Origin of the sequence: Streptomyces sp. NPDC014891 (assembly GCF_043081085.1) — a bacterium.
GTDB lineage: Bacteria > Actinomycetota > Actinomycetes > Streptomycetales > Streptomycetaceae > Streptomyces.
Map to the genome: position 1 here is coordinate 57,672 of NZ_JBIBWF010000009.1, position 57,175 is coordinate 114,846.

At 72.8% G+C, this 57,175-nt stretch carries 52 protein-coding genes and 1 riboswitch (2 of these 53 only partly in view); of the genes, 32 read left to right on the forward strand and 20 right to left on the reverse strand.

Translation table 11 applies throughout. The annotated features are described in order from the left end of the window. The 3 genes from ACF09E_RS24875 to ACF09E_RS24885 form a co-directional block, all read right to left on the reverse strand. Positions 1–744 carry the 5' end (the start) of an anthranilate synthase family protein gene (locus ACF09E_RS24875; protein ID WP_392207170.1) on the reverse strand. Its footprint begins 1,146 nt before the window's first position, so 744 of the gene's 1,890 nt are visible here — the first part of the coding sequence; the start codon lies at positions 742–744; its stop codon lies beyond the left edge, outside the window. Between the two features lie 100 nt (positions 745–844). Beyond that, positions 845–901 carry a trp operon leader peptide gene (locus ACF09E_RS24880; protein WP_073917353.1) on the reverse strand — a complete coding sequence of 19 codons (57 nt, stop codon included), beginning with the start codon at positions 899–901 and terminating at the stop codon, positions 845–847. Between the two features lie 90 nt (positions 902–991). Continuing rightward, positions 992–3,778: an N-acetylmuramoyl-L-alanine amidase gene (locus ACF09E_RS24885; RefSeq protein WP_392207172.1), complete on the reverse strand. Its 2,787-nt coding sequence runs from the start codon at positions 3,776–3,778 to the stop codon at positions 992–994. Between the two features lie 164 nt (positions 3,779–3,942). On the opposite strand from ACF09E_RS24885, the gene ACF09E_RS24890 reads away from it, so the two are divergent. Continuing rightward, positions 3,943–5,295 carry a class II 3-deoxy-7-phosphoheptulonate synthase gene (locus tag ACF09E_RS24890; protein ID WP_392207174.1) on the forward strand — a complete coding sequence of 451 codons (1,353 nt, stop codon included), beginning with the start codon at positions 3,943–3,945 and terminating at the stop codon, positions 5,293–5,295. A 132-nt stretch (positions 5,296–5,427) separates the two neighbouring features. Next, entirely contained in the window at positions 5,428–5,667 is a 240-nt protein-coding gene (locus ACF09E_RS24895) for a (2Fe-2S)-binding protein (RefSeq protein WP_361847846.1), read from the forward strand. Positions 5,668–5,710: 43 nt separating this feature from the next. On the opposite strand, the gene bfr is transcribed toward ACF09E_RS24895, so the two are convergent. Further along, positions 5,711–6,187: a bacterioferritin gene (bfr, locus tag ACF09E_RS24900; RefSeq protein WP_015032978.1), complete on the reverse strand. Its 477-nt coding sequence runs from the start codon at positions 6,185–6,187 to the stop codon at positions 5,711–5,713. Positions 6,188–6,364: 177 nt separating this feature from the next. Here bfr and ACF09E_RS24905 point away from each other — a divergent pair, with 177 nt between their 5' ends. Beyond that, entirely contained in the window at positions 6,365–7,009 is a 645-nt protein-coding gene (locus ACF09E_RS24905; RefSeq protein ID WP_392207177.1) for a sulfite oxidase-like oxidoreductase, read from the forward strand. 34 nt (positions 7,010–7,043) lie between these two features. Here the strand turns inward: ACF09E_RS24905 and ACF09E_RS24910 are convergent, their stop codons facing one another. The 6 genes from ACF09E_RS24910 to thiO all read right to left on the reverse strand — a co-directional run bounded on the left by ACF09E_RS24910 (position 7,044) and on the right by thiO (position 12,949). Next, positions 7,044–7,640 (reverse strand): DUF4396 domain-containing protein, encoded by a 597-nt coding sequence (locus ACF09E_RS24910; RefSeq protein WP_392207179.1) that lies wholly within the window; start codon positions 7,638–7,640, stop codon positions 7,044–7,046. A gap of 83 nt (positions 7,641–7,723) precedes the next feature. Further along, positions 7,724–8,575 (reverse strand): deoxyribonuclease IV, encoded by an 852-nt coding sequence (locus tag ACF09E_RS24915; RefSeq protein WP_392207181.1) that lies wholly within the window; start codon positions 8,573–8,575, stop codon positions 7,724–7,726. Positions 8,576–8,581: 6 nt separating this feature from the next. Then, positions 8,582–10,498, reverse strand: a complete 1,917-nt coding sequence (gene pknB / locus ACF09E_RS24920; protein ID WP_392207183.1) for a Stk1 family PASTA domain-containing Ser/Thr kinase — start codon at positions 10,496–10,498, stop codon at positions 8,582–8,584. Positions 10,499–10,605: 107 nt separating this feature from the next. Next, positions 10,606–11,400, reverse strand: coding sequence for a thiazole synthase (locus ACF09E_RS24925; protein ID WP_392207185.1), 795 nt, complete (start codon positions 11,398–11,400; stop codon positions 10,606–10,608). 5 nt (positions 11,401–11,405) lie between these two features. After that, positions 11,406–11,606, reverse strand: coding sequence for a sulfur carrier protein ThiS (gene thiS / locus ACF09E_RS24930; RefSeq protein WP_361847827.1), 201 nt, complete (start codon positions 11,604–11,606; stop codon positions 11,406–11,408). Continuing rightward, entirely contained in the window at positions 11,603–12,949 is a 1,347-nt protein-coding gene (gene thiO / locus ACF09E_RS24935) for a glycine oxidase ThiO (protein WP_392207187.1), read from the reverse strand. Before thiO ends, thiS begins: the two co-directional genes overlap by 4 nt. Then, positions 12,947–13,060: riboswitch (TPP riboswitch) on the reverse strand. (Overlaps the previous gene by 3 nt.) 133 nt (positions 13,061–13,193) lie before the next feature. Between thiO and ACF09E_RS24940 the strand changes: the two genes are divergently transcribed. The 5 genes from ACF09E_RS24940 to ACF09E_RS24960 all read left to right on the forward strand — a co-directional run bounded on the left by ACF09E_RS24940 (position 13,194) and on the right by ACF09E_RS24960 (position 17,590). Further along, positions 13,194–14,378 (forward strand): NAD(P)/FAD-dependent oxidoreductase, encoded by a 1,185-nt coding sequence (locus ACF09E_RS24940; protein WP_392207610.1) that lies wholly within the window; start codon positions 13,194–13,196, stop codon positions 14,376–14,378. 97 nt (positions 14,379–14,475) lie between these two features. Continuing rightward, positions 14,476–14,841, forward strand: coding sequence for an Rv2175c family DNA-binding protein (locus ACF09E_RS24945; RefSeq protein ID WP_015032969.1), 366 nt, complete (start codon positions 14,476–14,478; stop codon positions 14,839–14,841). 170 nt (positions 14,842–15,011) lie between these two features. After that, entirely contained in the window at positions 15,012–15,665 is a 654-nt protein-coding gene (thiE, locus tag ACF09E_RS24950; RefSeq protein WP_392207189.1) for a thiamine phosphate synthase, read from the forward strand. 119 nt (positions 15,666–15,784) lie between these two features. Then, positions 15,785–16,699: a methylenetetrahydrofolate reductase [NAD(P)H] gene (gene metF / locus ACF09E_RS24955; protein WP_361863146.1), complete on the forward strand. Its 915-nt coding sequence runs from the start codon at positions 15,785–15,787 to the stop codon at positions 16,697–16,699. A 54-nt stretch (positions 16,700–16,753) separates the two neighbouring features. Further along, positions 16,754–17,590 carry a hypothetical protein gene (locus tag ACF09E_RS24960; RefSeq protein WP_392207191.1) on the forward strand — a complete coding sequence of 279 codons (837 nt, stop codon included), beginning with the start codon at positions 16,754–16,756 and terminating at the stop codon, positions 17,588–17,590. A gap of 42 nt (positions 17,591–17,632) precedes the next feature. On the opposite strand, the gene ACF09E_RS24965 is transcribed toward ACF09E_RS24960, so the two are convergent. The 5 genes from ACF09E_RS24965 to ACF09E_RS24985 all read right to left on the reverse strand — a co-directional run bounded on the left by ACF09E_RS24965 (position 17,633) and on the right by ACF09E_RS24985 (position 23,798). Continuing rightward, positions 17,633–19,075, reverse strand: a complete 1,443-nt coding sequence (locus ACF09E_RS24965) for a phytoene desaturase family protein (RefSeq protein WP_392207193.1) — start codon at positions 19,073–19,075, stop codon at positions 17,633–17,635. A gap of 41 nt (positions 19,076–19,116) precedes the next feature. Next, the gene (locus tag ACF09E_RS24970) at positions 19,117–19,764 is read right to left on the reverse strand and encodes a DUF4126 domain-containing protein (RefSeq protein WP_392207195.1); all 648 of its coding nucleotides are present in this window, start codon (positions 19,762–19,764) and stop codon (positions 19,117–19,119) included. Positions 19,765–20,130: 366 nt separating this feature from the next. Then, positions 20,131–20,739, reverse strand: coding sequence for a TetR/AcrR family transcriptional regulator (locus ACF09E_RS24975; RefSeq protein WP_209494331.1), 609 nt, complete (start codon positions 20,737–20,739; stop codon positions 20,131–20,133). A 43-nt stretch (positions 20,740–20,782) separates the two neighbouring features. Next, on the reverse strand, positions 20,783–22,879 hold the full coding sequence (locus ACF09E_RS24980; protein WP_392207197.1) for a YhgE/Pip family protein: 2,097 nt from the start codon (positions 22,877–22,879) through the stop codon (positions 20,783–20,785). Further along, the gene (locus tag ACF09E_RS24985; RefSeq protein ID WP_392207199.1) at positions 22,851–23,798 is read right to left on the reverse strand and encodes an ATP-binding cassette domain-containing protein; all 948 of its coding nucleotides are present in this window, start codon (positions 23,796–23,798) and stop codon (positions 22,851–22,853) included. Before ACF09E_RS24985 ends, ACF09E_RS24980 begins: the two co-directional genes overlap by 29 nt. A gap of 163 nt (positions 23,799–23,961) precedes the next feature. Between ACF09E_RS24985 and ACF09E_RS24990 the strand changes: the two genes are divergently transcribed. The 3 genes from ACF09E_RS24990 to ACF09E_RS25000 all read left to right on the forward strand — a co-directional run bounded on the left by ACF09E_RS24990 (position 23,962) and on the right by ACF09E_RS25000 (position 26,092). Further along, complete coding sequence (locus ACF09E_RS24990) at positions 23,962–24,480, forward strand: SAV_6107 family HEPN domain-containing protein (RefSeq protein WP_392207201.1); 519 nt, start codon at positions 23,962–23,964, stop codon at positions 24,478–24,480. 140 nt (positions 24,481–24,620) lie between these two features. Next, a complete protein-coding gene (locus tag ACF09E_RS24995) occupies positions 24,621–25,409 on the forward strand; it encodes a class I SAM-dependent methyltransferase (RefSeq protein WP_392207203.1) in 789 nt (262 codons plus the stop codon). Positions 25,410–25,681: 272 nt separating this feature from the next. Beyond that, positions 25,682–26,092: a DUF3040 domain-containing protein gene (locus ACF09E_RS25000; protein WP_361852971.1), complete on the forward strand. Its 411-nt coding sequence runs from the start codon at positions 25,682–25,684 to the stop codon at positions 26,090–26,092. A 232-nt stretch (positions 26,093–26,324) separates the two neighbouring features. Here ACF09E_RS25000 and ACF09E_RS25005 read toward each other — a convergent pair whose 3' ends face one another. The 4 genes from ACF09E_RS25005 to ACF09E_RS25020 form a co-directional block, all read right to left on the reverse strand. Beyond that, positions 26,325–28,745: a DUF3488 and DUF4129 domain-containing transglutaminase family protein gene (locus ACF09E_RS25005; RefSeq protein WP_392207205.1), complete on the reverse strand. Its 2,421-nt coding sequence runs from the start codon at positions 28,743–28,745 to the stop codon at positions 26,325–26,327. Beyond that, complete coding sequence (locus tag ACF09E_RS25010) at positions 28,742–30,094, reverse strand: DUF58 domain-containing protein (RefSeq protein WP_392207207.1); 1,353 nt, start codon at positions 30,092–30,094, stop codon at positions 28,742–28,744. Before ACF09E_RS25010 ends, ACF09E_RS25005 begins: the two co-directional genes overlap by 4 nt. After that, positions 30,094–31,110, reverse strand: a complete 1,017-nt coding sequence (locus tag ACF09E_RS25015; protein ID WP_361860816.1) for a MoxR family ATPase — start codon at positions 31,108–31,110, stop codon at positions 30,094–30,096. The genes ACF09E_RS25010 and ACF09E_RS25015 overlap by 1 nt, the downstream gene beginning before the upstream one ends. Before the next feature lie 145 nt (positions 31,111–31,255). Further along, on the reverse strand, positions 31,256–31,819 hold the full coding sequence (locus ACF09E_RS25020; protein ID WP_392207209.1) for a beta-class carbonic anhydrase: 564 nt from the start codon (positions 31,817–31,819) through the stop codon (positions 31,256–31,258). Between the two features lie 327 nt (positions 31,820–32,146). Here ACF09E_RS25020 and rsmH point away from each other — a divergent pair, with 327 nt between their 5' ends. The 16 genes from rsmH to ACF09E_RS25100 all read left to right on the forward strand — a co-directional run bounded on the left by rsmH (position 32,147) and on the right by ACF09E_RS25100 (position 49,836). Then, a complete protein-coding gene (gene rsmH, locus ACF09E_RS25025; protein WP_392207211.1) occupies positions 32,147–33,103 on the forward strand; it encodes a 16S rRNA (cytosine(1402)-N(4))-methyltransferase RsmH in 957 nt (318 codons plus the stop codon). Continuing rightward, entirely contained in the window at positions 33,100–33,633 is a 534-nt protein-coding gene (locus ACF09E_RS25030) for a septum formation initiator family protein (protein ID WP_392207213.1), read from the forward strand. Before rsmH ends, ACF09E_RS25030 begins: the two co-directional genes overlap by 4 nt. Before the next feature lie 8 nt (positions 33,634–33,641). Next, positions 33,642–35,624, forward strand: coding sequence for a peptidoglycan D,D-transpeptidase FtsI family protein (locus tag ACF09E_RS25035; RefSeq protein ID WP_392207612.1), 1,983 nt, complete (start codon positions 33,642–33,644; stop codon positions 35,622–35,624). A 16-nt stretch (positions 35,625–35,640) separates the two neighbouring features. Beyond that, entirely contained in the window at positions 35,641–37,329 is a 1,689-nt protein-coding gene (locus ACF09E_RS25040) for a UDP-N-acetylmuramoyl-L-alanyl-D-glutamate--2,6-diaminopimelate ligase (protein WP_392207215.1), read from the forward strand. Between the two features lie 4 nt (positions 37,330–37,333). Next, positions 37,334–38,758, forward strand: a complete 1,425-nt coding sequence (murF, locus tag ACF09E_RS25045) for a UDP-N-acetylmuramoyl-tripeptide--D-alanyl-D-alanine ligase (protein WP_392207217.1) — start codon at positions 37,334–37,336, stop codon at positions 38,756–38,758. After that, complete coding sequence (gene mraY, locus ACF09E_RS25050; RefSeq protein ID WP_231075098.1) at positions 38,755–39,825, forward strand: phospho-N-acetylmuramoyl-pentapeptide-transferase; 1,071 nt, start codon at positions 38,755–38,757, stop codon at positions 39,823–39,825. Before murF ends, mraY begins: the two co-directional genes overlap by 4 nt. Beyond that, positions 39,807–41,246 (forward strand): UDP-N-acetylmuramoyl-L-alanine--D-glutamate ligase, encoded by a 1,440-nt coding sequence (gene murD / locus ACF09E_RS25055; RefSeq protein ID WP_392207219.1) that lies wholly within the window; start codon positions 39,807–39,809, stop codon positions 41,244–41,246. The genes mraY and murD overlap by 19 nt, the downstream gene beginning before the upstream one ends. Positions 41,247–41,301: 55 nt before the next feature. Further along, on the forward strand, positions 41,302–42,642 hold the full coding sequence (ftsW, locus tag ACF09E_RS25060; RefSeq protein ID WP_361853940.1) for a putative lipid II flippase FtsW: 1,341 nt from the start codon (positions 41,302–41,304) through the stop codon (positions 42,640–42,642). Between the two features lie 6 nt (positions 42,643–42,648). Further along, positions 42,649–43,743: an undecaprenyldiphospho-muramoylpentapeptide beta-N-acetylglucosaminyltransferase gene (murG, locus tag ACF09E_RS25065; RefSeq protein ID WP_030314515.1), complete on the forward strand. Its 1,095-nt coding sequence runs from the start codon at positions 42,649–42,651 to the stop codon at positions 43,741–43,743. 28 nt (positions 43,744–43,771) lie between these two features. Then, on the forward strand, positions 43,772–44,587 hold the full coding sequence (locus ACF09E_RS25070; RefSeq protein WP_392207221.1) for a cell division protein FtsQ/DivIB: 816 nt from the start codon (positions 43,772–43,774) through the stop codon (positions 44,585–44,587). Positions 44,588–44,865: 278 nt separating this feature from the next. Beyond that, positions 44,866–46,083 (forward strand): cell division protein FtsZ, encoded by a 1,218-nt coding sequence (gene ftsZ / locus ACF09E_RS25075; RefSeq protein WP_392207223.1) that lies wholly within the window; start codon positions 44,866–44,868, stop codon positions 46,081–46,083. Beyond that, positions 46,080–46,808, forward strand: a complete 729-nt coding sequence (gene pgeF / locus ACF09E_RS25080; RefSeq protein ID WP_361853932.1) for a peptidoglycan editing factor PgeF — start codon at positions 46,080–46,082, stop codon at positions 46,806–46,808. The genes ftsZ and pgeF overlap by 4 nt, the downstream gene beginning before the upstream one ends. 8 nt (positions 46,809–46,816) lie before the next feature. Further along, the gene (locus ACF09E_RS25085; protein ID WP_392207225.1) at positions 46,817–47,536 is read left to right on the forward strand and encodes a YggS family pyridoxal phosphate-dependent enzyme; all 720 of its coding nucleotides are present in this window, start codon (positions 46,817–46,819) and stop codon (positions 47,534–47,536) included. Between the two features lie 139 nt (positions 47,537–47,675). After that, positions 47,676–48,299 (forward strand): cell division protein SepF, encoded by a 624-nt coding sequence (locus tag ACF09E_RS25090; RefSeq protein WP_030314526.1) that lies wholly within the window; start codon positions 47,676–47,678, stop codon positions 48,297–48,299. An 81-nt stretch (positions 48,300–48,380) separates the two neighbouring features. Next, complete coding sequence (locus ACF09E_RS25095) at positions 48,381–48,671, forward strand: YggT family protein (RefSeq protein WP_392207227.1); 291 nt, start codon at positions 48,381–48,383, stop codon at positions 48,669–48,671. Positions 48,672–48,726: 55 nt separating this feature from the next. Next, positions 48,727–49,836 (forward strand): DivIVA domain-containing protein, encoded by a 1,110-nt coding sequence (locus ACF09E_RS25100; protein ID WP_361853925.1) that lies wholly within the window; start codon positions 48,727–48,729, stop codon positions 49,834–49,836. A 299-nt stretch (positions 49,837–50,135) separates the two neighbouring features. On the opposite strand, the gene ileS is transcribed toward ACF09E_RS25100, so the two are convergent. Next, positions 50,136–53,279 carry an isoleucine--tRNA ligase gene (gene ileS / locus ACF09E_RS25105; RefSeq protein WP_392207229.1) on the reverse strand — a complete coding sequence of 1,048 codons (3,144 nt, stop codon included), beginning with the start codon at positions 53,277–53,279 and terminating at the stop codon, positions 50,136–50,138. 541 nt (positions 53,280–53,820) lie between these two features. Between ileS and ACF09E_RS25110 the strand changes: the two genes are divergently transcribed. The 5 genes from ACF09E_RS25110 to ACF09E_RS25130 form a co-directional block, all read left to right on the forward strand. Continuing rightward, entirely contained in the window at positions 53,821–54,612 is a 792-nt protein-coding gene (locus ACF09E_RS25110) for a TraR/DksA family transcriptional regulator (protein ID WP_392207231.1), read from the forward strand. A gap of 297 nt (positions 54,613–54,909) precedes the next feature. Next, complete coding sequence (gene lspA, locus ACF09E_RS25115) at positions 54,910–55,506, forward strand: signal peptidase II (protein WP_392207233.1); 597 nt, start codon at positions 54,910–54,912, stop codon at positions 55,504–55,506. Positions 55,507–55,557: 51 nt separating this feature from the next. Further along, positions 55,558–56,499, forward strand: a complete 942-nt coding sequence (locus ACF09E_RS25120) for an RluA family pseudouridine synthase (protein ID WP_361859937.1) — start codon at positions 55,558–55,560, stop codon at positions 56,497–56,499. Further along, a complete protein-coding gene (locus tag ACF09E_RS25125) occupies positions 56,496–56,963 on the forward strand; it encodes a GNAT family N-acetyltransferase (RefSeq protein WP_392207235.1) in 468 nt (155 codons plus the stop codon). Before ACF09E_RS25120 ends, ACF09E_RS25125 begins: the two co-directional genes overlap by 4 nt. 115 nt (positions 56,964–57,078) lie before the next feature. Beyond that, positions 57,079–57,175 carry the 5' portion of a Na+/H+ antiporter gene (locus tag ACF09E_RS25130; protein WP_392207237.1) on the forward strand. Its footprint extends 1,490 nt past the window's final position, so the window shows 97 of its 1,587 coding nt (coding positions 1–97); its start codon is at positions 57,079–57,081; its stop codon lies beyond the right edge, outside the window.

Genomic DNA, 57,175 nt, shown 5'->3' on the forward strand with positions numbered 1-57,175 from the left:
GCCCATGTCCCCGACCGTGCACATCATCTTGAGCTCCTCGTCGACCACCATCGACAGCTCCTCGGTCTCCTTGCGGTCGGCGAGGAAGGCGAGCAGGCCCTCGGCGGTGGGCGCGGCCCCCGCCGGGTAGCGGTACGTGCCGCTGATCGGGTTCATGACGACCGTGCCCCCCGACATCCGCACGTGCACCTCGGGGCTCGCGCCGACCAGCGTCCGGTCGCCGGTGTGCACGACGAAGGTCCAGTACGCGCCCCGCTCGCCGGTCAGCAGCCGCCGGAACAGGGCGAGCGCGTCGGCCCGCCCGAAGCCCGGGATCTCCCCGGTGTACGTCCGCCGGATGACGAAGTTCGCGCCCTCGCCCGAGCCGATCTCCTCGTCGATCACCCGCCGCACGATTCCCGCGTACTCCTCGTCGGAGACGTCGAACGCGCCGCCCTCGACGGCCACGTCGTGCGCGGGCAGCCGGTCGAGGGCCTCGGCGAGCGGCAGCTCGTGCACCTCGTCGGCGACCAGGACGGAGAGTGGGGTGCCGTCGTCGCGGACGTCGAAGCCGCGCTCGCGGATCTGCCGGAAGGGGACCAGGGCGAGGGTGGGCAGCGGTCCGACGGGCAGCTCCGCGAGGCGCTCGGCCTCGTGGACCCGGCCGGTCAGCACCTCGACGGTGTCGTGGTCGCGGCCGGGGGTGCGGCGGCGCAGCAGGGCGAAGGGCGGACCGGCGGGATCGAGAAGACGGGAGAGGTCCATGGGCGGGTTCCTTCCGGAGGGAGTACGGAGAGGAACGGCCCCGGGTACGAGAAAGGCCGCCCCTCGGGCGGCCTTCGCGTGTCTGTCGGTGTACGCGCAGTCAGTGGGCCGCCGGATGAGCGGTCCACCACCAGTTCTGGATCTGGGAGGCGTACATGCGAGCACTGTAACCCAGCCGGACACGGGAACGGGGCCCGGTCCGCACCGTGGACGGTACGGACCGGGCCCCGCGGCGGGGCGACCCCGATCAGACGATCAGGTTGTAGCCCTTCCAGCCGCCGCCGACCGAGACGCGCGGGGCGTACGGGTTCGGGTAGCCGTTCGTGTTCTTGTAGAACCACAGGACGCCGGTGGTGTCCCGGGCGATCAGGTCCGGCCTGCCGTCACGGTCGAGGTCGCTCGGGCCGACCATGACGTCGTAGGCGTTCCAGCCGCCGCCGACCTTCGCACGGGTGGCGTACGGGTTCGGCGAGCCGCCCGTGTTCTTGTACAGCCACAGCACGCCGGTCTTGTCGCGGGCGATCAGGTCCGGCCTGCCGTCACCGGTCATGTCACCGGTGCTGATCAGCTCGTTGTAGACGTTCCAGCCGCCGCCGACCCGGACACGGGTGGCGAAGGGGTTGGGAGCGGCGCCGGTGTTCGTGTACAGCCACAGCACGCCGGTCTTGTCGCGGGCGATCAGGTCGGGCCGCCCGTCGGCGTTCATGTCGCGCGCGCCGAGCAGCTTGTCGTAGACGCCCCAGCCGCCGCCGACCCGGAGCCGTCCGGCGAAGGGGGCGGAGGGCTTGCCGGTGCCCTTGTAGTACCAGAGGACCCCGTCCTTGCCGCGGGCGACCATGTCCCCGGTGCCGTCGGCGCGGAGCGCGGTCATGGGCGTGACGGCGTCGTAGTCCTGCCACCCCGGGCCCACGCGGTAGCGCGTGAGGAACGGCGCGGTGCCGCTGCCGGTGCCCTGGTACTGCCACAGGACGCCCGAGGCGTCGCGGGCGATGAGGTTGTAGCGGTCGGTCGCGGAGACGGGGGCGGCGCCGGGGGCCTCCGCGATCTCGCTCTGCTTCACCCAGACGATCTTGTGGTGGAAGCGGATCGGCACGAACAGCGTGTTGCCGACGACGTTCTTCTGGGCGGAGCCGAACCAGTCGTCGCCCTTCACCGCCGGGCCGGCCTTCACGTAGGACTGGCCCGCGGCGAAGGAGAACTTCGTCAGGGAGGCGTTCTCGTCGCCCGGGGCGGAGAGCCCGGCCGCGGTGTAGGCGGCGGTCTCCGGGAAGGAGCGGCCGAAGACCTTGGCCGCGGTGAGGCCCGAGGCGACCTTCACGGTCGTCGCGCCGCTCACCGGCGCGGTGTACTGGCCGCCGGGGTTGAAGAACCAGGCCTTCTGCCCCGCGTACCAGATCGCCGTCCAGTCGGTCCTGGCCTCGGCCACCACGTACGTACCGCCGGCGCGGACCTTGTTGCCGTAGTTCGAGCCCTCGTTGGGGCCCGAGGTGAAGTACGGGTCCTTCAGCGGCGTCCCGCCGGTGGACGGCGTCGTGTACAGGTAGCCGAAGTTGGCCGGGCGCGCCGACACGGCCGTGCCGCCGACGGTCAGCTTGGGCTGGTTCGCCGTGGTGAACGGCGGCACCACACGGACCACCTGGCCGGCCCGGAGCAGGCCGCCCGCGCCCTTGTCGCCCTGCGGGGCGCCCAGGAGGGACATGTAGTAGTTCCAGTCCCAGTACGGGCCGGCGTCCCAGTGGAGGTTGGCCAGGCCGGCGTCGGTCTGGAGCGCCACCTCGTCGTGACCGATGATGTGCTCGCGGTCGATGGGCACGCCGTACTTGTTCGCCAGGAACTTCACCAGTTCGGCGGAGGAGCGGTACTGCGGCTCGGTGTACCAGCTCCCCTCCTTGATGGCGTAGCCCTCGTGCTCCACGCCGATGGCGTGCATGTTGTGGGTCCAGTTGCCCGCGTGCCATGCCAGGTGCTTGTTCTCGAGCATCTGGGTGACCTGGCCGTCCTGGGCCCTGATCAGGTAGTGGGCGCTGCCCCCGTTGTTCGGATCGGTCAGCACCTTGAGCGAGCCCTCGTAGGGGCCCTCGGTGTCGTGGATCACGATCTGGCGGATGTCCATGCCCTGGTTGGGGCGGTCGCCCGCGGTGTAGTTCTTCTTCACCGTGGACGGGGGGACGGCGAGCTTGGCGTCGCAGTTCAGGCCGGCGGGGCACTCGGGGACCGCGGCGGCCGCCCTGGTGCTCGCGAAGGTCGCCGCGAGCGGCACGTTCGACGGCTTGACCGGCTCGACCGCGGGGTCGGCCGGCAGGGCGACCTGCTCGCCGTCGAGGGTGACCGCGCGCTCGCCCTCCTGGATCGACTCGAAGACGCGCTTCGCGAAGAGGTCGGCGCCCTTCTTCTCGGGGGACTGGCTGTAGCGGGCCACGGCCGGGTACCAGTCGCCCGCCTCGTCGGACAGCGCGGCGCCGGCCTGCTTCTGGTAGTCGGCGAGCAGCGCGGCGCCGGCCCGGATGGAGGCGGTGGTGTCGTTCTGGACGGCATCGGTGGAGCTGTCGATCAGCTCGGCGGCCTTGTCCAGCGTGTGGAGCCGGGGGTCGTCGGTGTCGACGAGCGCCTTCTCCAGGATCTGCCGGACCTTCGCGCGGTCGAAGGTCTTCTCGATCTCCGGCCGGCCCGAGCCGTTGAAGTGGTCGATCTGCTCGTCGGTGACCTTCTGGGGCACGTCCTCCGGGTCGACCTTCGTCAGACCCATGACGTTGTACGCGCCGGTCGTGCTCGGCTCGCCGTCGTGCGACTCCCAGCGCGTCTGCTGGTACGACACCGCCATCAGCACGCTCTGCGGCACGTCGAACTCGCGCGCCGCGTTCGCGAACTGCGACTGGAGGGAGACGTCACCGGCCGCCGCGCCGTCGCCCGCCGCACCCAGCAGGCCCGGGGAGGCGACCGCGAGGGTGCCGATCGTGGCGGTCGCCACGACGGCCGCCGCCGCGCCGTACAAGAGTCGTTTCTTCTTACGGTCCCTGCGGTGCCTCTGGGTCACACCCACCCCTGTGTTCGACTGTTCAAACGAATGTTCAAAGTGAAACGGGCCAGAGGGTAACACCACTCGATGGCATGAATGTCAGCGAGTGACATTTCGGGCAGGTGTCTCAGTCACTGGGCAGGGGGACAGGACCGGACGAAGAACCCCGTAATGTGGTCCCTGTGACCGTGAACGCTGATTCCCACGCCGTCGCCAAGGCGACCTGGCGAGACCTGCCCGCGGCGCAGCAGCCCGAGTACCCCGATGCCGAGGCTCTGCGCGATGTGATCGCGGACCTCGAGTCGTATCCTCCGCTCGTCTTCGCCGGCGAGTGCGACCAGCTGCGTGCCCGGATGGGAGCCGTCGCTCGTGGCGAGGCGTTCCTGCTCCAGGGCGGCGACTGCGCCGAGGCCTTCGACGCCGTGTCCGCCGACCACATCAGGGCCAAGCTCAAGACGCTGCTCCAGATGAGCGCCGTCCTCACCTACGCGGCCTCCGTGCCCGTCGTGAAGGTCGGCCGTATCGCCGGCCAGTACTCGAAGCCCCGCTCCAAGGGCACCGAGACCCGCGACGGCGTGACCCTGCCGACCTACCGCGGCGACTCGGTCAACGGCTTCGGCTTCGACGAGAAGTCCCGCGTCCCGGACCCCGAGCGCCTGAAGCGGATGTACAACGCCTCCGCCTCCACGCTCAACCTGGTGCGCGCCTTCACCACCGGCGGCTACGCCGACCTGCGCCAGGTGCACGCCTGGAACCAGGACTTCGTGAAGTCGTCCCCCTCGGGCCAGCGCTACGAGCAGCTGGCGCGGGAGATCGACAACGCGCTGAACTTCATGAAGGCCTGTGGCACCGACCCGGCCGAGTTCAAGGCCGTCGAGTTCTACGCCTCCCACGAGGCGCTGCTGCTCGACTACGAGGGCGCGCTGACCCGTACGGACTCGCGCACCGGCAAGCTGTACGACACGTCCGGCCACATGGTCTGGATCGGTGAGCGCACCCGCCAGCTCGACCACGCCCACATCGAGTTCGCCTCGCAGATCGCGAACCCGATCGGCATCAAGCTGGGCCCGACCACCTCGGTGGACGACGCGCTGACGTACATCGACCGCCTCGACCCCGACCGCGAGGCGGGCCGGCTGACCTTCATCGTCCGCATGGGCGCCGACAAGGTCCGCGACAAGCTCCCCGAGCTGGTCGAGAAGGTCACCGCCTCCGGCGCGGTCGTCGCGTGGGTCACCGACCCGATGCACGGCAACACCTTCGAGGCCGCCTCCGGCCACAAGACGCGCCGCTTCGACGACGTGCTCGACGAGGTCAAGGGCTTCTTCGAGGTGCACAAGGCGCTGGGGACCCACCCGGGCGGCATCCACGTCGAGCTCACCGGTGACGACGTCACCGAGTGCGTGGGCGGCGGCGACGAGATCTTCGTCGACGACCTGCACCAGCGCTACGAGACGGCCTGCGACCCGCGTCTCAACCGCAGCCAGTCGCTCGACCTGGCCTTCCTGGTGGCGGAGATGTACCGCGATCAGTAGGGAGCTTCCTACGACGATGGGGCGCGGATCCATGTGATCCGCGCCCCATCGTCGTAGCCAGGGCTTTTACGATCCCCCGGCGTTGGGTAAGGTTAGGTTAACCTAATTGATCACGGTGGGAGGTGAACCGCGATGTACGTCTGCTCTTGCTTCGGAGTCACCGAGAAGCAGGTCAAGGCGCATGCCGATGCGGGCGCCTGCACGCCCCGCCAGATCGCCTCGGCCTGCAAGGCCGGCACGGACTGCGGTTCCTGTGTCCGTCGTATTCAGGCCATTCTCGGCCGCGGCAACTGCCCGCGGCGCGACCTGCTGGACCAGGGAATGCCCGCGCTCGTGACGGAGCCCGTCGCCGAGCTCGGGGAAGCCGCCTAGGGACCGCCCTCCGGGTGACCGCGGCCCGTCCCGTCGCGGGACGTCAGCTCGGCTGCTCGATGAGCGTCGAGATGTAGAGCGCCTCGCCCAGGGACTCGATCAGCTCCAGCTGCGTGTCCAGATAGTCGATGTGGTGCTCCTCGTCGGCCAGGATCTCCTCGAACAGGTTGGCGGACGTGATGTCCCCCTTGGCCCGCATGACCTCGATCCCGCGCTTCAGACGGTCGATGGCCTCGACCTCGACCTGGCGGTCCGCCTGGAACATCTCCGTGATGGTCTGACCGACCCGCACGTGGAAGAGCCGCTGGTAGTTGGGCAGGCCGTCGAGCATCAGGATGCGCTCGGTCAGCTTGTCCGCGTGCTTCATCTCATCGATGGACTCTTCGCGGGTGTACTTGGCGAGCTTCGTCCAGCCCTTGTTGTCCTGGATGCGGTAGTGCAGCCAGTACTGGTTGATGGCCGTCAGCTCGCCGGTCAGCTGCTCGTTGAGAAACTCGAGGACCTCGGGGTCGCCCTGCATTGCAGAGGCTCCTTCCACCTTGCGTGTCTACGCCGTCACTGGGCAGGATGGCGGCATCCTCGCACCCCGAATGGGGGGCGTCCAGTAAGTGCAGGCTTAGTCGCAGTTGCCCGGATCGGACCGGGCGGGCGGTCTCCTGGTCATGACCACCCCTTGCCGTCTGTCACCATGGATGACATGGGTCGGACGGAGAGCGGAGTACACCGGGAGGCGGGGCGGCCGGATCGTTCACCGGACCTACCGCCGGGCCAGCGCCTCCAGCGCGGCTGGCCGGTCACCCACTACGGTCCCGTGCCCAAGTTCAAGCCGGACCGCTGGGAGTTCCGCGTCTTCGGCGCGACCGCCGACGGCGACAAGCGCTGCTGGAACCACGAGGAGTTCTCGGCCCTCCCGTTCTCCTCGGTCGAGGCCGATCTGCACTGCGTCACCAAGTTCAGCATGATCGGGGCCGAATGGGGCGGTGTCCCGGCCCGCACCATCCTCGAACTCGCCCCGCCCGCGCCGCAGGTCACCCATGTGATGGTGTGGGCCGAGTACGGCTACAGCGCCAACATGCGCCTCGCCGACTTCGCCGACGACCGGTCGATCTTCGCCACCCACAAGGACGGGGAGCTGCTCACCGCCGAGCACGGCTTCCCGCTCCGCCTCGTCGTCCCGCACCTGTACGCCTGGAAGGGCCCCAAGTGGGTCCGCGGCGTCGAGTACATGGCCGCCGACCGGCGGGGCTTCTGGGAGGAGCGGGGGTACCACAACCTCGGCGACCCCTGGACGGAGCAGCGGTTTTCCTACCAGGAGGAGCCGGGGGACGGTCCGGAGCTGTAGCGCCCGGGGCCGCCCGCCCGGGTGGTGACGACGGTCAGTGGTGGTACTGGTGGACCACCGCGTGCCCCTTGCCGCGGCCGATCATCCACTTGTTGACCGGTGTGGTGATCACGAAGGCGGCCGCGAGCGCGATGGCGAGGACCAGCCAGAAGACCGGGTCGGAGAGGTGGGCGTCCATGGCGCCGGGCCACAGGGCGATGACGCCGTTGTCGATGATCTCCATGACCGCGATGGAGAGGGTGTCGGCGGCGAGCGCGACCTTGAAGGCCGTCCGGAAGTCGACGCCGGCGGACAGGATGCCGCGCAGGGTGAGCGCGTAGCCGAAGAAGAAGGCCAGGACGATCGCGAGGATCATCGTCTCCACGTTCCCCCAGCCGAGCGCGGTGCCCACGACCATGCCGAGGACCTCGCCGATGGCGCAGCCGGTGAGGCAGTGCAGCGTGGCCTTCGCGGCGGTGGACCAGGACGCCCCGCCGGGGGAGTGGTGACCGCCGCGCCCCTCGTGCGGTCCGCCGTGCGGCCCCCCGTGATCCGCGTGGGCCGCGTGTCCGGTGTGACCGCTCCGGCCCGGGTGCCCCTCGTGTCCGGCGTGGCCGCCGTGGTCGTGCCGTGCGTGTGCGTCGTCCTGCATCGGGGGCCCCCAGCTCGGGTAGCGGTTCCTTCCCTGACAGGAACCGTATACCCCCATGGGGTACTCCTCAACGTGGGTCTCGCTCAGTCCCTCAACTTCTTGAGCAGCTCCACGTCCGCGAGGTGCCCGGCCGTGCCGCCGGGCGTCTCGATGATCAGGGGCACGCCCTCCGTCGCCGGATGGCGCAGGAGGTTGCGGAAGGCGTCCTCGCCGATGTGGCCCACGCCGATGTTCGCGTGGCGGTCCTTCCGGGCGCCGACGACGTCCTCGGAGTCGTTGGCGTGGATGAGTTTCAGCCGTCCCTCGCCCACCGTCGCCACCAGCTGGTCGAGCGTCTGCGCCGCGCCGTGCGGCCCGGTCAGGTCGTGGCCGGCCGCGAAGATGTGGCAGGTGTCGAGGCAGATCCCGAGCTTCGGGTGCCGGTCGAGCGCGTCGAAGTACGGTCCGAAGTCCTCCGCGCGCGAGCAGAGCGAGAAGCCCTGGCCGGCCGTCGACTCCAGGAGCAGGTCCGGGTCGTCGTCGTGCGTCAGCTCGTCGAGCAGCGGCAGCAGCAGCTCGCGGACCTGCGCCAGCGCCACCTGGCGCGGACGGCCCCCGGTCGCCGAGCCGGTGTGCACCACCACGCCCCTCGCGCCGATCTCCCGGCCCCGCCGCAGCGAGTGCCGCATCGACGCGACCGACTTCTCCGCGGTGGCCTCCGTGTGGGAGCCGAAGTTGATCAGGTACGGGGCGTGGACCCAGGCGGAGATCGACTCGGCGGCGCACTCGGCGCGGAACCGCTCGTCCTCCGCGGGATTCCCGGGCGGGGTGGCCCAGCCCCGCGGGTTGGCCACGAAGACCTGCACGGTCTCGGCGCCGAGTTCGCGGGCGTAGCCGAGGCCGACCTTGGCGAGGCCACCGGCCACCGGGACGTGGCCGCCGACGGGGTTGCGCATCAGTGTCTACAGTCCCTTGATCGTGAGGGTGACGGTGGAGCCCTCGGGCGCGGTGGAGCCGCCCTCGACGGACTGGCCCGAGACCTCGCTGCCGAGGTACGGGAACGACTTCTCGACCTCGACCTCGAAGCCCTCGTCCTCCAGGACCGCGCGGGCGTCGTCGACCGTCTCGCCGACGACGTCCGGGACCTCGACGAGCCGGGGGCCCTTCGAGACGCTGAGGGTGACGGTGTCGCCCTCGGCGGCCCGGCTGCCCGGGGCGAGCGACTGGGCGGCGACCGATCCGGCGTCCTCCGGGGAGTGGATCCGCTCGGGGGCGACGACCACCGTGAGCCCCTCCTCCCGGAGCAGGGCCGTGGCGTCGGCGACGGTCTCGCCGGTGGTGTCGGGGACGTCGATCGGGGCGCCCTTGCTGACCACCAGGGCGACGGCCGAGTCGGGTGACCGCTCGGTGCCCGGCTCGGGGTCGGAGCCGATCACGGCGCCCCGCGCGACGGAGTCGCTGAACGTCCGGGTGACCACTCCGGCGGCCAGGCCCTCGTCGGCGAGGATCCGCCGGGCCTCGGCGAGCGGCTTGTCCTTGAGGTTGGGGACCTTCACGAGCTCGGGACCGCGGGACAGGGTGAGCGTGACCGTCCCGTTGCCCCGGAGGCGCTCGCCGGGGGCCGGGTCGGCGGCCATCACGGTGCCGCGCTCGTACACGTCGCTGAACGCGCGCTTCGTCGTTCCGACGTCCAGCCCGGCGTCGGTGAGCCGCTTCGTCGCCTCGGGCTCCGTCTGGCCGAGCACGGCGGGGACCCGGGTGAACTGGCCCGAGTTGATGTACCAGATCCCGGTGCCGAGGCCGAGGGCCAGCAGCACGCCCAGGACGAGGAGCAGCGGGCCGCGCGGCGGCCGGCGCAGACGGCCGCCCGGGACGGGCGCCGACTCGTGGACGGGCAGCCGGTTCGTGTGCAGGACCGGGTGGGCGTCGGCACCGGTGTCGGCCGGGACCGCCCGGGCGATCACGCTCGTCCGGTCGTCCGTGGTGTCCCGCGCCGCGGACCGCGCCTGCGGCGGCACGGCGTCCAGCTGCTCCTCGCGGAGCCCGGCGCGGGCCTCCCGCAGCAGGCCGAGCAGGGCCACGGCGTCGTACGGGCGGACCTCGGGGTTGCGGGCGGTGGCCGAGGCGACCAGTTCGTCCAGCTCCACGGCGAGCCCCGGGACGGCGGCCGAGGGGGCGGGCACGTCCGTGTTCAGGTGCTGGTAGAGCACCTGGGCGGGCGTGTCGCCGCCGTGCGGCTTGCCGCCGGTCAGCATCTCGTACAGGACGACACCGCAGGCGTACACGTCGGCGCGGGTGTCGGCGGTGCCGTGCTCGATCTGCTCCGGCGCCAGGTACGAGACGGTCCCGAGGACCGAGCCGGTGGTGGCGGTCGCCGATCCCACCGCCCGTACGAGGCCGAAGTCGGCGACCTTGACCCGGCCGTCGTCCCCTATCAGGACGTTCTCCGGCTTCATGTCCCGGTGCACGAAACCGGCCCGGTGCGCGGCGCCGAGCGCGGCGAGCACCGGCTCCAGGATGTCGAGGGCGGCCCGCGGCGGGAGGGCGCCGCGCTCGCGCAGGACGTCGCGGAGCGTGCAGCCGGCGACGTACTCCATCGCCAGGTAGACGTACGCGCCCTCGGCGCCCTGGTCGAACACACCCACCACGTTGGGGTGCGACAGCCGGGCGACGGACTTGGCCTCACGGATGAAGCGCTCGACGAACGCGGCGTCGGTGGCGAGGGCGGGGTGCATCACCTTGAGCGCGAGCACGCGGTCGAGGCGGGTGTCGACGGCCCGGTAGACCGTGGCCATCCCGCCGACGGCGATGCGCGCGTCGACGCGGTAGCGGCCGTCGAGCAGCCGCCCGACGAGGGGGTCCTGAAGGGTCGTGTCCACGGCGTCGAGTCTACGAGCCGCGACGGCACCGCCCGCGTGTCCGGCCCCCCTTGCAGCCCACCTGTGACACGCCCCACGCCCACCCGCCCCGCCCTGCGGGCCGCTGGTCAGAAGGCCGGGCGCTCCGGGTCGAGCGCCGCGCGGCCCTCGTGGGGGGAGGACGCCTCCGCGAAGTGCCGGCGGGGGATCCGCCCCGCCCGGTGGGCGAGCCGCCCCGCCTCCACGGCGTGCCGCATCGCCGAGGCCATCAGGACCGGCTCCTGCGCGCGGGTCACCGCGGACGCCAGCATGACCGCCGCGCACCCCAGCTCCATCGCGAGCGCCGCGTCGGAGGCGGTGCCCGCCCCGGCGTCGAGGATCACCGGCACCCCGGCGCGCTCCGTGATCAGCTGGAAGTTGTGCGGGTTGCGGATCCCGAGGCCCGAGCCGATGGGGGAGCCGAGCGGCATGATCGCCGCGCAGCCCGCGTCCTCCAGCTTCCGGGCGAGGACCGGGTCGTCGTTGGTGTAGGGGAGGACCGTGAAGCCGTCGTCGACCAGCGTCTCGGCCGCCGCGAGGAGCTCCTCGCCGTCCGGCAGCAGGGTCCGCTCGTCGGCGACGACCTCCAGCTTGATCCAGTCGGTGCCGAGCGCCTCGCGGGCCAGCCGGGCCGTGAGAACGGCCTCGCCGGCCGTGTAGCAGCCCGCCGTGTTCGGCAGGACGCGGATGCCGAGCCGCTCCAGGACGGAGAGGACGGAGCCCTGGACGGTCGGGTCCAGGCGCCGCATCGCGACCGTCGTCAGCTCCGTGCCGCTGGCGACCAGCGAGCGTTCCAGGACGTCGAGGCTGGGCGCGCCGCCGGTGCCCATGATGAGGCGGGAGGAGAACTCCGTACCGCCCAGGGTGAACAGGTCGTCGGACATCGTGCTCAGCCCCCCTGGACCGCGGTGAGGATCTCGACCCGGTCGCCCTCGCCGAGGAGCGTCGTCTCCCAGGCCCCGCGCGGCACCACCGTCTCGTTGAGGGCGGCGGCGACCCCGGACGGGGCCTTGGTGAGCGTCGCCACGAGGGCGCCGAGGGAGACGGGGCCGGAGAGCACGCGGGCCTCTCCGTTCACGGACACGTTCATGCGGGCTGCTCCTGACGTACGGGGGCGGGCGCGGCGGAGAACCGGCGCGGGGTGAAGGGGCGGGCCTCGTCGGGGAGGGCGCCGGTGGTGAGCACCTCGGCCATGACGTCGCCGGTGACGGGGGTGAGCAGGACCCCGTTGCGGTAGTGGCCGGTGGCCAGGTGCAGCCCGGGCAGGGCGGTGGGGCCGAGCAGCGGGGCGTTGTCGGGGGACGCGGGGCGCAGGCCCGCCAGGGTCTCGGTCAGCGGCAGCTCCGTGAGCCCGGGGACCAGCTCGTGGGCGTCGCGCAGCAGCTCGTACACCCCGCCCGCCGTCACCGTGGTGTCCCAGCCGAGCTCCTCGCTGGTGGCGCCGACGACGAGTTCGCCGTTCTCGCGGGGCACCAGGTAGACGTGGCTGCCCCGGACGACGGCCCGGACCGTCCGGGAGAGGAAGGGGGCGTACGGCGCGGGCACCCGCAGCCGCAGCACCTGGCCCTTCACCGGGCGCACCGGCGGCAGCACCTCGTCGGGCACGCCCGCGAGGCGGCCGCTCAGGCTGCCGGCGGCGAGCACGACCTGCTCGGCCGTCAGCTCCCGGCCCCCGGCGAGCACGACACCGTGCGCCCGGTCCCGCCGCACCGTCAGGCGCTCGGCGAGGGCGCGGTGGAAGACCACTCCGGCCCGTTCGCAGGCGACGAGGAGCGCGGCGGCGAGCCGGCGCGGATCGACCTGGTGGTCGCCGTCCACCCGGAGCCCGCCGCGCACCCCGGGGGCCAGCATCGGTTCCAGCCGGCGGCACTCGCGGCCGCTGAGCCACTCCGAGGCGAGTCCGCAGCGGCTCTGCAGGGCGTGCAGTTCGCGCAGATGGGCCCGGTCGTCGGCGTCGAGGGCGACGGCGAGCGTGCCGCAGGCGCGGTGGCCGACGTCGTGGCCGGTGGCCTCCTCCAGTTCGGCGACGAACGCGGGGTAGCGGGCGGCGGAGGCGAGGTTGAGCCCGAGGAGGGTCTCCTCGCCGTAGTGCAGTTCGGTGACGGCGGCGAGCATCCCGGCCGCCACGTGGGCGGCGCCGCCGCCGGGGGCCGGGTCGACCACGGCGGTGCGCAGGCCGCGCAGGGCGGCCCGCCAGGCCGTGACCAGGCCGATGATCCCGCCCCCGACCACGAGGACGTCGCTCCCGCGGACGTCGGACGGCCCGGCGGCGGGCGGTCCAGCGTCGGACGGCCCGGCGTCGGACGTTCCGGCGGCGGGCCGCGCGGCAGGCGGTCCTGCGGCGTCCGGCGTCCCGGCTCCCGGCGCGTGGTCCGCGGCCGCGCGGACCTCTGGCGCGTGCTCCTCTGGCGTGTGGACTTCGGAAGAACGCATGGGCGTCCAGCCCCTCCCTTCGCCGGCATGACCCGGATCAGGTTCGTACGGTCGGAGGCCGTCCCAGCCTCCCTCTCAGCCCGGTGCGTCCGGGCTCCCGCGAGTGCTTTACGCCCGACACACTAGCTTCCGCTCCGGGCCGGGCGCAGACCCCTCCCTTCCTGACGGTCCGTCAGATGCGTAAGGTGGTCGGGTGAGCGAGCAGAAGCAGGCACAGCAGCACGTCGTGATCGTCGGCGCCGGCATGGCGGGCGTCCAGACCGCCGTCGCCCTGCGGGAACGGGGCTTCACCGGCCCCGTGACCCTCATCGGGGCCGAGCCCCACCAGCCCTACGACCGGCCCCCGCTCTCCAAGGCCGTCCTCCTCGGCAAGGCCGAGGACTCCGCCTTCGACGTGGACTTCGACGAGCTCGGCATCGAGCTCCGCCTCGGCCTCGACGTCACCGGGCTGCGCGCCGCCGACCACGAGATCGACACCGAGGCCGGACCCGTCGCGTACGACGCCCTCGTCCTCGCCACCGGAGCCCAGCCGGTCACCCTGCCCGGCACCGACGGCGTCCCCGGCGTCCATCTGCTGCGCACCCTCGACGACGCCGTCCGGCTCGGACCCGTCCTGGAGCGCCGCCACGACGTCGTGGTCGTCGGCGCCGGATGGATCGGCGCCGAGTTCGCCACGGCCGCGCGCGCCGCCGGCTGCGCCGTCACCGTCGTCGAGGCCGCCGACCGCCCCCTCGCCGGAGCGCTGCCCGCCGAGGTCACCGCCCCCATGGCCGAGTGGTACGGCGAGAACGGCGCCGAACTCCTCACCGACGCCCGCGTCCACACGGTCGAACCCGGCGCACCCGGACGGGTCGTCCTCGCCGACGGCCGCGAGCTGCCCGCCGACGCGGTCGTCGTCGGCATCGGGGCCCGCCCCGCCACCGGATGGCTCACCGGCTCCGGGATCGCCCTCGACCCCGACGGCGCCGTCACCGCCGACGAGCGGCTGCGCACCAGCCTGCCCGACGTGTACGCGGTCGGGGACTGCGCCTCCTTCCCCTCCGCCCGCTACGGGCGGCGCCTCCTCGTCCACCACTGGGACAACGCCCTGCAGGGTCCCCGCTCCGTCGCCGCGACGATCGCCGGGGCGGACGCCGGCGAGGATCCCGGCCCCTACGACCCCGTCCCGTACTTCTGGTCCGAGCAGTTCGGCCGCTTCGTCCAGTTCGCCGGCCACCACGCCGACGCGGACGAGCTGCTCTGGCGCGGCGACCCGGCCGAGCCGGCCTGGTCCGTGCTGTGGCTCCGGGCCGGGGTCCCGGTGGCCCTGCTCGCCGTGGGCCGCCCCCGCGACCTGGCCCAGGGACGGAAGCTGATCGAGGCCGGGACCGCCGTGGACCCCGCCCGGGCCGCGGACCCCGCCGTCCCCCTCAAGGCGGCGGTCGCGTAGGGGGCGTCCCGCCGATCGGGCCCCGCCGTCCCCCTCGAGGCGGCGGTCGCGCGGGGCCCGACTACCGGCTGTCAGTCCGGGATGGCAGGCTTGTCCTGTGACCGAGATTGACGTGAAGATCGATGCGCTCGTCCCCGCCTGGCTCTATGTGCCCGACATCGCGGAGATGCTCGATGTCGAGGTGACGCGCGTGCGGCAGCTGATCAAGGAAGGCCAGCTCATCGCCGTGCGCCGTGGAGAGAACAACGCCCTGCAGGTGCCCGCCGCCTTCATCCAGGGCGACAGGATCGTCAAGGGCCTCGTCGGGCTCCTGACCGTGCTGCGGGACGACGGTTTCACCGACGAGGAGATGCTGGAGTGGCTCTTCACTCCCGACGAGAGCCTTCCGGGCACGCCCGCGCAGGCGCTCAACGAGAACCGCGGCACGGAGGTGAAGCGCCGCGCTCAGGCGCTCGCCATCTGACGCCGCACCGCAGGACGCCATGAGCGGGTGCCGACGGCGGCCGGCCTTCCGGGCCGCGCCACCGCCGGCACCCGTGCCGGCGGCGCGGACCGACCGCGCCGCACCGCCGGGGTACCGCCCCGCGACACCCACGGGGAGCCACCCCGTGACACCGACGGGGGGAACCACCCATGCCCACGCCTCGTGAGCTGCTCGCCGACGCCCGGCTCTACCTCTGCACCGACGCCCGGAGGCGCCAGGGCGACCTTCCCGAGTTCCTCGACGCCGTGCTCTCCTCCGGCGTGGACATCGTGCAGCTCCGCGACAAGGGCATGGAGGCGGGGGAGGAGCTGGAGCACCTCGCCGTCTTCGCCGAGGCGGCCCGCCGGCACGGCAGGCTCCTCGCCGTGAACGACCGGGCCGACGTCGCCCACGCGATCGGCTCCGACGTGCTCCACCTGGGCCAGGGAGACCTTCCCGTGCCCGCCGCCCGGGCGATCCTCGGCGACCGGGTGCTGATCGGCCGCTCCTGCCACGCCGAGACCGAGGCGGCCGCGGCCGCCGTCGAACCGGGCGTGGACTACTTCTGCACCGGGCCCTGCTGGCCCACCCCCACCAAGCCCGGCCGGTACGCGCCCGGCCTCGACCTCGTGCGGTACGCGGCCGGCCTCTCCCAGGACCGGCCGTGGTTCGCCATCGGCGGCATCGACGAGACGAACCTGGACGAGGTCCTGGACGCGGGCGCGCGCCGGATCGTCGTCGTCCGGGCGATCACCGAGGCCGACGACCCGGCCGCCGCGACGGCCGCCCTCGCCAAGCGGGTCCGCGAGCGCGCGGGACGGTAGGGGGTCCGCGCCGCCGTCCGGAGGTTCGTCCAGGGATCCGTCCTCCGGACTGTCCAAAACGGTGTCCACTTCGCGGACGCCGTTCACACGGCTCCCCGTGGCCCGTCTAACCTGCCGGTATGGCCCTTGGTACCGCATCCGTCCGTTCGGACCGCGCCCGCACGGTCCGCGAGATCCTCGCCTCCGGCGGCACGTCGTACTCCTTCGAGTTCTTCGCGCCCCGGACCGAGAAGGGCGAGCAGGTCCTCTGGAACGCGATGCGCCGCGTCGAGGCGCTCGGCCCCAGCTTCGTCTCCGTGACCTACGGCGCCGGCGGCTCCACCCGCGGCGGCACCGTCAAGGCCACCCAGAAGATCGCCTCCGACTCCACGCTCACCCCGGTCGCCCACCTCACCGCCGTCGACCACTCCGTCGCCGAGCTGCGCAACGTCCTCGGCCAGTACGCCGACGCCGGCATCCGCAACATGCTCGCCGTCCGCGGCGACCCGCCGGGCGACCCGCTGGGCGACTGGGTCGAGCACCCGGAGGGCGTGAAGTACGCCGCCGACCTGGTCCGGCTGATCAAGGAGTCGGGCGACTTCTGCGTCGGCGTCGCCGCCTTCCCCGAGATGCACCCCCGCTCCCTCGACTGGGACACGGACATCCGGCACTTCGTGGACAAGTGCCGCGCCGGCGCCGACTACGCGATCACCCAGATGTTCTTCGACCCCGAGAACTATCTGCGGCTGCGGGACAGCGTCGTCAAGGCCGGCTGCGAGACGCCGATCATCCCCGAAGTCATGCCCGTTGTGAACGTGAAGACCCTCGACCGGCTGCCCCGGCTGAGCAACGCCCACTTCCCCGCGGATGTGAAAGAGCGCATCCTCGCCGTCAAGGACGATGCCGCCGCTGTACGCTCCATCGGTATCGAGTTCGCGACGGAGTTCTGCGCGCGGCTGCTCTCCGAGGGTGTCCCCGGACTGCACTTCATCACGCTGAACAGCTCCACCGCGATCGAGATCTACGAGAATCTCGGACTGCACCAGCAGTCGTGACCGGTCGTACCCGCCCTTCTCCGCGGCGGTGACCGTGGAGAGGGGCGGCGGGGCATGGGGTGGACGGTCCTCTACATCGCGTTCGGCGTGGTCGCGTTGTGGCTGCTGGGGGAGGTGCTGCTCCAGTACAAGGCGCGGCTGCGCTGGCGCGTGCTCGCCTTCTGCGGCTTCCTCGGCGTGGTCCTCGGTGTCCTCACGTCCATGGTGGCGGTCATCATCGCCGGAGCCGTCGCGTTCGCCGTCGGCCAGACCTATGTGACGCTCTCCTTCCGCCGCGGCTTCTCGACCGGCTGGGCGCTCGGCGGCAACCCCGGAGCGAGCCGCCGCCGCAGGTCGGCCCCGCCCGCGCAGGCCGGGCCCACCCTGGAGGTCACCGAGCTCTCCTACGAGACCGACGAGACCCCGGACCCCGGGCCCGACGGTGCCGAGGCCCCGCCCGCCGCGGAGGCCACCGCCGTCTACGAGCCGCTGCCGATGCCCGAGGACACCGGCCAGTACGGCGTCTACACCCGGGGTCAGGAAGCGTCCCACGGCGCCTCCCCGGACCCCGGCACCGGCTACGAGACCGGCTACCAGACCGGGTACGACCCCTACGCGCCGGCCTACGAGCAGCAGCAGCCCGCCTACGACTACGGGCAGGGCGCCGGACAGCAGCAGTACGCCTCCTACTCCGACCCCTACATCGGCCCCGGGACGGACGGACAGCAGTACGGCTCCTACTACAGCGACCCGTACGCCCCCTCGTACACCTACGACACCCCGCCCGGCGGGGTCTGGGTCCCGCAGCAGCGCGACACCGACCAGGCCCCCCAGCCGCAGCAGCAGCCGCAGGGCCCGGGCCACTACGGCTACGAACCGCACCCGGACGACCAGCAGCAGTACCGCTACTGAACGACCGCGGGGCCCGGCGGAGGCGCCGGGCCCCGCGGCCGTCTACCGGGAGCCGCGGAAGTCCGCGCCCTCGACGACGAAGCCCGCGACCAGCGCCCCCGACATGCCCGCGTGGGCGAGCCCGCCGCCCGGGTGCGCCCAGCCGCCCGCGAGCCAGAGCCCCGGCAGCGGGGACAGGGTGCCCGCGGGGAGCAGCCGCCCGCCGGCCCCGGCCAGCGCGGGCCCCGGCACCTCGGCCACGCCCGTGTCGTGCCGCACGTCCTCCGGCGTGCGCACGTGCCGCCACAGCAGCCGCTGCGGCAGGCCGGGGACGGCCTGGCCGGCCGCCTCCACCATCCGGTCGGCGAAGGCCTCCCACGCGGCCGCGTCCCGCTCCGGGGACGCGGGCACGGTCGCCGTGACCGTGACCGCCTCGTGCTCCGCGTCCGGACGCAGCGCCGGGTCGTCCGGGCGCAGCACCGTCACCTCCGGCCGCCCGCCCGTCCCGTGGACGACGGTGCGGTGGACCGCGTCCGCCTCGCGGGAGCCGCGCAGCGCCAGACAGACCGTCACCCGGCTCGTGCCGACGGCCTGGTGACGCGTCGGCGCGTCGCCGGACATCCGGGCGACGACACGGTCGCGGCGGAGGGCGGGCACCGGGACGCCCGAGACCACCTGGTCGGCCTCGACGGTCCCGCCGCCCGCGAGCCGTACGCCCGCCGCCCGGCCGTCCTTCTCCAGGACCTCCTCCACGGGCGTGTCGAAGACGAACGCGACACGCCGCTCCAGACAGCGCTCGTACACCGCGTCGGCGAGGGCCCGCAGGCCCCCGCCGACGTACCAGCTGCCGAAGGTCTGCTCCATGTACGGCAGGACGGCGGCCGAGGCCGGGGCCGTCGCCGGGTCGAAGCCGTACGCCCACGCGTACGCGTCCAGCAGGGCCGCGAGCCGCGGGTCCCGCAGCTCCCGTGCCCCGACCTGCGCGAGCGTCGTCGTCGGGCGGCGCAGCAGGCCCGCCTTAGGCGCCGGGTACGGCTCGCGGGTCAGCGGTGCCGGATCGGCGGGCTGCGGCTCCTCCAGGAGCGGACGGCGGGTGCGGTCCCAGGCCTCGCGGGCCCGCACCAGGAAGTCGCCCCAGCGCTCGCCCGCGCCCGCGCCGAGCGCGGCGTCCAGGGCCGCGACCGTGCCGGCCCGGGAGGCGTTCGGCAGGTCCACGCGGGTGCCGTCGGCGAAGACGTGACGGCTCGCCGGGTCGACCTGGGTCAGCGTGACGCAGGCCTCCAGCGGCTTCTTGCCGGTCTTCACGAACAGGTCCCGGTACACGGCCGGCAGGTGCAGCAGCCCCGGGCCCGTGTCGAAGGCGAACCCGTCGCGCGCGAAGCGGCCGACCGCCCCGCCGTACGTCGCCGCCCGCTCGTACACCGTCACCCGGTGGCCCGCCACGGCCAGCCGGGCCGCCGCCGCCATGGCGCCGAGACCCGCGCCGATCACCACAATCCGTGCCATGCGGCGACCCTATCCGGCGCCCCGGACGGACCCGAACGGGCTCAGAAGTGTTCCGAGCCGTCCCCGGACGGCGGTCTGGCGCGGGCGTGCGCCTCGGCGTCGGCGAGCCGTCGCTCCTCGCGCCGCTGGGACCTGCGGCGCAGGAAGCGCCGGATCCGCTGGGCGAGGAAGACCAGTATCACCAGGCCCCCGAGGAGCAGGGCGCCCGCGATGCTCGCCGCCGCCACGGGGTGGAAGATCGCGAACGTGACGACGGCCGCCACGCCGAGGTCCTCCGCCAGGCTCAGGGCGACGTTGGAGAACGGCTCGGGCGACGTGTTGACCGCCATCCGCGTCCCGGCCTTGACGAAGTGGCTCAGCAGCGCCGTCGTACCGCCGACCGCGCCCGCGGCGAGCTCCGGCAGCGAGCCGTTCTGCCCGGCGAGCAGGGCGCCGACCACCGCGCCCGCGATCGGCCGGATCACCGTGTGGACGGAATCCCATATCGAGTCGACGTACGGGATCTTGTCCGCCACCGCCTCACAGAGGAAGAGCACGCCGGCCGCGACGAGGACATCCGTGCGCTGCAAGGAGTCGGGCACCTCGTCGGTGAGCCCGGTCGCGCCGAAGACGCCGAACAGCAGGACCACCGCGTACGCGTTGATCCCGCTCGCCCAGCCGCTGGTGAACACCAGAGGGAGTACCGACACGCCCGCGATCGTAACCAGTCTGAGTATCCGTACCTAGGGCGCGAGATGAGTAGGTACGCGGATGAGCGGCGGACGCCGAGACGGAAGAGTGGAGTCCACGGAAGGGGCGCGGCCCCGGGGACCGCCGACACGGGGCGGCGGAACCGGGGCCGCGTGCCTGCCGCAACGGGGCACGGGGGTGTCACGGGGGACGTACGGCGAAGGCCGGCCGGACGGGGCTCGGGGGGATCGAGCCTCGACCGGCCGGCCTTCGCCGTGCCGTGTGCCGTGTGCCGTGCTTCGTGGGGCGTGGGGCGGGGCTGTGTTGCGCGGGGCGGGGCTGTGGGGCCGGGCCCGGCGCGCTGCCCGAGCCGTGCGGCGGACCGCTCAGCGGCCGCCCACCCGGCCGTGCAGCAGCCGGGACAGCGCCGCGTGTACGTCGTCGAGCGAACGCTCGCTCTGGAAGGCCTGCCAGTCGAGCGCGGCCACCAGCACCATCCCCACCAGCGCCGCCGCCGTCAGCTGGACGTCGATCTCGTCGCTCAGCTCCCCGGCCGCGACCGCCTCGCGCAGCACCCCCTCGACCACCGCCACGGCCTCCTGGCGGACCACCAGGAGCGTCGAGTTCCAGGCCCGGTTGGTGCGCCAGAGCTCGGCCACGTACAGCTGGGTGAAGGCCGGGTAGCGGTCGATGAAGACGAGGCCGGCCCGGATCATCGCGTCCAGCGCGTCGATCCGGCTCCCGCCGCGCCCGGCGGTCTCCTCGGCCGCCGTCCGCAGCGAGGCCGTCAGCAGCGACACCCCGTGGCGCAGCAGCTCCTCGAAGAGCTCGGTCTTGCTCTTGAAGTTGTAGTAGACCGTGCCCTTGGCCACGCCGGCCCGCTCGGCGATCTCGTCCACCGTCGTCGCGGAGAATCCCTGCTCCGCGATGAGGGTGACGGCCGCCTCGTAGAGCTTCGCGCGGGTGGCCTGGCGTCGGGTGCTGCTGCTGTCCATGGGGTCGATTCTCACAGGTGTCGCGGGTCTCACCGGCCCGGTCTCACAGGGTCAGTTCGGGGTGGAGCCGGTCCAGCGTCCAGACCTGCTTCCGGCGGGCGGACACGGCGGTTAGGGCCAGGGCGCCCAGGGTGAACGCGGTGAGCACCGCGCAGGCCTGCCAGACGGGCCCGATGCCGCCGCCCGTGATGAGCCGGCGCAGCGCCTCGACCACGTAGGTCATCGGCAGGAACGGGTGGACGGCGTTGAAGAAGCCCGGACTGGTCTGGACGGGGTACGTGCCGCCCGCCGAGGTCAGCTGGAGCATCAGGACCGCGAGGACCAGGATCCGGCCGGCGGCGCCGAAGCGGGCGTTGAGCCACTGGATGATCGCGGAGAAGCAGCAGGTGACCAGGGCGAGGAAGCCGACCGTCCCGGCGGCACGGGCCATCTGCAGGCCGAGGCCCCAGTGCAGGACCGACATGAGGGCCGCGACCTGGAGGACGCCGATCGCCGCCACCGGGAGCCAGCCCGCGAGGGCGATCCGCCAGGCGGAGCCGCCGGCGGCCAGCGCGCGCCGGTTCATCGGCTGGATGATCATGTACGCGACCATCGCGCCGACCCAGAGGGAGAGCGGGATGAAGTACGGGGCGAAACCGGTGCCGTAGTTCGGCGCCTTGTGCAGCGACTGGGAGGCCAGCTGCACGGGGTCGGCCATGACCTCGGTGCGCCGGTCGCGGTCCTGCGCGTCGTAGTCGGGGATCCGGTCGACCCCGTCCTTCAGACCGGAGGCGAGGGTGCCCGAGCCGTCGGCCAGCTTGAACAGGCCGCCGTCGAGGGCGCCCGCGCCCTTCTTCAGCTTCCCGACGCCGGTGTCGAGGCTCACGGAGCCGGCCTTGGCGCCGGTGATGCCGGTGTGCAGCTTCTCCGCGCCCGCGGCGACCTTCTTGGCGCCCGTGTTGAGCTCGTTGATCTTCCGGATGGCGTCCGAGACGTCCTGGTCGAGGTGCGGGGCGCGGGCGGCCAGCTCGTCGGCCTGCCGCGTGAGCTTCGCGAGCCGCGCGTCGAGGGTCTTGAGGTCGCCCGTGCTGCCCTTCGTCAGCTCGTGCACGTCGTCCGCGATGGTGGCGACGTCGCCGGCCGTGACCGAGGCCTCCTTGAGCTTGGCGCAGACGGTGGGGAACGCGGCGGCAGCCTCGGGCTTCGCCACGCACTCCGCCTGGTGGGCCTTGGCCAGCTCGTCGTCGGCCAGGTGCGCCGCGCTGCGGACCACCGGGGCGCGCTTCACCAGGTCGTCGAGGTTGTGGCGGACGGCGGTGGCGGAGTCCGAGACGAGCCGGGCGGTGTCCCGGATCGACTTGCCGTTGTTCGCCAGGTAGGGGCGGACCTTGTCGGCGGTGCCGTTCACCTTGTCGGCGAGGGACTGGGTGCCGGCGGCCACCTTGCGGGAGCCGCTCTCCAGGTCCTTCGCGCCCTTGTCCAGCTTCTTCATGCCGGCGGCCAGGTCGCCGCTGCCGTCCTTGGCGTCCTTGAGGCCGTTCGCCAGGTCCTTCGAGCCCTTCTTCGCCTTGTCCACGCCCTGCTTGAGGTCGCCCGCGCCCTTCGCCGCCTTGGCGGTGGCGTCGTGGATGTCGGAGAAGGAGATGAAGATCTTGTCGAGGAAGGTCCGGGATGACTTGGTGGAGGCCGCGGTGCGGACCTCGGAGAACACCGTCCGGGATATCTGGCCGACGATGTAGTTGTTGGCGTCGTTCGTCCGCACCCGCAGGGCGCCGGTCTCGGGGGAGTCGCCCGAGCTGGAGGCGATGCGCGAGCTGAAGTCGCCGGGCATGGTCAGGGACAGGTAGTACGTGCCGTCCTCCACGCCCTTGCGCGCCTCGGCGTCGCTGACCCGGTGCCACGCGAAGGTGCTGCTGTCCAGGAGCCCCCGGGTGATGTCGTCACCGGCGTTGATCTTCTTGCCGTCGGCGGTGGCCCCGCGGTCCTCGTTGACGAGGGCGACGGGGATCTTGTCGAGCCTGCCGTACGGGTCCCAGAACGAGTACAGGTACAGGGCGCCGTACAGCAGGGGCAGCAGCAGGATCGCGACGAGCGCGGCGCGCGGCAGCTTTCCCCTGCCGAAGCGCTTCAGCTCAAGCGCGGCCAGTTTCGGCGAGCGCATCGGCCGTCCCCTCCTCGGTCGTGTCTTCGGTGGCGCGGTCGGTGGCGTCTTCGGTACGTCCGGCGGCGGACGCGGTGTCCGCGGACGGGGCGGCGGCGGGTGCGCCGGAGTCGTCTGCGGGGGCGTCGTCCGCGGCGTCGGCGCCGGCGGGCGTACCCGCGTCGCCGCCGTCGGCCGCCGCTTCGGCCGCTTCGGCGGCGTCGGTGGCGAGCGTGGTGATGCGCAGGGCGTCCTCGGGGGCCTCGCTGCACACCGCCAGGACGGTGGTTCCGGAGCCGGCCACCGAGCGCAGCAGCGCCCAGGCCTCGGCGCGGTCGGTGTCCGAGAGCTTGAGGTCCGCGTCGTCCACGGCGAGCAGCCGGGGCCGGCCCATGAGCGCCAGGGCGATCGAGAGCCGCAGGGCCTCCAGGCGCTCCAGATCGCGCACGGAGGTCCGGTCGCCCTTGGGCAGGGCGGCCAGGTCGAGACCCGAGGCCGCCACGGCCTCGTCGATCCGGGCCCGGGCCGCCGCGCGCCGCTCGGACGGGCGGCGCAGGAACGTGCGGACGGAGCCGTCGAAGCGCCGCTGGAGCAGGGCCCGCTCGCCCAGGTGCTCGGCCACCGTGAAGGCGGGGTCGAGCTCGCTGACGCCGGGGACGTGCCCGAGGGCGCTGATCCGGCGCACCGCGGCCATCTTCCGGGGCAGCGGAAGGCCGCCCACCTCCGCGGTGCCCTCCTTGGCCTTCATCCGGCCGGTGAGCGCGAGCAGCAGGCAGGTGCGGCCCGAGCCCGAGGGGCCCTCGATCGCCACCAGTGCCCCCGGCTCCGCCCGGAAGGACACCTCCCGGAACGCCCAGCCGCGCGGCCCCTTCAGCCCGAACCCGTCCGCGACGACGGCGGCGCCGTGCGGCCGCTCCTCGGCTTCCGCTTCCGCTCCCACGGGCCCACCCCCCGATTCCCCTTTTGAACTGACTGGTCAGTCCAAAAGCTACCCCCTGAGGGGTACTCAGGCAAAACGCCAGGTCAGCGTGAATGTCAGTGGGGGCGGGCACGATGGACACATACGGCCACGAAGCCGTCACGCGACGACAGGAGGACTCGTCATGGCAAGCCCTTCCGCAGCAGCCGCGCCCCGCCGACGCCCCACCCCCGCGCAGACGGGACCCGCGTCCGACATCCACCCCGTCCCGCGCGCCTCCGCCGCCCCGCCGGCCGCCGTCGACCTCCTCGCCAAGGCCCGGGCCGGCATCGCCGAGGCCGCCACGTTCGACCGACCCCACGAGCGGTACGCCGCGGCCCACCTGGCCGCCCTGCGCGCCGCAGCCGCCGTGCTCGCCGCCCGCGCCAGGCCCGAGGCCGGGACCCGCCGCCGGCAGCCGATACGGAGCGCCTGGGAGGTCCTGGCCGAGCTGGCGCCCGAGCTGACCGAGTGGAGCGCCCTCTTCGCCTCCGGAGCCGAGCGCAGGGCCCGCGCCGAGGCCGGCATCGCCGGCGCGGCGACCCGGCGCGAGGCCGACGACCTGCTCAGGGACGCCGCGACCTTCCTGCGCCTGGTCGAGCGGCTGCTCGCCCTCCAGCCGGTGCTGCCCCGCCAGCCGGGCGCGGACGAGGCGGGCGGCTGACCCGGCCGCCGGTCCCGAGGGCCCCTCGCGGTCCCCGGGCCGGCACCGCCGATCGGGCCGGCTCCGCGGCGTGATCGGCAAGCCACCCCCCAGGCCATAGGGTGGGGGCGTCCGTACCCGTCACCGAGGAGTCAACAGCCGTGCCGGACCCTTCCCCTGTCTTCGGTCGAGAGGCGACCTCGCGCCCGTCGCGTGCCTCCCTGCGTACCGCCGTCGTCTGGGACGTCCTCAAGGACGCCCTCGACCGCCGGGTCGAGGCCGTCGGGAAGGACGGCCTCGACGTCCTCGACACCGGCGGCGGCTCGGGGAACTTCGCCGTGCCGGTCGCCCGCCTCGGCCACCGGGTCACCGTCGTCGACCCCAGCCCCAACGCGCTCTTCGCGCTGGAGCGCCGGGCAGCCGAGGCCGGGGTCGCCGACCTCGTCACCGGCGTCCAGGGCGACATCAGCGGCCTCTTCGACGTCGTCGGCCGGGAGGGCTACGACGCGGTCCTCTGCCACGGGGTCCTGGAGTACGTCGACGACCCCGCCGAAGGCGTGCGGAACGCGGTCGCCGCGCTCCGGCCCGGCGGCAGCCTCAGCCTGCTCGCCGCCGGCGTCGGCGGCGCGGTCCTGGCCCGCGCCCTCGCCGGTCACTTCACCGAGGCCCGGCACGCGCTCGCCGACCCGGCGGGCCGCTGGGGCACCGGCGACCCCGTGCCCCGCCGCTTCACCGCCGAGCAGCTCGCCGAACTGGCCGACGGGGCGGGACTCGACGTCGGCGCGGTCCACGGCGTCCGGGTCTTCGCCGACCTCGTCCCCGGCGTCCTCGTCGACACCGAGCCCGGTGCCGCCGAGGCCCTGCTGAAGCTGGAGGAGGCGGCGGCCGAACTGCCCTCCTTCCACGCCATCGCCACCCAGCTGCACGTACTGGGCGAGAAGCGCGCCTGAGCTGGACGGCCACCCGTTCGGCGGTGCGGGGCGCGGCACTCGATGGAGTACGCCACAGCCCGCCCGATAACCGGCTCTGCCCCGTATGATCGGGGGACAGCATCCGGCATGACGGAGAAGGGCCTGGGGAATCAACGCCTCAGCAACCGATCCGCATGGCGGCCCGGATTGGCTATTCGGCATTGAGGGCGGGTTTCACGGGGGCGATTCCCTGCCTATCCTGAAAGGGCCGCAAACCGGTCGCCCCCGCGACCGACGACTAGGAGGACTCCGTGCCGCTCTCGGAGCACGAGCAGCGAATGCTCGAGCAGATGGAGCGAGCGCTGTACGCCGAAGACCCCAAGTTCGCGACAGCGCTCGAGGGAAGCGGACTGCGTACGTACACCCGGCGACGGGTCTACCAGGCAGTCGCCGGCTTCCTGGTGGGTATCGCGCTCCTCATGGCCGGAATGGTCGCACAGCAGATCTGGATCAGCGTGGTGGGATTCCTCGTCATGCTGGGCTGCGCGGTCCTGGCGGTCACCGGATGGCGCAAGGCGCCCAAGCCGGGTGAGCAGCAGCAGGCCCCCAGGGGTGGGACGACGGCCGGTGGCCGTCAGACCCGGCAGCGACGCTCCATGATGAACCGGATGGAAGAGCGGTGGCAGCGCCGCCGCGACGAGCAGCAGGGTGGCGGCCACTGACGGCCCCCCGAGCGGAGGCCCCGCGCAACGAGCCTTGAGACGAGCCCCGCAGATTCCGCACACCACGGAACCTGCGGGGCTTCGTCGTGCCGCCTGGCCCGCGCCTTCCCGCAGGGCCCTGTCGGAGCCGGTGCCCACGCGGACGCGGGGTGGGGAGCGGTCAGGCTCCGGGTGGGGAGGCGAGCCCGGCGTCGTGGTGCGGCCCGGGGGTACCGCGGGCCGCACCACCACGTCAGGGCGACGTGCGGGGGTGGCGGAGGCGGGTTCGGAGGGTTGCGCGTCGCGCCGACCATCTCGTCGTCGTCTCCGACCACCACCCCGCCACGGCCCACCGCACCCGCGCCGCGGACCGCGGCGCCAGCAGGGCGAGCAGCCGGGTCCGGCGGTCCGCCGCCGCGTGGAAGCCGGCCCGGATCCGGGCCGCCTCCTCCGCCAGCCCGGACACCGGCCGCGGGTTCGGCGCGTACAGCGCCTCCTCCACCGCCCCCGCCACCCGGTGCACGGCCTCCGCCGCCTCGCCGGGCAGCCCGCCCCGGTCGACGATCCGGGCCGCCGTCCGCCGCGGCGTCTGCGACTCGTCCGGCTCGACCCCGTGGTCCCAGGCCGTGTCGACGATCTCCTGCCAGACCGCGAGGGTCCGCGCCGCCGTCTCCTCGGGGCCGCGCGCCCCGCCCGCCCCGGCGGGGGCGAGCCGGCGGGCCCGTACCCGCCGCCGCCACAGCAGCGGCAGCAGGGGGACGGTGAGGACCGCCAGGACGCCGACGACGGTCAGCGCCACCGTCAGGGGGTCGGGGCCCCCGCCGGACGACTCCGCGCCCGCCACGGCCTCCTCGGGACCGCAGTCGCCGAGCCGGCGCTCCTGCGGCGTGCAGCTCTCCGAGGCGCTCGGCGCGGCGGACGGCTGCGCCGAGGCGCTCTGCTGCGGCTGGGCGGGTCCGGTGGCCGTACCCGAGGGCGTGCTCTCCTGCGTGTACGAGGGGGTGGAGCCCCGGGAGGGGGTCGGCTCGAACCGCGTCCAGCCCGCACCCTCGAAGTACAGCTCGGGCCACGCGTGCGCGTCCCGGATGCCGACCGAGACCGAGCCGTCGGTCTGCGTCGTTCCCGGCATGAAGCCCACGGCCACGCGCGCCGGGATGCCCAGCGAGCGGGCCATCGCCGCCATCGAGAAGGAGAAGTGGACGCAGAAGCCCTCCTTGTCCTTCAGGAAGCGGGAGATCGCCTGCACACCGGTGCCGGACTCGACGCCCACGTCGTAGCGGAAGCCGCCGTCCCGGGCGAACCAGTCCTGGAGCCTCACCGCCTGCTCGTAGTCGTTCCGCGCGCCGGAGGTGACCCTGAGCGCGGTCGCCTTCACGTCGGCGGGCAGCGAGGCCGGGACCCGGGTGTACTCGCGGCGCAGCCGCTCCGGGGCCTCCCCGGCGGCGGCCAGCTGCTCGGACGTGGGCTGGACCTCCAGGCTGGACACGGTGTAGCGGGCGCCGCGGGTGGTCTGCTTGTCGTCGCCGACGAGCATCCGGCCCGCCGGCTCGTACCGCCAGCGGCCGTCGATGTCGACGCGGCCCGCCGGGTACGGCATCGGCAGCCACTTCTGCTCGTACCCCTCGGAGGCCACGAAGTTGCTGGTGACCTCGGTGATCCGGACGCTCCGGGAGAGCCCCTCCGGCCAGGGGAGCTGGCGCGGGACGGCCTCGATCGGGCGGACCGAGGACTTCCACGAGGTGCCGTCGAACTGGTCGAGCGCGACGAGCCGCAGATACAGGCCGGAGGTGTCGCGGGCGTTGGTCCGGTAGCGCAGCACCTCCCGGTCCTCCTGCTGGCGCAGGTTGTCCTGGAGGGAGACCAGCGGGTTCACGGCCGAGATGGTGCCGCCCCGGCCCTCGCCGCCGGTGCCCTCGCCGGCGCCGCCGCCGATGAGGCCGCCGGTGAGACCGGGCAGCGCGAAGGGGACGACCAGGGCGACGCCCATGGCCACGGCGCCGATCCGGCGGCCGGTGCGGGCCGGGGCGAAGGTGGGGCCGCCGGCGGCGACGGCGGAGCCGGGCCGGCCGGAGCGCTGGGCGCCGCCGAAGACCCGGCCCCACTGCGAGAGCCGGTCGCGGCCCTCGGTGAGGAGGAGCAGCAGATAGCCGGAGGCCGCGAGGAGGAACCAGAGCCAGCCGGCCCCGCCGCCGGAGAGACCGGCGGCCACCGAGTACAGGGCGAGCAGCGGGAGTCCGGCGGGCGCCGCCTTCCGGAAGGTGACCGCGAGGGTGTCGACCATGAGGCCGATGGCGACCACGCCGCCGACCAGCATGAGCCGGATGCCCTCGGTGTCCGGCGCGGGGATCGCGTACCGGCCGACGTCCGCGGCGCCCGCCGCGAACAGGTCGGCGGCGTGCGTGAGGGCCTGCGGCCCCGGCAGGAACAGCAGGACCGCCTGTTCGCGGGCGAAGATCGCGGTCAGCGCCAGGAGCGCGACGACGAGCTGCGCGAGCAGCGTCAGCGGGCGGGCCAGCGGCGCCCGCCGGGCCAGCGTGCCCACCCCGCTCACCAGGGCGAGGACGAACGCGGCCGTGAAGATCCAGGTGGCCGGCCTGACCAGCGGCAGCAGCGCCCCGGCCGCCATCAGGGTGGCCGCCCAGGCGGCCAGGGTCAGCCGTGCGCGCCCGCTCATGACCATCCTCCGTAGGTGTCGGCCGCGGCGGACTCGGCGCGGACGCCGGCCGCCTGCTGCCACAGGTCCGCCAGCTTGGCCCCGGGCGGGACGACCAGCGCCGTCCAGCCCGCCTCGCGCAGCTTCCGCACCCGGTCCTCGACGGCCCCGGCGACGGCGCCGCCGGTCAGCCACGTCCCGGAGTCCAGGACGAAGGCGACGGCCGCGCCCGCGCGGTGGCGCATCCGGGCGGCGAGGGCCGCCTGCTCCTCGTCGAGGTCGCCGACGAAGGCGACGAGCAGTCCCTCGTCGCCGCCGCGCAGCAGGTCGGAGGCGCGGGACAGGCCGCCGCCCTCGGAGTGGTCGACGACCGCGAGGGTGTCCAGCATCAGACCGGCGGACTCGGCGGAGTCGGCCGCTCCGGCGAAGCCCTCGGAACCCTCGCCGGCCACCGAGGTGCCCGTGTCGGTGACGAGCCGGACCGCGTAGCCGCGCTCCAGCATGTGGACGAGGGCGGAGGCGGCGCCGGAGACCGCCCACTCGAACGCCGAGTCGGGTCCGGATCCCTGGTAGGCGATCCGGCGGGTGTCGAGGAGGACGGTGCAGCGGGCCCGCTGCGGCTGCTCCTCGCGACGGACCATCAGTTCGCCGTAGCGGGCGGTGGAGCGCCAGTGCACCCTGCGCAGGTCGTCGCCGTGCCGGTAGGCGCGCGGGATGATGTCGTCGTCGCCGGCGAGGGCGAGCGAGCGCTGATGACCGTCGCCGTACCCCGAGGCCTCGCCGACGAGCTTCACCGGGGGCAGCGCCTCGGTCCTCGGGATGACGGTGAGGGTGTCGTACGCGCTGAAGGAGCGGGTCAGCTCGCACATCCCGAAGGGGTCGTTGAGCCGCAGCTGGAGCGGCCCCAGCGGGAAGCGGCCGCGCAGGTCCGAGCGGACCCGGTAGGACACCTCGCGCCGGCCGCCCGCCTCGACCCGGTCGAGGACGAAGCGCGGGCGGGGGCCCAGCATGTACGGCACGTGGTCCTGGAGCATCAGCAGCCCGGTCGGGAGCTTCGAGACGTTCTCCATCCGCAGCTGGACCCGGGCCTCGGAGCCCGCCTCCACCCGCTGCGGCGTCAGCCGGCGGGAGGCCGCGACCCGGTAGCGGGTGCGGTGCAGCACGAGGACGCAGATCAGCGGCAGCGTGGCGAGCAGCAGCCCGACGCGCAGCAGGTCGGCCTGGCCGAGGACGTACGCGCAGGCGGCGGCCGCCACTCCGGCGGCGAGGAAGGAGCGGCCCCGGGTGGTGAGGCCGCCGAGGGCGGCCCGCAGACCGCCCCGGTCGTCCTCGTCGCCCCGCTGACCATCCGGCGCGGCAGCGGTGGTCATCACAGCCGCCGGGCGCCGGGCTGCTGGCCGTAGTGCGGTCCGGCGGGCGGGGCCGCGGCCGGGACGGGGGTGCGCTGCAGGATGTCCTGGACGACCTGCTCGGCGGTGCGGCGGTTCAGCTGGGCCTGCGCCGTCGGCAGCAGGCGGTGGGCGAGGACGGGCGCGGCGAGGGCCTGGAGGTCGTCGGGCAGGACGTACTCGCGGCCGCTGAGCGCGGCGGAGGCCTTCGCGGCCCGCAGCAGGTGCAGCGTGGCGCGCGGCGAGGCGCCGAGCCTCAGGTCGGTGTGGGTGCGGGTGGCGGCGACGATGTCGACCGCGTACCGGCGCACGGCGTCGGCGACGTGGACCGCGCGGACCGCCTCGATCAGCTTGAGGATGTCGTGGGCGTGGGCGACCGGCTGGAGGTCGTCCAGCGGGGAGACCGAACCGTGCACGTCGAGCATCTGGAGCTCGGCCTCGGCGCTCGGGTAGCCGATGGAGACCTTGGCCATGAAGCGGTCGCGCTGGGCCTCGGGCAGCGGGTAGGTGCCCTCCATCTCGACCGGGTTCTGCGTGGCGACCACCATGAACGGGCTGGGCAGCTCGTAGGTCTGCCCGTCGACGGTGACCTGGCGCTCCTCCATCGACTCCAGGAGCGCGGACTGGGTCTTGGGCGAGGCGCGGTTGATCTCGTCGCCGATCACGATCTGCGCGAAGATCGCGCCCGGCTTGAACTCGAACTCGCGGCGCTGCTGGTCGAAGATCGACACGCCCGTGACGTCCGAGGGCAGCAGGTCGGGGGTGAACTGGATGCGGCGCACCGAGCAGTCGATGGACCGCGCCAGCGTCTTGGCCAGCATCGTCTTGCCGACGCCGGGGACGTCCTCGATGAGGAGGTGTCCCTCGGCGAGCAGCACGGTCAGCGAAAGCCGTACGACCTCGGGCTTGCCCTCGATCACACTCTCCACCGATCTGCGCACCCGCTCCGCGGTGGTGGTCAGATCAGTGAGGCTCGCTCGATCGTCATAGGTGGTCACCCGGCCCTCCTCGGCCTTCCGGAACACGGACACCTGCCCCCGTGGGATCTGCGGAGGGTGTCGTACCCGAGCATTCTTGTTCGCACGGCCGGGTCGTGTCACTTGCGTGCGGACAACTGCGAGGGAAATGCCGGTCTTCAGGCGTTTACGCCGGGGCGGCGGCCGGGCCGGGAGCGGGGTCGATCTCCCGCAGGAGGCCGGTGGTCACGTCGAAGACGAACCCGCGGACGTCGTCGGTGTGGAGGAGGAACGGGGAGGTCCGCACCCGCCGCATGGACTGGCGTACGTCCTGGTCGACGTCGCGGAAGGCCTCGACGGCCCAGGCCGGGCGCTGGCCGACCTCCATCTCCAGCTCGTGCCGGAACTCCTCGGTCAGGGACTCCAGGCCGCAGCCGGTGTGGTGGATCAGCACCACGCTGCGGGTGCCGAGGGCCCGCTGGCTGATGGTGAGCGACCGGATCACGTCGTCCGTGACGACCCCGCCCGCGTTGCGGACGGTGTGGCAGTCGCCGAGTTCGAGGCCCAGCGCCGCGTGCAGGTCGAGGCGGGCGTCCATGCAGGCGACGACGGCGACGCCCAGCACGGGACGCGCGTCCCTCCCGGGATCGCCGAACGACGCGGCGTACCGCTCGTTGGCCGCGACGAGCCGGTCGGTGACGGTGGAGCCGGCGGCCGGGGCGCCGGCGGAGGGGTGCGCGGAGGTCGACATGGCACCGACGGTAAGGGGCACCGGCCGCCCGGACCCGCGGTGAGAACGGACAAAGGACCCCATCGGGTACCGCTGTGAGCCAGTCCACAGGCCCGGGAGACCCGGCCCCGGACGGGCGGGCCGTCCGGGACGTCCGCCGGCTCCCCGGCGCCGTGCGACGCGCCAGCCGGTTGATTGACCGGCGGGTCCCGTGGACTAAAGTGACGCGGAGTTCACGGAGACAACGAGCGACTTCCGCGGTTTCTCCCCCCGTGTGTGCGGCGGTACCTACGGCTCGGCCTCCTTACCCGCTCGCCCGTACCTCCGCGCCGGATCTGAGAGGGCGCATTGAGCAACGACCGACACGTCCCGGTCATGCTCCAGCGGTGCCTGGACATGTTGGCCCCCGCCCTGCGGCGCCCCGGCGCGGTCGTCGTCGACTGCACCCTGGGACTCGGCGGCCACAGCGAGGCACTCCTGCAGCAGTTCCCCGAGGTGCGGCTCGTCGCCCTCGACCGGGACAAGGAGGCCCTGCGGCTCTCCGGCGAGCGGCTCGCCCCGTACGGGGACCGCGCCACCCTCGTGCACGCCGTGTACGACGAGCTGCCCGAGGTCCTCGACCGGCTCGGCCTCCCCTCCGTCGACGGCGTCCTCTTCGACCTGGGCGTCTCCTCCATGCAGCTGGACGAGGCCGACCGCGGCTTCGCCTACGCGCAGGACGCCCCGCTCGACATGCGCATGGACCAGACGACCGGCATCAGCGCCGCCGAGGTCCTCAACACCTACGCGCCCGGCGAACTGGTCCGCATCCTCCGTGCCTACGGCGAGGAGAAGCAGGCCAAGCGGATCGTCTCGGCGATCGTCCGCGAGCGTGAGAAGGAGCCGTTCAGCAACAGCGCCCGGCTCGTCGACCTCATCCGCGACTCCCTGCCGCAGGCCGCCAAGCGCACCGGCGGCAACCCGGCCAAGCGCACCTTCCAGGCCCTGCGCATCGAGGTCAACCGCGAGCTCGACAGCGTCGAGAAGGCCGTCCCGGCGGCCGTGAAGGCGATCGGCGTCGGCGGCCGGGTCGTCGTCCTCTCCTACCAGTCGCTGGAGGACCGGATCGTCAAGCAGGTCTTCGCGGCCGGTGCGGCCACCACCGCGCCGCCCGGCCTGCCGGTCGTCCCCGAGAAGTACCAGCCCCGACTGAAGCTCCTCACCCGAGGCGCCGAACTGCCCACCGAGGAGGAGGTCGCCGAGAACCGGCGCGCCGCCCCGGCCCGGCTCCGGGGCGCCGAGCGGATCCGGGAAGACGTCCTGTGAGCACGGCGAAGGGGCCGCTCAAAGGACGGGCCGCGCGGCTCGGACGGCTCATGCCGTCGGGGCCGAGCTCGGCCGCCCGAACCCCCTTCGTCCTGCTGGTCGTCGTCCTCCTCGGCGGCGGCCTGATCAGCCTGCTCCTGCTGAACTCCGCCCTCAACCAGGGGTCCTTCCAGCTCAACGAGCTCAAGGACCGGACCACCGAGCTCACCGACGAGGAGCAGGCGCTCCAGCGCGACGTCGACGACTACGCCGCGCCCGACGCCCTGGAGCGGCGCGCCCGCGAGCTCGGCATGGTCCCCGGCGGCAGCCCCGCCTTCCTGGGACCGGACGGCAAGGTGCTCGGCGAGCCCTCGCGGGCCGCCGCGCCCAAGCCCACCCCGACACCGGTCCCCACGCCGCCCCAGGCCCCCGCCGCCGTGAACCCGGCCGGTCCCGACCCGGCCCGGACGGTGCCGGCGGCCACCCCCGCGCAGTCCGCGCCCGCGGGCGCACCCGCAGCGCCCCCCACCCCGACGACCTCCGGCAGGTGACCCGCACAGTGCCCCCCAAGGAGCCCCCGCGCCGCCGCGTCCCCGGACCCGCCCGGCCCGCGCGCCCCCGGCCCGCCTCCGCCGGGGCCCGCACCTCCCGCCCCGCCCCGCGCCCCGCCGCGAAGCGGACCGCGCCCCGGCCGCCGGCCCGCCGGCCGCGCACCATCCGGCTCGGCAGCCCCCGGCCCCGGCTGCGGCTGGTCTCGCTCGGCCTGACGCTGGTCATGACGGCGTTCGTGGTGCGGCTGCTCCAGGTCCAGGCCGTCGACGCCAGCGCGTACGCGGCCAAGGCCGACAAGTACCGCTTCCAGGAGTACACGCTCTCCGCCGAGCGGGGCGAGATCACCGACCGCAACGGCATCGCGCTCGCCGCCAGCGTCGACGCGTACGACATCACCGCCGACCCCCAGCTCTTCACGCCCGAGTTCGCCAAGGTGCCCGACGCCCCCGAGCAGGCCGCCGCGCTCCTCGCCCCGCTCCTCGGCAAGCAGCCCGCGGAGATCGCGAAGAAGCTCCGCACCCCCAGGTCCCGGTACACCCTCCTGGCCCGCAAGCAGACCCCGCAGGTCTGGAACCAGATCAAGGACCTGCGGCGGGTCTACGGCCAGAAGGCCCAGCCCTCCGCCGGCGGCACCGGCGTCAACCTCCTCGGCGGCATCCTCAGCGAGCCCAGCACCAAGCGCGTGTACCCGAACGGCGAGCTCGCCGCCGGGATACTGGGCTACGTCAACGCCGAGGGCAGGGGAGCGGGCGGCGTGGAGTCCATGCTGGACCCCGAACTCGCCGGCAAGGACGGCAAGATCCGCTTCACCCAGTCCGGCGGCCGCCAGGTGCCCACCGCGGGCTCCCAGGGCACCCCCGCCGTCCCCGGCTCCGACATCGAGCTGACGATCGACCGGGACATCCAGTGGGCCGCCCAGCAGGCCATCACCGAGCAGGTGGCGAAGTCCAAGGCCGACCGGGGCTACGTCGTCGTGCAGGACACGAAGACCGGCGAGGTCCTCGCCATGGCCAACGCCCCCGGCTTCGACCCCAACGACCTCTCCGCCGCCAACGCCGCGGCCATGGGCAACGCGGCCCTCCAGGACGCCTACGAGCCCGGCTCCACCAGCAAGGTCATGTCCATGGCCGCCGTCCTGGAGGAGGGCAAGGCGGCCCCCGGCACCCACGTCACCGTCCCCAACCGGCTCCACCGCGGCGACCGGCTCTTCAAGGACGACATCGACCACCCCACCTGGTACCTGACGCTCAACGGCGTCCTCGCCAAGTCCAGCAACATCGGCACCATCCTGGCCACCGGCCAGCTCGGCGCCACCCAGGCCGAGTCGAACAAGGTCCTCCACACCTACCTGCGCAGGTTCGGCATCGGCAGCCCCACCGGCCTGGACTACCCCGGCGAGACCGCCGGCATCCTGGCCAAGCCGCAGGACTGGTCCACCTCGCAGCAGTACACGATCCCCTTCGGCCAGGGCCTCTCCGTGAACGCCATGCAGGCCGCCTCCGTGTACTCGACCATCGCCAACGGAGGCGTACGCGTCGAGCCCACCCTGGTCCGCGGCACCAAGGGACCCGACGGGCGCTTCACCCCGGCGGACAAGCCCGGGGAGACCCGCGTCGTCAGCGAGCGGACCGCCAAGACCCTGGCCCAGATGCTGGAGTCCGTCGTCGACGACCGGGAGGGCACCGGCACACGGGCCGCCATCCCCGGCTACCGCGTCGCCGGCAAGACCGGCACCGCCAACCGCGTCGACCCCGAACTCGGCCGCTACAAGGGCTACACCGCCTCCTTCGCGGGCTTCGCCCCCGCCGACGCCCCCCAGGTCACCGTCTACTGCGCCATCCAGAACCCCACCAAGGGCAGCTACTTCGGCGGCCAGATCTGCGGCCCCATCTACAAGAAGGTCATGGAGTTCGCCCTCAAGACCCTCCGCGTCGCCCCGACGGGCAGCGACCCCGCCCGACTGCCGGTCACCTTCGAACCCACCCCGTGACACTCCGGGAGCACCAGTGACAACGATCACCCCCCATTCCGGGAACCGGAAATCGAACTCCGGCGAGGCCCCGGGCTCTTTTGGCCCCCCGCAGGGTGCGCCCGGTACGCTCACCGCCGTGCCACACGCTGATCAGTACCGAACCGCCCCGCCCCGGCCGGAGCAGGCCCGCCCGACACCCCTGGGCGACCTGGCCGCGCAGCTGGGGGTCGACGCCCCCGGAACCGCCGAGATCTCCGGGATCACCCACGACTCCCGGGCCGTGCGGCCGGGCGACGTCTACGCGGCCCTGCCCGGCGCCCGCGCCCACGGCGCGGACTACGTCGCCCAGGCAGCCGGACTCGGCGCCGCCGCGATCCTCACCGACCCGACGGGCGCCGAGCGTGCCGCCGCCACCGGCCTGCCGGTGCTGGTCGTCGACGACCCGCGGGGCCGGATGGGCGAACTCGCCGCCGAGATCTACGGGCGCCCCGGCGCCGACCTCCTCCAGATCGGCATCACCGGCACCTCCGGCAAGACCACCACCGCCTACCTCGTCGAGGGCGGACTGCGCGGCTCCGGACACCACACCGGGCTCGTCGGCACCGTCGAGATGCGGATCGGCGACGAGCGCATCAAGTCGGAGCGCACCACCCCGGAGGCCACCGACCTGCAGGCGCTCTTCGCGGTCATGCGCGAGCGCGGCGTCGACGCGGTCGCCATGGAGGTCTCCAGCCACGCCCTCGTGCTCGGCCGGGTCGACGGCTGCGTCTTCGACGTCGCCGTCTTCAACAACCTCAGCCCGGAGCACATGGAGTTCCACACCGACATGGAGGACTACTTCCAGGCGAAGGCCGGGCTGTTCACGCCCGCGCGCAGCCGCCTGGGCGTGGTCAACCTCGACGACGCCTACGGCCGCAGGCTCGTCGACGAGGCGACCGTCCCGGTCGTCACCTTCTCCGCCGAGGGCCGCGCCGACGCCGACTGGCGCGCCGAGGACCTCGTCCTCGGCTCGCACGACTCGACGTTCACCGCCGTCGGACCCGCGGGGGAGCGGATCTCGGCCACGGCCCCGCTGCCCGGACCGTTCAACGTCGCCAACACCCTGGCCGCCATCGCCACCCTCGCCGTCGCCGGCATCGACCCCAAGCGGGCCGCCGAGGGCGTCGCCGCCGTCCCCGGCGTACCGGGCCGGCTGGAGCGGGTGGACGCGGGCCAGCCGTACCTCGCCGTCGTCGACTACGCGCACAAGACGGACGCCGTCGAATCGGTCCTGCGCTCCCTGCGCGAGGTCACCGAGGGCCGGCTGCACGTGGTCATCGGCTGCGGCGGCGACCGGGACACCACCAAGCGCGGCCCGATGGGCGCCGCCGCCGCCCGTCTCGCCGACACCGCCGTCCTGACCTCCGACAACCCCCGCTCCGAGGATCCGCTCAAGATCCTCGCCGCCATGCTCGCGGGCGCCGCCGAGGTGCCCGCGGAGGACCGCGGCGACGTGCTCGTCCTCGCCGACCGCGCCGCGGCCGTCGCGGCCGCCGTCGCCCGCGCACAGCCGGGCGACACCGTCCTCGTCGCGGGCAAGGGCCACGAGCAGGGCCAGGAGATCGCCGGGGTCGTACGCCCCTTCGACGACCGCCAGGTCCTGCGCGAGGCCATCGCCGACCGCTCGCACACCCGGGGTTCCGCGCCGAGCGGAACAGCAAGCCACCAGAACAGTCAGGGATGAAGCAGTGATCGCCCTCTCCCTCGCCGAGATCGCCGAAATCGTCGGCGGGCAGGCGCACGACATACCGGATCCGGACGCCCGGATCACCGGGCCCGTCGTCATCGACTCCCGCGAGGTGCGGGCCGGCAGCCTCTTCGCGGCCTTCGCCGGTGAGCACGTCGACGGACACGACTACGCGGAACGCGCCGTCGCGGCGGGTGCCACGGCCGTGCTCGCCGCCCGCCCCGTCGGCGTGCCCGCGATCGTCGTGGACGACGTCCAGACCGCCCTCGGGGCCCTCGCCCGCGCCGTCGTCGAACGCCTCGGCACCGACGTCGTCGCCCTCACCGGATCGGCGGGCAAGACCTCCACCAAGGACCTGATCGCCCAGGTCCTCGAACGGCACGCGCCCACCGTGTGGACCCCCGGATCGCTCAACAACGAGATCGGCCTGCCCCTCACGGCGCTCACCGCGACCGACGAGACCCGGCACCTGGTCCTGGAGATGGGCGCCCGCGGCATCGGCCACATCCGCTACCTCACCACCCTCACCCCGCCCCGCATCGGCCTCGTCCTCAACGTGGGCTCCGCCCACATCGGCGAGTTCGGCGGCCGGGAGCAGATCGCCCTGGCGAAGGGCGAGATGGTCGAGTCGCTCCCCACCGAGGCCGAGGGGGGAGTGGCGGTCCTCAACGCCGACGACCCCCTCGTCCGCGCGATGGCGAGCCGCACCAAGGCCCGCGTGACCCTCTTCGGCGAAGCGGACGAAGCGGCCGTACGTGCCGAGAACGTCCACCTCACAGCGTCCGGACAGCCTTCTTTCAGGCTTCACACACCCACCGGGTGCAGCGACGTGACCTTGCGCCTGTACGGTGAGCACCACGTGTCGAACGCGCTCGCAGCGGCCGCCGTCGCGCACGAGCTGGGCATGCCTGTCGAGGAGATCGCCACCGCGCTCTCCGAGGCCGGCACCCTGTCGCGCTGGCGCATGGAGGTCACCGAGCGTCCGGACGGCGTGACGATCGTCAACGACGCCTACAACGCGAACCCCGAGTCCATGCGAGCCGCCCTGCGCGCGCTCGCGGCCATGGGCAGGGCCGCACAGGCCCGAGGGGCTCGTACGTGGGCGGTGCTCGGCAAGATGGCCGAGCTCGGTGACGCATCGCTCGTCGAGCACGACGCGGTCGGACGGCTCGCCGTCCGGCTCAACGTCAGCAAGCTCGTCGCGGTCGGGGACAGGGAAGCGTCCTGGCTGCAACTGGGCGCATATAACGAGGGTTCGTGGGGTGAGGAGTCGGTGCACGTGTCCGACGCGCAGGCGGCTGTCGATCTATTGCGCAGTGAGCTGCGTCCGGGGGATGTCGTCCTCGTGAAGGCGTCCAGGTCGGTCGGCCTCGAACAGGTCGCCCTGGCGCTCCTCGACACCGAGGGCGAGGTCGTCGTCCGATGAGGCAGATCCTCTTCGCGGGGGCCATCGGGCTCTTCCTGACCCTGATCGGCACCCCGCTGCTGATCAAGCTGCTCGCCCGCAAGGGATACGGGCAGTTCATCCGCGACGACGGCCCCCGCGGCCACGCCGGGAAGAAGGGCACGCCCACCATGGGCGGCATCTCCTTCATCCTGGCCACGCTCATCGCGTACGCCCTCGCCAAGGTCATCACCGGCGAGCCCGTCTCGTACTCCGGCCTGCTCGTCCTCTTCCTGATGGCGGGCATGGGACTCGTCGGCTTCCTCGACGACTACATCAAGATCGTCAAGCAGCGCTCGCTCGGTCTGCGGGCCAAGGCGAAGATGGCCGGACAGCTGATCGTGGGCATCGCCTTCGCGGTGCTCGCGCTCCAGTTCTCCGACTCGCGCGGGCTCACCCCCGCCTCCGAGAAGCTCTCCTTCATCACGGACTTCGGCTGGACCATCGGCCCGGTGCTGTTCGTGGTCTGGGCGCTCTTCATGATCCTGGCCATGTCCAACGGCGTGAACCTGACGGACGGTCTGGACGGCCTGGCCACCGGCGCCTCCGTGATGGTCTTCGGCGCGTACACCTTCATCGGGCTCTGGCAGTTCCAGGAGTCCTGTGCGAATGCCATGACCCTGACCAACCCCAACGCCTGCTTCGAGGTGCGCGACCCGCTCGACCTCGCCGTCGTCGCCTCCGCGCTCATGGGAGCCTGCTTCGGCTTCCTCTGGTGGAACACCTCGCCCGCCAAGATCTTCATGGGCGACACCGGCTCGCTCGCCCTCGGCGGCGCCCTCGCGGGTCTCGCCATCTGCTCCCGTACGGAGCTCCTGCTGGCCCTGCTCGGCGGCCTGTTCGTCCTGATCACGATGTCCGTGGTCATCCAGGTCGGCTCGTTCAAGATGACCGGCAAGCGCGTCTTCCGGATGGCGCCACTCCAGCACCACTTCGAACTCAAGGGCTGGTCCGAAGTCCTGGTCGTCGTCCGGTTCTGGATCATCCAGGGCATGTGCGTGATCGTGGGCCTGGGCCTCTTCTACGCGGGATGGGCAGCGGACAAGTGACGGAACAGCTCGACTGGCACGGCAAGAAGGTCACCGTCGCGGGACTCGGCGTCTCCGGCATCCCGGCCGCCCGCGTCCTGCACGGCCTCGGCGCGCACGTGACCGTCGTCAACGACGGCGACGACGAGCGCTCCCGGGCCCAGGCCGCGGAACTCGGGGCGGAGGGCATCACCGTCCGCCTCGGCGACGGGGCCACCCTGCCGTCCGGCACCGAGCTGATCGTCACCACCCCGGGCTGGCGGCCCGACAAGCCCCTCTTCGCCGCGGCCGCCGAGGCGGGCGTGGAGATCTGGGGCGACGTCGAGCTCGCCTGGCGCCTCCGCGGCCCCGGAGCGGCCCCCTGGCTCGCGGTCACCGGCACCAACGGCAAGACCACGACCGTGCGGATGCTCGCCTCGATCCTGGAGGCGGCCGGCCTGCGGACCGCCGCCGTCGGCAACATCGGCGTCTCGCTCCTCGACGCCGTCCTCGGCGACGAGGAGTACGACGTGCTCGCCGTCGAACTCTCCAGCTATCAGCTCCACTGGTCGCCGTCCGTCCGCGTCCACTCGGGCGCCGTGCTCAACCTGGCGCCCGACCACCTCGACTGGCACGGCTCCATGGAGGCGTACGCCGCCGACAAGGGCCGGATCTACGAGGGCAACCAGGTCGCCTGCGTCTACAACGTCGCCGACAAGGCGACCGAGGACCTGGTCCGCGAGGCCGACGTCGAGGAGGGCTGCCGCGCCATCGGCTTCACCCTCGGCACCCCCGGCCCCTCCGAACTCGGCGTCGTCGAGGGAATCCTCGTCGACCGGGCCTTCGTCGAGAACCGGCAGAAGAACGCCCAGGAGCTCGCCGAGGTCGCCGACGTCCAGCCGCCGGCCCCGCACAACATCGCCAACGCCCTGGCCGCCGCGGCCCTGGCCCGCGCCTTCGGCGTCGACGCCAAGGCCGTACGGGACGGCCTGAAGGCCTTCCGGCCCGACCCGCACCGCATCGAACTGGTCGAGGAGGTCGCGGGGATCGCGTACGTCGACGACTCCAAGGCCACCAACACCCACGCCGCCGAAGCCTCGTTGGCCGCCTACGACCCGATCGTCTGGATCGCCGGCGGCCTCGCCAAGGGCGCGACCTTCGACGAGCTCGTCCAGAAGTCGGCCAAGAGCCTCCGCGGCGCCGTGCTGATCGGCGCCGACCGCGCCCTGATCCGCGAAGCCCTGGCGCGACACGCCCCGGAGGTACCGGTGGTGGACCTCGAACGGACCGACACTGGGGCGATGTCCGAGGCGGTCCGCGAGGCGACCCGGCTCGCCCGCGCGGGGGACACGGTGCTCCTCGCCCCGGCCTGTGCCTCGATGGACATGTTCACCAACTACAACAAGCGCGGCGAGGCCTTCGCGGACGCGGTCCGCGCCCTCGCCGCCACCGGGGACGCCTGACCCGACCCGTGGCAGGGTCCGGCGGGACCGGGCACGACCGGAGGGGGCAGCGACCATGCCGAGCAAGATCGCAGGGACACGCGGGCCCTCCGCCGTACGCGGCGGGGGGCGGGCCGCGGCATCCCCGGCACGCCCCCGAGGCGGAGGGCTGCGACGGCTCCACGAGCGGGCGCGGAGGGCCTGGGACCGGCCTCTGACGGCCTACTACGTGATCATCGGCGCGGGCATGCTCATCACGGCCCTGGGGCTCGTGATGGTCTATTCCGCCTCGATGATCACGGCGCTCCGCTACGAGCTGGTGCCCTCGTACTTCTTCCGGAAGCAGTTCTTCGCCGCCCTCCTGGGCACCGGACTGCTGCTGATCGCCTCCCGCATGCCGGTGAAGCTGCACCGGGCCCTCGCCTACCCCATCCTGGTCGGCGCGGTCTTCCTGATGGTGCTCGTGCAGATCCCGGGGATAGGGCACTCCGTCGGAGGCAACCAGAACTGGATCTCGCTCGGCGGCCCCTTCATGCTGCAGCCCAGTGAGTTCGGCAAGCTCGGGCTGATCCTCTGGGGCGCCGACCTGCTCGCCCGCAAGAACGACATGCGGCTGCTGACCCAGTGGAAGCACATGCTGGTGCCGCTGGTCCCCGGCGCGTTCATGCTGCTGGGGCTCATCATGCTCGGCGGCGACATGGGCACCGCGATCATCCTCACCGCGATCCTCTTCGGGCTGCTGTGGACCGCCGGAGCCCCCACCCGGCTCTTCGTCGGGGTGCTCGTGGTGGCCGGCGCCCTCGGGGCGCTGCTCATCCGGACGAGCCCGCACCGCATGGACCGGTTCCAGTGCATCGGCGCCTCCGACCCCGGCGGCGAGGGGGCCCCCTGCCTGCAGGCCGCGCACGGAATCTATGCTCTGGCGTCGGGTGGATGGTTCGGTTCCGGACTCGGTGCGAGCGTCGAGAAATGGGGCCAACTGCCCGAGGCGCACACCGACTTCATCTTCGCGGTCACCGGTGAGGAACTGGGTCTCGCGGGGACGCTGTCGGTACTCGCCCTGTTCGCGGCTCTAGGCTATGCGGGTATCCGCGTGGCCGGAGGCACGGAGGACCCCTTCGTGAGGTTCGCCGCGGGAGGCGTGACCACCTGGATCACGGCGCAGGCCGTGATCAACATCGGTGCGGTGCTCGGTCTGCTGCCGATCGCCGGTGTCCCGCTCCCGCTGTTCTCCTACGGTGGGTCGGCCCTGCTGCCGACCATGTTCGCCGTCGGGCTCCTCATCGCCTTCGCGCGACAGGAACCCGCCGCGAAAGCGGCCCTGGCCATGCGCCGCCCCGGATGGGGCAAGCGGGTCGGGGTGAGATGGAAGTCGATGCGACGGCGCGTCAAGAAGCGCCCGTCCGGAGAGCGGTGAATTTCGGTGCATGTCGTACTCGCCGGCGGGGGGACCGCCGGCCACATCGAGCCCGCGCTGGCCCTCGCGGACGCCCTGCGGAGGCAGGACCCCAGCGTGGGAATCACGGCGCTCGGCACGGAGAAGGGTCTGGAGACCCGGCTCGTGCCCGAGCGGGGCTACGAGTTGGCCCTCATCCCGGCCGTACCGCTGCCCCGCAAGCCCACCCCCGAGCTGATCACCGTTCCCGGGCGGCTGCGCGGCACCATCAAGGCGGCCGAGCAGATCCTGGAGCGCACCAAGGCGGACTGCGTGGTCGGCTTCGGCGGCTACGTGGCGCTGCCGGGCTACCTGGCGGCCAAGCGCCTCGGGGTGCCGATCGTGGTCCACGAGGCCAACGCCAGGCCCGGCCTGGCCAACAAGATCGGTTCGCGGTACGCGGCCGGGGTCGCCGTCGCCACCCCGGACAGCAAGCTCCGCAACGCCCGTTACATCGGCATTCCGCTGCGGCACACCATCGCGACCCTCGACCGGGCGCGGGTGCGCCCCGAGGCGCGCGCCGCGTTCGGGCTCGACCCCAACCTGCCGACGCTCCTCGTCTCGGGCGGCTCCCAGGGCGCCCGGCGGCTCAACGAGGTGATCCAGCAGATCGCCCCGGTGCTCCAGCGCTCCGGCATCCAGATCCTGCACGCGGTCGGCCCGAAGAACGAAATGCCGCGCGTCGACAACATGCCCGGAATGCCGCCCTACGTGCCGGTACCGTACGTGGACCGGATGGATCTCGCGTACGCCGCGGCCGACATGATGCTCTGCCGCGCGGGCGCCATGACCGTCGCCGAGCTCTCCGCCGTCGGGCTGCCCGCCGCGTACGTACCGCTGCCGATCGGCAACGGCGAACAGCGGCTCAACGCCCAGCCGGTGGTCAAGGCCGGAGGCGGACTCCTCGTCGACGACGCGGAGCTGTCGCCGCAGTGGGTGCAGGGCAACGTCCTGCCCGTACTGGCCGATCCGCACCGGTTGTACGAGATGTCCCGCGCCGCCGCCGAGTTCGGCCGCCGGGACGCCGACGACCTGCTCGTCGGCATGGTGTACGAGGCGATCGCCGCGCGCCGACAGGCGTAGCGCGGCGGCTGAGGGCAGGAGACGCACCGTGGCAGCCGGACCGACGACCGCGGAGAAGAGCGGCGCGAGCGAGTCGAAGAGGTCGTCGAGGGGCTCGTCGGACGGTCCGTCCCGCGAGGGCGCCCGGAACCGCAGGTTCCGGGCGCCCGGCGCCCGGGTGCTCCTCCTCGCCCTCGCGGTCCTGCTGCTCACGGCCGGCGGCCTCTGGGCGCTCTACGGCTCGAACTGGTTCCGTGTGGAACGTGTGAAGACTTCCGGAACCTCGGTCCTGACCCCGCGGGAGATCGAGGCCGCCGCGGCCGTCCCGATGGGCGCCCCGCTCGTCACCGTGGACACCGAGGCCATCGAGGCGCGCCTGCGCAGGGGTTTCCCGCGGATCGAGTCGGTGGACGTCGTCCGGTCCTGGCCGCACGGAATCGGGCTGAAGGTGACGGAACGGAAGCCCGTTCTCCTCATCGAGAAGGGCGGGAGGTTCGTCGAAGTGGACGCAACCGGAATGCGGTTCGCCACCGTGGACACCGCGCCCCGCGGCATCCCCCGGCTCGTCCTCCACAGCGCGGCCTCGCCGAGCCTGCGCCGCTTCGGCGCGGACCGGCTGCTCCGCGAGGCGGTGCGCGTCCGGGGTGAACTCCCGGCGGAAATCGCCCGGGACACTCGTGTCGTGCGCGTCACCTCGTACGACTCCGTCACTCTGGAGCTGACCAGGGGGCGCACCGTCTTCTGGGGCAGCGGCGAACACGGGCCCGTCAAGGCCCGCGTCCTCACCGCGCTCCTGAAGGCCACTCCCAAAGCGGGGCACTTCGATGTAAGTGCCCCCACGGCGCCCGCCTCGTCCAGGAGTTGACGGGTATCACCCCTGGCCAGCACCCTGGTTGGCCAGCGCTACGGGTGATCACATAGGGTGAAAAGAAAAACGGGAGGTTCGGCGTGTTCGTTGAACGTGCGCCACTTGTCGACTTAGTGTCCTGTTCGGAAGAGTCCAGCGAACAGAGACACTGGTAACCCTAAACTTCAACGTTAGGGTTTGGGTCGGCGTTTCGGACCGTCCCAATCGGCATCCGTCGGAGCGGCGCGACCAACCGCGCAGCGACGACACGTAACTCGAGGCGAGAGGCCTTCGACGTGGCAGCACCGCAGAACTACCTCGCAGTCATCAAGGTCATCGGTGTCGGCGGCGGTGGTGTCAATGCCATCAACCGAATGATCGAGGTCGGTCTCAAGGGCGTCGAGTTCATCGCGATCAACACCGACGCGCAAGCGCTGTTGATGAGCGACGCCGACGTCAAGCTCGACGTCGGCCGTGAACTCACCCGCGGCCTCGGGGCCGGGGCGAACCCGGCCGTCGGTCGCAAGGCGGCAGAGGACCACCGTGAGGAGATCGAGGAGGTCCTCAAGGGGGCCGACATGGTCTTCGTCACCGCCGGAGAAGGCGGCGGCACCGGCACCGGCGGCGCACCCGTCGTCGCCAACATCGCGCGCTCGCTCGGCGCCCTGACGATCGGCGTGGTCACCAGGCCGTTCACCTTCGAGGGCCGGCGCCGCGCGAACCAGGCGGAGGACGGCATCGCCGAGCTCCGCGAAGAGGTCGACACCCTCATCGTCATCCCGAACGACCGGCTGCTCTCGATCTCGGACCGCCAGGTCTCCGTGCTCGACGCCTTCAAGTCGGCCGACCAGGTGCTGCTGAGCGGTGTGCAGGGCATCACCGACCTCATCACCACCCCGGGCCTGATCAACCTCGACTTCGCCGACGTCAAGTCGGTCATGTCCGAGGCCGGTTCGGCGCTCATGGGCATCGGCTCCGCCCGCGGCGACGACCGCGCGGTGGCGGCGGCGGAGATGGCGATCTCCTCGCCGCTCCTGGAGGCCTCCATCGACGGCGCCCGCGGCGTGCTGCTCTCCATCTCCGGCGGCAGCGACCTCGGTCTCTTCGAGATCAACGAGGCCGCGCAGCTGGTCAGCGAGGCGGCCCACCCGGAGGCCAACATCATCTTCGGCGCCGTCATCGACGACGCCCTCGGCGACGAGGTCCGGGTCACCGTCATCGCGGCCGGCTTCGACGGCGGCCAGCCGCCGGCCCGCCGGGACAACGTCATCGGCTCGGTCTCCGCCAAGCGGGAAGAGCCGGCCCCGGCGCCCCGCCACGTCGAGACCCCCCGCCCGCTGGGCGGCCTCGGCACGGTCGCCCCGCGCGAGGAGCCGCCGGTCCAGGCTCCGGCCGAGCCCGCGCCCGCGGCCGGCGAGACCCCGCTGTCGCCCGCTCCTCCGGTCGTCCCGCCGGCCCGCCCGTACGCGGACAGCCAGGCCGAGGAGCTGGACGTCCCGGACTTCCTGAAGTGATAGGACAGCGCTTCGACGCGAACGGCGCGCACTTCGCCTTCACCGACCGGTGGGGCGGGGTGAGCGCCGTTCCGTACGAGGAGCTCAACCTCGGCGGAGCGGTGGGGGACAGCGCCGAGGCGGTGCGCACCAACCGGGCGCTCGCGGCCGGCGCCCTCGGGCTCGACCCCGCGGCGGTCGTCTGGATGAACCAGGTGCACGGCGCGGACGTCGCCGAGGTGCGGGGACCGTGGGGCACCGACGGCATCCCGTCGGTCGACGGCCTGGTCACCTCGCGGCGCGGACTCGCCCTCGCCGTCCTCACCGCGGACTGCGTTCCCGTCCTCCTGGCCGACCCGGTCGCCGGAGTGGCGGCCGCCGCCCACGCCGGGCGGCCCGGGATGGTGGCGGGCGTCGTGCCCGCCGCGGTCGCGGCCATGATCGAACTCGGTGCCGAGCCCGCCCGTATCGTCGCCCGCACCGGCCCTGCCGTCTGCGGGCGCTGCTACGAGGTGCCGGAGGCCATGCGGACCGAGGTCGCCGGGACCGAGCCCGCCGCCTGGGCCGAGACGAGCTGGGGCACCCCGGCCGTCGACGTCACCGCCGGAGTCCTCGCCCAGCTCGAACGCCTCGGGGTCGCCGACCGGCAGGCCAGTGCGGTCTGCACCCGGGAGTCCGGTGACCACTACTCGTACCGCCGCGATCGCACCACGGGGCGACTCGCGGGATATGTCTGGTTGGACTGAGAAGAGACATGACGGACCGCACGTCGGAACTCGCCGAGAACCTGGCCCGGGTGGAGGCGCGCATCGCAGCCGCCTGCGCCGCGGCCGGGCGCCCGCGGGAGGAGGTGACGCTCATCGTGGTCACCAAGACCTATCCCGCGAGCGACGTGAGAATCCTCCACGGACTGGGCGTACGGCACGTCGCCGAGAACCGGGACCAGGACGCGGCCCCGAAGGCGGCGGCCTGTGCCGACCTTGACCTGACCTGGCACTTCGTGGGTCAGTTGCAGACCAACAAGGTCCGATCGGTGGTGGGTTATGCCGATGTGGTGCAGTCCGTCGACCGCTCGAAGCTCGTCTCCTCGCTCTCCGCGGCCGCGGAGAGGGAGGGCCGGGAGATCGGCTGCCTCCTCCAGGTCGCGCTCGACGCCGAGTCCGGCGCACGGGGCGACCGCGGGGGTGTCGCGCCCGACGGGATCGAGGAGTTGGCGGCCGCCGTGGACGCCGCCCCGGGCCTGCGGCTCGACGGCCTCATGACCGTGGCGCCGCTCGCCGGTCCGTACGCGGGGCGGCAACGCGCCGCCTTCGACCGGCTGATGGATTTGTCGACTGCCCTGCGCGCGACCCGTCCGGCTGCGAACATGGTGTCAGCAGGGATGAGTGCGGACCTCGAGGAGGCCGTCGCTGCCGGGGCGACACACGTACGCGTCGGTACGGCGGTACTCGGAGTCCGCCCGAAGCTCGGGTAACGTCGCGAAGCAAGTCGGACCACAGCAGAAAATATGGTCATTCCGCGGAACAGCGGGACGACCCGTGGATCGCGGGCACTCGGTGACGCTGCGACATGGGCCAGCATGGCGATCCACCACAGAGCGGAGGACTCAGAGAATGGCCGGCGCGATGCGCAAGATGGCGGTCTACCTCGGCCTCGTGGAGGACGATGGGTACGACGGCCGGGGCTTCGACCCCGACGACGACTTCGAACCCGAGCTGGAGCCGGAGCCCGAGCGCGACCGGCGCCACATCGCGCCCCCGCGACAGGTGGAGCGTGAGGAACCGGTACGGGTGGTACAGCCCCCGGCCCCCCGTGAGCCGATGTCCCATTCTGTCCCCGTACTCGCCGAAAGCGGACGTCCGGCTCGAATCGCCCCCGTGGCATCCATCACACCCGAACGTCCCAGCATGGAGAAGAACGCACCCGTGATCATGCCCAAGGTCGTGTCCGAGCGGGAGCCCTACCGCATCACCACGCTGCACCCCCGGACCTACAACGAGGCCCGTACCATCGGGGAACACTTCCGTGAGGGCACTCCGGTGATCATGAACCTCACGGAGATGGACGACACGGACGCGAAGCGACTTGTCGACTTTGCCGCCGGACTCGTCTTCGGGCTCCATGGCAGCATTGAGCGCGTGACGCAGAAGGTGTTCCTGTTGTCGCCTGCTAACGTCGATGTCACGGCGGAGGACAAGGCCCGGATCGCAGAGGGCGGATTCTTCAACCAGAGCTGAGAACACGAGAACCGGACGGACCGGTCGCGACGCGGCCGGAACAAGTGAGAGCACGTAAGTCAGGGGAGAGGGAAACGCGGGATGGGCGTCGCACTACAGGTGGTCTACATCGTGCTGATGTGCTTCCTCGTCCTCCTCATCGTCCGACTTGTCATGGACTACGTCTTCCAGTTCGCCCGTTCATGGCAACCCGGTAAGGCGATGGTGGTCGTCCTTGAGGCCACCTACACTGTCACCGATCCACCGCTCAAGCTTCTGCGGCGACTCATCCCGCCGCTGCGTCTCGGGGGCGTGGCACTCGACCTGTCCTTCTTCGTTCTGATGATCATCGTCTACATCCTGATCTCCGTCGTGAGCAACTTCGCGAGGTGAATGTGGACGATACGGTCTTGCCGACTGCCGACGACTACGTAGAGGTGAAGAAGAGATGCCGCTGACCCCCGAGGACGTGCGGAACAAGCAGTTCACGACCGTCCGCCTCCGAGAAGGCTATGACGAGGACGAGGTCGATGCCTTCCTCGACGAGGTCGAGGCCGAGCTGACCCGCCTGCTCCGCGAGAACGAGGACCTGCGCGCCAAGCTGGCCGCCGCGACGCGTGCCGCCGCGCAGAACCAGCAGCAGCAGGGCATGCGCAAGCCCCCGGAGCAGCAGGATCGTCCCGTCGGTCCCGGCGCGCCCGTGCCCGCCGCCATATCCGGACCGCCGGTCCAGCAGCAGCCGCCGCAGATGGGCCCGCCGCAGCTTCCGTCCGGTGCCCCGCAGCTTCCGGCCGGCCCCATGCAGGGTGGCCCGATGCAGGGCGGCCCCATGCAGGGCGGTCCGATGCAGGGCGGCCCGATGGGTCCCGGCCCGATGCAGGGCGGCCCCATGGGGCACCCGCAGCAGCAGCAGATGCAGCAGCAGATGCCGCCGCAGATGCAGCAGCCGCAGCAGGGCCCCGGTGGCGACAGCGCCGCGCGTGTCCTCTCGCTGGCCCAGCAGACCGCCGACCAGGCGATCGCCGAGGCCCGCTCCGAGGCCAACAAGATCGTCGGCGAGGCGCGTTCGCGCGCCGAGGGCCTGGAGCGGGACGCCCGCGCCAAGGCGGACGCTCTCGAGCGGGACGCGCAGGAGAAGCACCGCGTCGCGATGGGCTCCCTGGAGTCCGCCCGCGCCACGCTGGAGCGCAAGGTCGAGGACCTGCGCGGCTTCGAGCGCGAGTACCGCACGCGTCTGAAGTCGTACCTGGAGTCGCAGCTGCGTCAGCTGGAGACCCAGGCCGACGACTCGCTCGCTCCGCCGCGCACCCCGGCCACGGCCTCGCTGCCGCCGGCCCCGTCGATGGCCTCGGCCGGCGCCGGTGCGCCGTCCTACGGCGGCAACGGCGCGATGGGTGGGGGTCCGTCCATGGGCGGCGCCCCGTCCTACGGCGGCCAGCAGCAGATGTCGCCGGCGATGACCCAGCCGATGGCTCCGGTCCGTCCGCAGGCTCCGCAGCCGATGCAGCAGGCGCCGGCGCCGATGCGTGGCTTCCTGATCGACGAGGACGACAACTGACGGCGGGTCGTCGCGCGATGAGCGCGTAGCCGTCGGCAGGCTGAAGGGCCGGGCCCCGGGAAACCGGGGCCCGGCCCTTTGCCGTGCGCCGGGTGCGTGCTGCGCGGGCGCAGACCGCGCCGAGCCACCCCGTGTGGGCCATCGTCCCGCTGGGGCGTGGGGGCCCCGGGCGCGGTCTGGGGGAAGGAACGCATGCCCGCAACGAGAGGGCGGGCGTCGTCCGTTGTGCCCAGGAGGCCGCCGCCTGGGAACGGGGAAGGGCCCGGCTCCCGAACGGGAGCCGGGCCCTTCCGGGTGGGTCAGGCCTTGCGGAGGCGGAACGTGAGGCCGAGGGACTCGTCCGTGAAGGCGGGGCCGTACGTCGCGTCCGCCTCGCCCTCCGCGTGGTCCGTCGCCAGGACCTCGTCCGCGATCAGGCCCGCGTGGGCCGCCAGGGCCTCCGCCGTCTCCGGGGACGTCGCGGTCCAGCGCAGCGCGATGCGGTCCGCCACATCGAGCCCGCTGTTCTTGCGCGCCTCCTGGATCAGCCGGATCGCGTCACGCGCCAGCCCCGCCTTGCGGAGCTCCGGGGTGATCTCCAGGTCCAGCGCGACCGTCGCGCCCGCGTCCGAGGCCACCGACCAGCCCTCGCGGGGGGTCTCCGTGATGATGACCTCCTCGGGGGTGACGGTGATCTCCTCGCCGTTCACCGAGAGGGTCGCCTCGCCCGAGCGGAGGGCCAGCGAGAGCGCCGCCGCGTCCGCCGCCGCCACGGCCTTGGCCACGTCCTGGACGCCCTTGCCGAACCGCTTGCCCAGGGCCCGGAAGTTGGCCTTGGCCGTCGTGTCGACGAGCGAGCCGCCGACGTCCGACAGGGAGGCCAGGGAGCTGACGTTCAGCTCCTCCGTGATCTGGGCCTGGAGGTCCGTGGAGAGGGCCGAGAAGCCCGTCGCCGCCACCAGGGCCCGGGAGAGCGGCTGGCGGGTCTTCACGCCCGACTCCGCGCGCGTCGCCCGGCCCAGCTCGACCAGGCGCCGGACGAGCAGCATCTGCTCGGAGAGCGTCCGGTCGATCTGTGCCGTGTCCGCCTCCGGCCACGTCGCCAGGTGCACCGACTCCGGGGCGTCCGGCGACACCGGCACCACGAGGTCCTGCCAGACCCGCTCCGTGATGAACGGGGTCAGCGGGGCCATCAGCCGGGTGACGGTCTCCACCACGTCGTGGAGGGTGCGGAGGGCCGCCTTGTCGCCCTGCCAGAAGCGGCGGCGGGACCGGCGCACGTACCAGTTGGAGAGGTCGTCCACGAAGGCGGAGATCAGCTTGCCGGTGCGCTGGGTGTCGTACGACTCCATCGCCTCGGTGGTCTCGGCGACCAGCGTGTTCAGCTCGGAGAGCAGCCACCGGTCGAGGACCGTGCGGTCGGCCGGGGCCGGGTCCGCCGCGCTCGGCGCCCAGCCCGAGGTACGGGCGTACAGCGCCTGGAAGGCCACCGTGTTCCAGTACGTCAGGAGGGTCTTGCGGACGACCTCCTGGATCGTGCCGTGGCCCACCCGGCGGGCCGCCCACGGCGAGCCGCCGGCCGCCATGAACCAGCGGACGGCGTCGGCGCCGTGCTGGTCCATCAGCGGGATCGGCTGGAGGATGTTCCCCAGGTGCTTGGACATCTTGCGGCCGTCCTCGGCGAGGATGTGGCCCAGGCAGACCACGTTCTCGTAGGACGACTTGTCGAAGACGAGGGTGCCGACGGCCATCAGCGTGTAGAACCAGCCGCGGGTCTGGTCGATCGCCTCGGAGATGAACTGCGCCGGGTAGCGGGACTCGAAGAGCTCCTTGTTCTCGTACGGGTAGCCGTACTGCGCGAACGGCATCGAGCCCGAGTCGTACCAGGCGTCGATGACCTCGGGGACGCGCGTGGCCTCCAGCGAGCAGCCCTCGGCGGGGCAGCCGAACGTCACCGCGTCGATGTACGGGCGGTGCGGGTCGAGCTGCGACTGGTCGGTGCCCGTCAGCTCGGTCAGCTCGGCGCGGGAGCCCACGCACGTCAGGTGGCCCTCCTCGCAGCGCCAGATCGGCAGCGGGGTGCCCCAGTAGCGGTTCCGGGAGAGCGCCCAGTCGACGTTGTTCGTCAGCCAGTCGCCGAAGCGGCCGTGCTTGACCGAGTCGGGGAACCAGTTCGTCCGCTCGTTCTCCGCGAGCATGCGGTCCTTGACCGCGGTGGTGCGGATGTACCAGGACGGCTGCGCGTAGTAGAGCAGCGCCGTGTGGCAGCGCCAGCAGTGCGGGTAGCTGTGCTCGTACGCGATGTGCTTGAAGAGCAGGCCGCGCGCGTCCAGGTCGGCGGTGAGCGCCTCGTCGGCCTTCTTGAAGAAGACGCCGCCGACCAGCGGCACGTCCTCCTCGAAGGTGCCGTCGGGGCGGACCGGGTTCACGACCGGGAGGCCGTACGCCTTGCAGACCTTGAGGTCGTCCTCGCCGAAGGCGGGGGACTGGTGGACCAGACCCGTGCCGTCCTCGGTCGTCACGTACTCGGCGTTGACGACGTAGTGCGCCTCGGCCGGGAAGTCGATCAGCTCGAAGGGGCGCCGGTAGGTCCAGCGCTCCATCTCGGCGCCCGTGAAGGACTCGCCCGTGGTGACCCAGCCCTCGCCGAGGGCCTTCTCGACCAGCGGCTGGGCGACGACGACCCGCTCGTCGCCGTCGGTGGCGACGACGTAGGTGACCTCCGGGTGGGCGGCGACCGCGGTGTTGGACACCAGGGTCCAGGGGGTCGTCGTCCAGACCAGGAGGGCCGCCTTGCCGGCCAGCGGACCGGAGGTCAGCGGGAAGCGGACGTAGACCGAGGGGTCGACGACCGTCTCGTAGCCCTGGGCCAGCTCGTGGTCGGAGAGGCCGGTGCCGCAGCGGGGGCACCAGGGCGCGACCCGGTGGTCCTGGACGAGGAGGTCCTTGTCGAAGATCTGCTTCAGCGACCACCAGACCGACTCGATGTACGAGGGGTCCATCGTGCGGTACGCGTCGTCCAGGTCGACCCAGTAGCCCATGCGGGTCGTGAGCTCGGCGAACGCGTCGGTGTGCCGGGTCACGGACTCGCGGCACTTGTCGTTGAACGCGGCGATGCCGTATTCCTCGATGTCCTTCTTGCCGGAGAAGCCGAGCTCCTTCTCGACGGCGAGCTCCACCGGGAGGCCGTGGCAGTCCCAGCCGGCCTTGCGGGCCACGTGGTAGCCGCGCATCGTCCGGAAGCGGGGGAAGACGTCCTTGAAGACCCGGGCCTCGATGTGGTGCGCGCCCGGCATGCCGTTGGCGGTCGGCGGGCCCTCGTAGAAGACCCACTCGGGGCGTCCCTCGGACTGTTCGAGGGTCTTGGCGAAGACCTTGTTGTCGTGCCAGAAATCGAGCACGGCGTGCTCCATCGCGGGCAGGTCGACCTGGGCGGGCACCTGGCGGTACTGCGGCGGTGTCATCGAGTTCCTCCGGCGGAATGTCGTCGTTCCGTCGGAGGGACGAGAGCGCTGCTCCCGCGGTACCACCCTCCTTGGCCCGGGGCACGCGGCCCTGAGCCCCCTCATTGGGGTCGCGACGCCGGGTCTAGTCACCGCGGGTGTCCCACGGCTTTCTTCCGGCGGCTCCGGGGTGATGCTTCACATCGGGCTCGCCCCCGGGCTCTCACCGTCCCCGGGTCGCTCATGGCTGCGTACGACGCTACTCGTCCCCATCCAAGCCTGTCGCCAGGACCAGTGTACGGGCCCCGGGGTGGGGCGGCCGACCGGTTTTCCCGTGACCCGAATGGCCATACGGGGCGGTCCGGACTTGGCGTGCGGCCATGTGGGGGAGGGGCGGGACGGATAACCCGGCGGCCAGCTGGGCACAACGGAGGCAGGCCCGCCCCGAGGGAAGCGGGGGCGGGTGGGAACGGCGGCGTGCCCCGTTGCCGCGGGCCTTGGGCCGATTTATCGTCCCAGCACGATTCGCGAGCAAGATCACAAAATGTGAAGGGGCCGCGACATGGTGGCGAAGAAGACCGCCGCGAAGAAGCCCTCGGCCGCCGGTTCCACCGGTTCGGCGGAGGGCGCCAAGGACGTGGCCGGGAAGAAGACGACGGTCGCGGAGCCGCCGACGGTCGCGAAGAGCACCACCGCGAAGAGGACCACCGCGAGGAAGGCCGCCGCCCGGAAGACCGCCGCGGAGAAGAGCGCCGGGGCGGACGCGGCCGCCGAGGAGACGGCCGCCCCGAAGGCCGCCGCCAGGAAGACGCCCGCCAAGAAGGCCGCGGCGAAGAAGGCGGCCGCGAAGGCGCCCGCCGCGAAGAAGCAGACAGGAGCCAGGACGGTGGCAGCGAAGAAGACCGCGGTTGGCGTCACGACCGCCGGGGACGAGGCCGCCGTGCCTCCCGCCCGGACCGGCGAGCTCGCGGTGCGTCCCGGGGAGGACCCCTGGACCCCGGCGGAGGTCGCCGAGGCCCGCAACGAACTCCAGTCCGAGGTCCTCCGCCTCCGCAGCGAGCTCGCGCACTCCCAGGAGGAGCTCACCGGACTCATGCGGGACTCCGGCGACGGCGCCGGGGACGACCAGGCCGACACCGGCACCAAGAACATCACCCGCGAGCACGAGCTCGCCCTGGCCGCCAACGCCCGGGAGATGCTGGAGCAGACCGAGCACGCCCTGGAACGGCTCGACGCGGGCACGTACGGCCTCTGTGAGGTGTGCGGGAAGCCCATCGGCAAGGCCAGGATGCAGGCCTTCCCCCGCGCCACGCTCTGCGTCGAGGACAAGCAGCGCCAGGAGCGGCGCGGCTGACACGGGTGCCGCCGGCCCTTCCCGGGGCGTAGCCGGCGCCTTCACGGGCGTGGCCGCGTCCCGGCCCGGGACCGGCGGCGGTGCGGCCGGGGACCGGTCGCGGTGCGGCCCGGGGCCGGGGTCTCGCCGGCCCGGGGTGGGTGCGGCGCGCCCGGGCCGTCCGCGCGGAGCCCCCGTCCCGGCCCGCGGGAAGGGCGGAGCCGCGGCGCGCGGCCGGTGATCTCGGCTGCCGGTCTCGTACGCCTGTGCCGTACCCTCGGTGCACGGTCAGGCATCGAGGTTGAGGGACTCACTCACGTGGCAGAGGCGGAGCGCATCATCGGTACGCCGGATTCAGCAGGGGCCGAGGAGCCGGCCGCCTCCGACGCGACGCCGGCCGACGGCACGGCCGCGCCCGAGCGCCCGAGGGGCAGGCGCCGGATCCTCGCGCTGTTCGTCGTCGCCGTCCTCGCCTACCTGCTCGACCTGGGCAGCAAGATGCTGGTGGTCGCCGAGCTGGAGGGCCGCGAGCCGATCCGGGTGATCGGCGACTGGCTGCGCTTCGACGCCATCCGGAACCCGGGTGCCGCCTTCGGCATGGGCGAGGCCTTCACGATCATCTTCACCTGCATCGCCGCCGCCGTGATCGTCGTGATCATCCGGCTGGCGCGCAAGCTCTACAGCCTGCCCTGGGCCATCGCCCTCGGCCTGCTGCTCGGCGGGGCGCTGGGCAACCTCACGGACCGGATCTTCCGCTCCCCGGGCGTCTTCGAGGGCGCGGTCGTCGACTTCATCGCCCCGGCCCACTTCGCCGTCTTCAACCTCGCCGACTCGGCGATCGTCTGCGGCGGCATCCTCATCGTGATCCTGTCGTTCCGGGGCCTCGACCCCGACGGCACCGTCCACAAGGACTGAGCGGACCCCGGGGCGCGACCCGAGCGCCCCGGGGCAAGGCATACTCGACGGGTGAGCACGAGTCCCGAGATCCGCACGCTGCCCGTTCCCGATGGCCTGGAGGGCGAGCGCGTCGACGCCGCCATCGCCCGCATGTTCGGGTTCTCCCGCACGAAGGCGGCCGAGCTGGCCGCCGAAGGGAAGGTCCAGGTCGACGGCTCCGTCGTCGGCAAGTCCGAGCGGGTGAGCGGCGGGGCGTGGCTCGAGGTCGAGATGCCGGGGGCGGCCGCGCCCGTGCAGATCGTCGCCGAGCCCGTCGAGGGCATGGAGATCGTCCACGACGACGACGACATCGTCGTGATCATGAAGCCGATCGGCGTGGCCGCGCACCCCAGCCCCGGCTGGACCGGCACCACGGTCATCGGCGGCCTCGCCGCCGCCGGTTACCGCATCTCCACCTCGGGCGCCGCCGAGCGCCAGGGCATCGTGCACCGCCTCGACGTCGGCACCTCGGGTCTGATGGTGGTCGCCAAGTCGGAGTACGCGTACACCTCGCTCAAGCGCCAGTTCAAGGAGCGCACGGTCGACAAGCGCTATCACGCGCTGGTCCAGGGCCACCCGGACCCGATGAGCGGCACCATCGACGCCCCCATCGGCCGGCACCCGAACCACGACTACAAGTGGGCCGTGACCGCCGACGGCAAGCCGTCCGTGACGCACTACGACCTGATCGAGGCGTACCGCTCGGCCTCGCTGCTCGACATCAAGCTGGAGACGGGCCGCACCCACCAGATCCGGGTGCACATGTCCGCCCACCGCCACCCCTGCGTCGGTGACCTCACCTACGGCGCCGACCCGACGATCGCCAAGCGACTCGGTCTGACCCGGCAGTGGCTGCACGCCGTCCGGCTGGGCTTCGAGCACCCGGGCGACGGCTCGTGGGTCGAGTTCGCCAGCACGTACCCCGAGGACCTCCAGCGGGCCCTGGACCGCATCGCGGCGGAGAGCCGGTGAGCGCCGCGTACAGCGTCCGCGTGGCGCGCGCCGCCGAGGACCGGGAGGCCTGCTTCGCGGTCCGCCGCGAGGTCTTCGTGGTGGAGCAGGGCGTGCCGCAGGAGCTGGAGTACGACACGTACGACGCGACCGCGGTGCACGTGCTCGCGGTGCGCGAGGACGGGCTGCCGCTGGGCACCGGCCGGCTGCTGCACGGCGCGGACGCGGTCGGCAAGACCGGTGCCGACGCCTCGGTGGGCTCGCTGGGCCGGCTCGCGGTGTCCGAGGCCGCGCGCGGCCTCGGCGTCGGCGCGGCGCTCGTGCGGGGCATCGAGGAGGCGGCGCGCGAGCGGGGGCTGACCGCGGTCGACCTGCACGCGCAGACCCATGCGCTCGGCTTCTACGAGCGGCTCGGCTACGTGGCGTACGGCCCCGAGTTCCCGGACGCGGACATGCCGCACCGGGCCATGCGCAGGGTTCTGTAGGCCGGAGGCGCAACCGGGGGCCGGCCGGGCTCCGTGTCCGTCTTCCGGGCCCCGTCGGGACGGCTGGGCGGGGGGCAGTCGCCGTGAAAACGGACATACGTGACAGGGTGTGTCCGTGGATCAATTGGCCCTGTTGTTCTTGCTGCTGCTCGGCGCGCTCCTCACGGTCCCGCTCGGTGAGCGGCTCGGACTGCCCGCGCCCGTCCTGATGA

Bases quoted from the DNA above. Each gene is read 5' to 3' on its own strand.
- ACF09E_RS24895 (WP_361847846.1), top strand. From the start codon at position 5,428: ATGTACGTCTGCTCTTGCTTCGGAGTCACCGAGAAGCAGGTCAAGGCG.
- bfr (WP_015032978.1), bottom strand. From the start codon at position 6,187: ATGCAGGGCGACCCCGAGGTCCTCGAGTTTCTCAACGAGCAGCTGACC.
- ACF09E_RS24905 (WP_392207177.1), top strand. From the start codon at position 6,365: ATGGGTCGGACGGAGAGCGGAGTACACCGGGAGGCGGGGCGGCCGGAT.
- ACF09E_RS24910 (WP_392207179.1), bottom strand. From the start codon at position 7,640: ATGCAGGACGACGCACACGCACGGCACGACCACGGCGGCCACGCCGGA.
- ACF09E_RS24915 (WP_392207181.1), bottom strand. From the start codon at position 8,575: ATGCGCAACCCCGTCGGCGGCCACGTCCCGGTGGCCGGTGGCCTCGCC.
- ACF09E_RS24925 (WP_392207185.1), bottom strand. From the start codon at position 11,400: ATGTCCGACGACCTGTTCACCCTGGGCGGTACGGAGTTCTCCTCCCGC.
- thiS (WP_361847827.1), bottom strand. From the start codon at position 11,606: ATGAACGTGTCCGTGAACGGAGAGGCCCGCGTGCTCTCCGGCCCCGTC.
- thiO (WP_392207187.1), bottom strand. From the start codon at position 12,949: ATGCGTTCTTCCGAAGTCCACACGCCAGAGGAGCACGCGCCAGAGGTC.
- ACF09E_RS24940 (WP_392207610.1), top strand. From the start codon at position 13,194: ATGGCGGGCGTCCAGACCGCCGTCGCCCTGCGGGAACGGGGCTTCACC.
- thiE (WP_392207189.1), top strand. From the start codon at position 15,012: ATGCCCACGCCTCGTGAGCTGCTCGCCGACGCCCGGCTCTACCTCTGC.
- metF (WP_361863146.1), top strand. From the start codon at position 15,785: ATGGCCCTTGGTACCGCATCCGTCCGTTCGGACCGCGCCCGCACGGTC.
- ACF09E_RS24960 (WP_392207191.1), top strand. From the start codon at position 16,754: ATGGGGTGGACGGTCCTCTACATCGCGTTCGGCGTGGTCGCGTTGTGG.
- ACF09E_RS24965 (WP_392207193.1), bottom strand. From the start codon at position 19,075: ATGGCACGGATTGTGGTGATCGGCGCGGGTCTCGGCGCCATGGCGGCG.
- ACF09E_RS24975 (WP_209494331.1), bottom strand. From the start codon at position 20,739: ATGGACAGCAGCAGCACCCGACGCCAGGCCACCCGCGCGAAGCTCTAC.
- ACF09E_RS24980 (WP_392207197.1), bottom strand. From the start codon at position 22,879: ATGCGCTCGCCGAAACTGGCCGCGCTTGAGCTGAAGCGCTTCGGCAGG.
- ACF09E_RS24990 (WP_392207201.1), top strand. From the start codon at position 23,962: ATGGCAAGCCCTTCCGCAGCAGCCGCGCCCCGCCGACGCCCCACCCCC.
- ACF09E_RS25005 (WP_392207205.1), bottom strand. From the start codon at position 28,745: ATGAGCGGGCGCGCACGGCTGACCCTGGCCGCCTGGGCGGCCACCCTG.
- ACF09E_RS25010 (WP_392207207.1), bottom strand. From the start codon at position 30,094: ATGACCACCGCTGCCGCGCCGGATGGTCAGCGGGGCGACGAGGACGAC.
- ACF09E_RS25020 (WP_392207209.1), bottom strand. From the start codon at position 31,819: ATGTCGACCTCCGCGCACCCCTCCGCCGGCGCCCCGGCCGCCGGCTCC.
- mraY (WP_231075098.1), top strand. From the start codon at position 38,755: ATGAGGCAGATCCTCTTCGCGGGGGCCATCGGGCTCTTCCTGACCCTG.
- murD (WP_392207219.1), top strand. From the start codon at position 39,807: ATGGGCAGCGGACAAGTGACGGAACAGCTCGACTGGCACGGCAAGAAG.
- ftsW (WP_361853940.1), top strand. From the start codon at position 41,302: ATGCCGAGCAAGATCGCAGGGACACGCGGGCCCTCCGCCGTACGCGGC.
- ACF09E_RS25085 (WP_392207225.1), top strand. From the start codon at position 46,817: ATGACGGACCGCACGTCGGAACTCGCCGAGAACCTGGCCCGGGTGGAG.
- ACF09E_RS25090 (WP_030314526.1), top strand. From the start codon at position 47,676: ATGGCCGGCGCGATGCGCAAGATGGCGGTCTACCTCGGCCTCGTGGAG.
- ACF09E_RS25095 (WP_392207227.1), top strand. From the start codon at position 48,381: ATGGGCGTCGCACTACAGGTGGTCTACATCGTGCTGATGTGCTTCCTC.
- ACF09E_RS25100 (WP_361853925.1), top strand. From the start codon at position 48,727: ATGCCGCTGACCCCCGAGGACGTGCGGAACAAGCAGTTCACGACCGTC.
- ileS (WP_392207229.1), bottom strand. From the start codon at position 53,279: ATGACACCGCCGCAGTACCGCCAGGTGCCCGCCCAGGTCGACCTGCCC.
- ACF09E_RS25110 (WP_392207231.1), top strand. From the start codon at position 53,821: ATGGTGGCGAAGAAGACCGCCGCGAAGAAGCCCTCGGCCGCCGGTTCC.